This window comes from Lysinibacillus fusiformis, assembly GCF_002845985.1.
Lineage (GTDB): Bacteria > Bacillota > Bacilli > Bacillales_A > Planococcaceae > Lysinibacillus > Lysinibacillus fusiformis_D.
This window is the reverse complement of the sequence record NZ_PDFK01000001.1, coordinates 1-57,671: the sequence shown is the minus strand read 5'-3', so window position 1 is coordinate 57,671 and position 57,671 is coordinate 1. Positions and strand designations below refer to the sequence as shown.

Here is a 57,671-nt window from a genome sequence, read left to right as displayed (position 1 = left end):
TGCATGACAATGCCTTTGAGCTGACGATTGCTACATTATTATCCGCACAATGTACAGATGTACTAGTCAATAAAGTAACGAAAACATTATTTCAAAAATATAAAACGCCAGAAGATTATTTAGCGGTATCCTTAGAGGAGTTACAGCAGGATATTCGTTCTATCGGTCTTTATCGTAATAAGGCAAAGAACATTCAGGCATTATGTCAACGATTGCTCACTGAGTATGGTGGTGAAATACCTGCAACACGTGAAGCACTTGTGACATTACCAGGCGTAGGGCGAAAAACAGCCAATGTCGTGCTTTCCGTTGCCTTTGATATTCCAGCACTTGCAGTGGATACGCATGTGGAGCGAGTTTCAAAACGGCTAGGGCTCTGTCGATGGAAAGATTCGGTGCTTGAAGTAGAAGAAACGATTATGAAAAAAACACCTATGGACAAATGGTCGAAAACACATCACCAGTTAATTTTCTTTGGACGTTATCATTGCAAGGCACAAAATCCTGGGTGTCATGCCTGCCCTTTACTCGCTGATTGTCGTGAAGGTCAAAAACGCTTAAAGAAAGGCTTGGTGAAGGAAGCGTGAACAATGAGGCTATCGCAAAAGATAAAGTAGATGCATGGTTTGCTCAATGGTCAACCTTGCAAGCAGCGATCCATACAGCCCACGATGCGAGAAACGGTACAGCTAAAGGGCTAATGGAACAAGCCATCGAGCTATTTGAACAACTTGTACAGGCAGCAGGCGATGAGGTGCTACCGATCAATGGTGTTGAAAGACTTTCCTTTATTAAAGCCAAGCCAGGCCAATACGCATGCTACCGTCAGCTAGATGAATTATTCAAAGAAACCAAAAAGCGCACAGCTCGATTGCGAATTCAAGCTAGCAAAAGCTAGGAGTCGATAGAGCACCAAGATGCGGTGGATAGAAAGTCAAAAGTAGCGGATAGAATGAGCAAAGTGATGGATAGAAAGCCAAAAGTAACGGATAGAATGAGCAAAGTGATGGATAGAGTGCCAAGTAGCGTATAAAGAGCAAGAAGTGATGGATAAAATGCCAAAAGTAACGGATAGAATGAGCAAAGTGATGGATAGAGTGCCAAGTAGCGGATAAAGTGCAAGAAGTGGTGGATAGAAAGTCAAAAGTAGCGGATAGAATGAGCAAAGTGATGGATAGAGCGCCAGAATTGATCGATAGAGCACTAATAAAGTGCAACAAAGTGTTAAGAACGAATTTAAAAAGCCGAGAAGCAAATTGCTGCTTCTCGGCTTTGTGTTTATTCTGAGCTTTGGTCTTCTTCTATTGGGTTGGTTGGTTCGGTAGGAGGGGTTGGCTGTTGATTGCCATCATTATTACCACTGTTGCTACCGTTACCGTTATTACCTTGCCCATTGCCATTATTATTGTTGTTATTGCCATTGTCGTCATTCCCGTTGTCATTGTCTTCTTGACCAGGATCTGTTGGTAAATCGATTTCTGGCTCATCTGGGTCTTCTGTTTCTAAATCTTCCTCAGGCGTACTTGTGATTTGGAAGGTAGTTGTGCCAGGTTCACTGCGTGTGCCATCTACAATGGCTACGACAGAGATTGTGTAATTACCATCTTCAAGCGTGTTGCCAACAGTTAAGCCTTTGCTGTCTGTTGTACCAAGCGTTATTGATTCTCCGCCATCACGTTTGGCAGTTACTTCAAATGAAGTTGGTAATGGTTCATCTGTTTTTGGATCTAGGATCGCATCATGTTCCCAAGAGATATTAATAGACTGTGCTCCTAAATCTAGGCTTGCTGATACATTGTAAGGTGTAGATAATTCTGGAGCCTCGTACACACTCGACACCTCTGTTGGTTCAGTACCACGAACGAATAGTTCTGTTTGACGTAGTTCGCTAGGTGTATAATCACTTGCTAATTTAAGTGGTTTAGAGCCGACTTCAATCGTTGCTTCTACAACGGTATTTGGCTTTTTAAAGCTTGTATTTTCAACATTTGATGAAATATCTTGCATAATTGATTTAAATAAATTTTGTGGTAATCGACGTTCCTCCCACGTTGTAATTGGATCAAAGTGTTTTTCATAACCACTCCAGATAGCAATGGAGTAGTTTGTTGTGTAACCCGCAAACCATGAGTCTGGTACACTTGTATTTGGTAAATTATATTTGCTAAAATCTTCTGCTGAGTAGTTGGTTGTACCTGTTTTACCTGCGATATCTAAGCCAGGTACATTGGCAGCAGTACCAGATGCATCTGGTTTATTGCCAACGACATCACGTAGCATATCTGTCACCATATAAGCTGTGTAATCGCTCATAGCCACTTTAGGCTCAGGTGTGTAATTTTTAGATGTTTTACCGTCACGGTAGACGATTTTTGTAATGGCATGTGGATCTGTATAGACCCCGTTATTGCCGAAAGCAGCATAGGAAGCAGCCATTTGGATAGGGGAGATTGTAATGGCACCTCCACCAATCGCATCTGACTCATATAGATTTTCCGTTTCAATTCCTAAACGCCCTACAAATTCTTTTGCTTTGTCAGTACCAACTTCTTGTAATGCTTTGACAGCTGGTACGTTACGTGATGCATATAACGCTTTACGTGCCGTCATGGCCCCCATATATCTGCCATCCCAGTTTGTGATTGTTTGTTTTGAATTTGTATAGTTCATTGGTTCATCGACAAGTGTTTGACCTGTAGACCATTTTAAATATTCAATTGCTGGACCGTAGTCAACTAATGGTTTCATTGTGGAACCAGGTTGATTTTTTGTTAGGTCATCTGCATAGTTGAAACCACGCTCAGCACCGTAATGACGACCACCACCAACGGCTTGAATGGCACCAGTCTTTGTATCGATGACAGCTACACCTGACTGAATTTCTTCAGTAGGGAAATTACTGTCGTCGTTCATTACGTTTTCTACAACTTGTTGGGCATTCGGATCAAGTGTTGTATAAACTTTAATTCCTTCTGCCATCGCTGTTCCATCACCATTATTTTCTAATTCATTAATCACAATATCGAGGAAGGCATCATATTTCGAACCTGCAAATGATTGACGTGTTGCATCATCCGCTAGACCTGATTGGACTTCCATTTGTTTTGCTTCTTCCATCTCAGCTTTTGTAATTTTTCCATGTTGATGCATTAAGCCTAAAACCGTATTACGACGTTTTTTTGCAAGCTCAGGGTTTTTTAATGGATTATAAGCATTTGGTCGTTGGACTAATCCTGCTAATAATGCTTCTTCATCTAATGTTAAATCTTTTAATTCTTTACCATAGAAATATTGTGCTGCTGTTCCGAACCCGTAAATACGACCCGACATGAGCATTTTATTGAAGTACATTTCAAAAATCTCTTCTTTTGAATACTTACGTTCTAGTTGGAAGGCTAGCCAAGCTTCTTGTGCCTTACGCTTTAGTTTTTTCTCGTTTTGTAAAAATGAGTTTTTGACAACTTGCTGTGTCAGGGTAGACGCACCTTGTGCACCAAAGCCATCACGGAAGTTTGCCAAAATAGCACCGCCTAGACGATAAAAGTCCATGCCGTGGTGCTCAAAAAAGCGCACATCTTCCGTTGCGAGAATAGCATTGACCATATCTTCAGGTATATCTTCATACTTTATATATTTACGGTTTTCAGCACCGATTGTAGCAAATAGTTCACCGTTTTTATCGTAGAACTCTGAAGAAACAGGGTCCTTTAATAATTCTTCATCAAGCTCTGGAGCTGTGCTTGCATAGTAGGCAAACAATCCAGCGCCTCCAATGAAGCCCGCCACACCGATTGCTAAGAGTGTTAAGAAAATACGTTTAAACCACGTCTTAGCAGGTGAAGATGATGTTGTTTTTTTCTTACCTTTTTTATTTTTTTCAGCGAGAGCTTTTTGGTGCTCTCCACGTGTTCGACGACGTTCAGTCATTCTTATTTCTCCTCACTTTCAGACCTGAAGCATGTTGCATCGATCCATTGTTGGATAATGGGTAAGTAATCGATACGTGGATAATAACTTGTAGGAATTTCATATGCCTCTTCTTCAATCGTTGAAAAGGGTATCGATTTACGATCGCCATTCTCCATTGCTTGCCAGGCCTTTTGTAAAACTTCGTAGGGCACAATAAAATATCGTTCAAAGGCAGAAAAGCGAACGATAATAAAAGCCATACCATTTTGTTCCGTCACTTGCTGCATATGGATCATTTGATGCTCATGAATATTTTTTAAGGGGAAGCTCGTTTTGGAAGCCGTTTCCTTTGCATCAAAATCTATATAATGCCCATTCCAAACACCATTGTAGTCGGTTGTAGAGGGTGTTCGAAAATATGCTTCACGAATAACAGCAGCACTTCGTGAAGGGTACTCTACTTTGACGATTTGCACAGGAACAGGTTTCTTATGAATGATAGCAAGTCGCCTTTTTATATAATAGTCGTTTGCTTCATTAATTTCATCTTCTAGAGTCTTGCCACGATTACTAAAAGACAAATCTTTGCTATTCCTTTTTTTTTCTGTTTTCTGTACAGACACATTCGGCGTATACAATTTTCCGTTTGGATAACGAATTGTCATTCAACTCACCCTTTATCATACTGCTTTTCTATACACTAGTTTACCATGTTTTAGCGGCTATTCTCTACCTCCATCAGTCATGTTATTGCTAATAGAATCGTAGAGAACAGATGGGAAGTAGAAACAAATTACGTCGAAAAATCACTAGCTTCTATTTTACTCGAATCGTCAAAATAACTGATTAATTTTAGTCATGAATTGGCTGAAAATATGTCCCTTTCAGATCTTTCATAGAAGACGTTTTTTTAGGTTGAAGGTTCATTTTTAAAAATTTATCGAAAATCTTCTTCTTTCAGCTAACTTACGCTTATTTTGTCACGCTTGAAGGTAATTCTATACATACGAGGAATACTAAAGTAAAGCAAAGGAGGCGTTATATTGAACAAGTTAGAACAATTAGTTGCGCAGTTAGATCTGGTCAATCAATTACTTTTCACGAGAGTGTCCCTGGAAAACAATGCACATAGTTTGCACTTTTTTATGCAGCTTCAAGCGGTTAGCCAGAAAGTAAGCTTAGCAGAAAAGAACTGGCAAGTAAAGAATGCTTGTTCGCCTATTAGTAGTGAAAAATGATAGACTTTGGTACACTTATCTCATAAGCAATTGAACTAACACAATAGCATTAAAATTGATACATTATTTACCATGAAATAGCGGTGAATAAAGATCAAGAGCGTGATATTTCCATAGTTGCTTTGTTGGACAAAATATACTCACCATGTATATGCAGTGACTACGAAATATATTTGCTTATGCGTAATTGATGAGAGATGAGGTGCAAAATTGTTAGTGATTCAGCAAACATCCCAATTAATAGATGAATGTGAACAATGTGTTTTACGATTCTGGCAAATGCGTGAGGAAGATCGGACACCTGATTTTTTCCAAGAGGTGAAACCACACGCTGATGAAATTCATCAACTATTGAAGGAATGGCAGCAAGAGGCCAATACATGGATTCAAAAAAATAAACCGAAATATATGCATACGCAGCAAATTGCTTCAGTGGTAGAATCGATGGAGCAATTTGTTGTGCAATCTTTTTATAAAGAAACTAGTAAAAAACGTTTTTTAGATGCGACCCATTCTACCTCCTATACTTTAAAAACCTTTGAACGATTAATAAAGGAGGAGGAATCGGATGCTATCGAAGAAACGAACGATTAGTGAGCTTTTACAGGAATGGAGATACGATGAAGAATTAAAAGAGCGTATTTTACATTGGCAAACACTAGAAAGTCGACCAGCCAAATATGCACCTTTCCCAGGAAATTTACACCCATCCCTAGTGAAAGCACTACAGGCAAGGGGTATCGAGCAACTATATACACACCAGCGAGAAGCCTTTGATTTGGCGCAGCATGGTACATCTTTTACAGCGGTTACGCCAACTGCTTCGGGTAAATCCTATTGCTATCATCTACCAGTGCTGCAAAAAATAATAGAAGATAAAAATGCGCGGGCCATTTATTTATTTCCAACAAAGGCATTAGCACAGGATCAAAAAAATGATTTAAATGAACTCATTGAGCAAAGTGGCGAGGAAATTTTAAGTTATACGTATGATGGAGATACGGCGCCAGGCATTCGCCAAAAAGTTCGAAAGGCAGGGCATATCGTTATGACGAACCCCGATATGCTGCATTCCGGAATTTTGCCACATCATACTAAATGGGTCTCACTCTTTGAAAATTTGCAGTATATCGTTATTGATGAATTGCATACATATAAAGGGGTATTTGGTTCGCATGTTGCCCACGTTATTCGAAGACTAAAGCGTATTTGTGAGTTTTATGGTAGTAAGCCGGTGTTTATTTGTACATCAGCTACCATTAAAAACCCGAAAGAACTTGCTGAGCTTCTGACGAATGAATCACATGCACTAATTGCTGATTCAGGCGCACCTGTTGGCAAAAAAACCTTCCTTTTTTATAACCCACCAATTATTCATAAAACATTTGGGGTGCGTAGAAGTGCCGTGTTAGAGGTTAGTGATTTAGCCAAAAGGTTGTACATAGCTGGCATTCAATCCATCATTTTTGCCAAAAGTCGAGTACGAGTCGAGATGATTGTCACGTACTTAAAGGAGCTCACTCGCAATAAGCTACTCGATGAATCTGTGCGTGGCTATCGAGGTGGATACTTGCCCTCTGAGCGACGTGTCATCGAAAAAGGCTTGCGTGAGGGTACGATTCAAACAGTGGTTAGCACCAATGCATTAGAACTAGGTGTTGATATCGGTCAATTACAAGCTTGTATTATGACAGGTTACCCGGGAAATATTGCAAGTGCTTGGCAGCAAGCAGGACGTGCGGGAAGACGTCAGGATGAGGCATTGATTATATATGTTGCACAATCTTCTGCATTGGATCAGTATGTGGTCAATCATCCTTTGTTTTTGCTCGGTAGTACGCCTGAGGAAGCGCGTATCTATCCAGAAAATATGTTGATTTTAATGGACCATTTGAAATGTGCTGCCTTCGAGCTACCCTTTTCAACAGGCGATTCGTATGGAGAATATGACATACAGGAATTGTTGGATTACTTGGCGGAGGAAGGGGTTGTCTTTAAGACGAGTGACAAATGGCATTGGATGAGTGATCGTTTTCCTGCGCATGATATTAGCCTGCGCTCTGCGTCACAGGAAAATGTGGTCATAATTGATCTGTCCGTCCCTGCACAGACAAAGGTGATTGGAGAAATGGATCGTCATAGTGCCATGACCCTTTTACATGAAGAAGCCATTTACCTACACCAAGGTATTCAATTTCAAGTGGAGAAGCTCGATTGGGAAGAAAAGAAAGCCTTTGTCCGTGAAGTAGATGTGGATTACTATACAGATGCCAATCTAGCAGTCGAAATGAAGGTGCTAGAGGAGGATCGTAGCCGTCCCTATGGAGGCGGTACGATTAGTTTTGGCGATGTTGGCTTAGTCGCACAAGCAACGATCTTTAAGAAAATCCGCTTCGGCACACATGACAATATCGGTTCAGGGCCTATCCACCTCCCGCCAGATGAAATGCATACAAGTGCTTCGTGGCTTTCGTTCAATAGGGTGTCTCAATGGTCAGAGGCAGAATTAACGGATGCTATGGTAGGAGCTGCTTATGCGATGAACGCTTTTATCCCGATTTTTATCCAGTGTGATAGTAGTGATGTAGCAGTTGTGCCGCAAGTAAAGGCATCACACAATGAGTTACCAACGTTCTTTGTTTATGATAAGTATCCAGGTGGGATCGGTTTAAGTGAGAGAGTATTTGCACTATGGGAAGAACTGTTAAACAAAACGCTACAACATGTATCGAGCTGTCCTTGTGAATCAGGTTGTCCGTCCTGTATTGGGGCGCAAGATAGTTTAGAGCAAGGGAAGAAAAGAGTGATAGATCTTCTTCGACTGTTAAATTAAATAAAAAGGGCTTAGGGAATAAGCAAGTTCGTTCCTCAAGCCCTTTTATATTTTATAAATAGTATCATCTTATTTGTTAAAACGAGGGTTACCTACTACGCTTGTGGGAAGGAGGAAGTCGATTTGCTATTCGACCAAATGACACATTTTCTTTTTCATTTTCTTGATATTAAAATTTTATCAAGCAAGACGAAACGGCATTATCAACAAAGACTTGAGAGCCATTGCTTACTGTTTACCACAAAGGGGACTGCTAATTTGGCTTTTGGAAATCACCAACACAGGCTGCTTAAAGATAGTGTCTACCTTTGCCCTGCTCAGAGCGAGCTTATCTTAAAGGTGGATTTAGAGAAGTTAACTACAGTTTACCTTATTACCTTTAATGCTCTCCCACAGATGGAGGCGAAGACTGATAGAAGAGAAGAGATAAATCTTGAACAAACAGAAGAAATCATCCGTCTTTGTAACAGTCTAATGGCATTGGTTGAGAGTCCTATCAAAGAGGACATTTTATTAAGCCAAGCACATTTTTACTTGCTTTTACATACCATCACTCAGCATCGTAAAACCTCTAATAGAGACTTGCAACATATGTTAGAAAAAACAAAACAACATATGGAGTATCATTTTCAAGAAGCTATTCAAGTGAAAGATTTAGCCCAAATGATGAATATAAGTGCTAAATATTATATGGAACTATTTCGAAAACAGTTTGGTATTAGTGCCATCCAGTATTTAATGAATATAAGAATGGAAGCGTCTAAATGGCTTTTAATAAAAGGAGGTAAAACCCTTCGAGAAATTGCAAGTGAGGTTGGGTATAAAGACGAGTTTTACTTCAGTCGTCGATTCAAACAACAAATGGGTATGTCTCCCTCTCTATTTATGAAAAGTCGTAGAAAAAACATCGCTGTTTTAGATAGTTCCTTTTTTGGCTTGCTTGCACCACTACATTATATCCCCATTGCAGCACCGCTCCATCCAACATGGCGATTTCATTACTATAAGACTTTTGGCAATCATGTACCTATTCAGCTAGCTGTGGGCAGAACGCCAGCCGTTTTAAATGAAAATATGGCGTTACTTCTACAAGAAAATCTGCAATATGATTATATATTTTGCTTAGATAATGTGACGGATGAGCAGTTGACGATATTACAAAAGAGAGGCCATGTTTATCGACTTGCGTGGAGCAGTTTATCATGGCGTGAACAGTTGCTAGAGGTTGCAAAAATCCTAGATGCAGAGATGGAAGCAAGGAAATGGCTTATAGAATACGAACAAACTGTACAAGAGGCGGTTGCTAGCTTAGCGTACATTTGCCATGAGCGAAGTATGTTATTTTTGTTAGTGAGAGGGGATGAATGCTATCTGTATCAGGATAGAAGTATTCAAGAAGTTTTGCTGGAGGACCTAGGACTAAATGTGATGATCTCTGACACACAAGAACCTATTACAATTGGGCAATTATCTGAAATGAATCCAGATTTCATCATGGTACTTGTTTATGAAGACGAAGAATCGATGATGAAATGGGACGAGCTTCAATCAGATGAGCTGTGGCTTGAATTGAAATCAGTGCGAAATGATTCCGTCTATACACTTACTCATTTTCCATGGCGCGACTATGCTCCGTTGCCACATTTACTGATTGTAAAAGAAGTCATGCAATTGTTAACCGCAGATAATTCATTATAAAATCCGCCTTTTCTACATGGACGCCAAAAGAACGCTTGTTTATTATTGATAATAGTTTTCATTCTCAATTGAGATTAGCGTAAAAGGAGGCGTTCTTGATGAAAAAAACTATGGTCATTTTAAGCATCATAGTATTAACTTTAACTTTATCTGCATGTACAAAAGATAAGGAAGAATCAACATCATCTGTCTTGCAAAAAAAGGAAAGTGAAGAACAGACAACAAAAATTACTTATTTAAATAATCATTACAGCGTTCCAGTAAAACCAGAGAAAATTCTCTTTTTAAATGCCTTTGAATCCATTGAGGATGCTGTGATTTTGGGCATAGAACCCTATGCAGCAAGTGCAATTGGTAGTGATGAGGAGCCATTCCCCAGTTTTTTTGGCGACGTTACGGCGAATACAATTCCTTTATTAACAACGAGTGGGGACAGTTTGGAGTACGTTTTGCAACTTGCACCAGATTTAATTATCAGTACAGATATGGAAGATCCAAAAGTTTTAGAACAGTTAGAGAAAATCGCACCAGTAATTCCAACTTCTCATTATGGACCAGATTGGCAGGAGAATCTTGAAATGCTAGCTGAGATTACTGGAAAGGCTGAAAAAGCAAAAACACTTATTGATAAATACCATCAGGATAAGCAAAATGCTATCCATTATCTCGATTCATTCCAAGACAAGGATATAGTAGCCATACGTATTCGAGGTGGCGAAATGATGATTTACCCTAAAGACGTATTTCTCAATGATGTACTATACGGTGAATTGAATCTCCCTGTGCCAGAAGCTATTAACAAGGTGAATCAGCAAACCGTTATTACTTTGGAGGGCCTCTATCAAGCCAATCCAGATTATATTTTTATTCAGTATGATCTTTATGAAAATGATATGGATGGAAGTATACTTGAGGAGCTTCAACAAAGCCCAGTTTGGAAAGGATTAAAGGCAGTCGAAAGCAATCAAGTTTTTATTAATGCTGTAGATCCATTGGTAATGGGTGGAGGGACATTGAATGGTCGAATTCGTATTTTAGAAGCAACTATGGAAGCATTAGGTAACTAAAATACGTAAAGGTGATAAGGAGCGATTGTGTGAAATTATCAGAGGAACTTGAGCAACTATTTATGTCAAAATTTGAACAAGGGCTTTTCTCAGGCAATATTTTAGTAGCGAAGGAAGGTAAACCTATTTATATAGGTACTTTTGGCTTATCAAATTACCATAGTGGCAAGAAGCTTTCCGAAAATTCCTTATTTGAGTTAGCTTCAGTAACGAAGCCTATGACAGCCATGGGCATTATGATTCTCGAGGAACAAGGGAAACTTAATTATGATGACACTATCAAGAAATGGATTCCCTCATTTCCATACGAAACCATTACTTTACGACATGCATTAACACATACATCTGGATTGCCAGATTATATGGAATTATTCGAAAGCCACTGGGATCATCATTGTATTGCGACGAATAGAGATGTACTACGTTTACTAACGGAACATAGACCACCGCTCTATTTTGACTCAGGTGAAAAGTATCAATATAGTAATACAGGTTATGTTTGCCTGGCAATGATAATTGAAAAAGTATCAGATATGTCCTATGCCATGTTCATGTTACAGCATATATTTAAACCGTCAGCAATGCAACGAACAAGGGTCATGAATCGCAGGTATCATCCTGAAGATGTTGAGGATTTTGCTTTTGGCTATATCCGTGATGAGAATAGTGCATTAATCTCCTTGCCTGACGACCTTCCAGGTTATGAGTTTGTGAACTATTTAGACGGAATCCAAGGAGATGGAATGATTCATTCAACCATAATGGACTTACTTTCGTTGGATAGAGCACTAAAAAGGGGGGATTTGCTTTGTGCATCATCTCTTGAATTGGCTCTGTCCTCAATTGTGACAAAGGATGGTCAAAAGACACCATGTGGCTTTGGTTGGTTCATTGATCAATCACCAAAAACAGGGAAAAAGGTATTCCATAGTGGTGGTTGGCCAGGTTATACCACGATGTTATGCCGTTATATAGAGACTGATTACACCATTATTATCCTCAATAATGTAGAATACCATACAGAAGATAACCTGCATGAAAGCGTATCAGATTGGTTACAGCAAATTGAAACATATATATTTCATTGAATGTGATACAGATAGAAACTCAGTGGGACTTTTTCCATTGAGTTTTTTTATCTTAATTCTGTGGATAGTATGCTATAGGTCGTGATAGTTTTAGGTTAACTTCTGCTCGTCAGTGTGAAAAACTAGACGAAATGACTTTGAATGAGTCTAACAATCATGGTAATCTTGCAAGAGAGTCTTATACTATAAGCAGAAAATGAGTGAAATGCATGTCTTACGAAAATAAAATACTACAAATGAAAAAAATGCTTGGTAAAAAACCAACGGCAGCTCAACAAAAGGTAGAAGAACTAGCTTATCAAAAGCCAGCTAAGCCGAGCTATACCGAGCGCTGGGAAAAGGCGGGGCTTACGGTTGTAGAAAATGATTTTGGGATTGTGTTTAAGCGCCATGTGCAGTATCCGTTTTCTTATCAGCATGGTCATTATCAGCTACAGTCATTCTTTGATGCCTTGAAAAAATGGCAGGGTGCCGAATTTGACCATCCTTATGCACTTGATTTACAGGAGCCTGTATTATTTTTTGATACGGAAACGACGGGCTTAAAAGGTGTTGGTACGCATATTTTTTTGCTTGGGTTTTTAGAGGTAGACGAAGAATGTTTTAAATTGACTCAATATATTCTTGCAGATCCTGCACATGAGGCAGCTTTCTTGTTTGAATCAAAGCTTTGGCAAAAATCAGCGACTGTGATTACCTACAATGGGAAAAGCTTTGATTGGCCGCAACTTGAAACGAGATGGACGCTCCATCAAAAAACATTACCAAAATTACGAGCGCAGCGACAGATTGATTTGTTGCATAGTTCGAAGCGTTTATGGAAAAATGATATGGAGCGCTTAAAATTAAAATCTGTGGAGGAAGAGAAACTTGGTTTTTCTCGTATAGGAGATATTCCAGGCCATCTTGCACCAATTATTTATTTAGATGCTGTGAAAAGTGGCATACCTGACGCTCTTATGAAGGTGCTGCTTCATAATGAGTGGGATTTACTGTCCCTCATCACACTTTATAGTCATTCAACGCAATTATTGTTTGAAGAGGAGCATGAGGAATCAGCAAAAACCTTCACCAATATTGGGAAATGGTATGGCGATTTAAAAGAAAGCACACAAAGCGTAAGGGTTTTAGAAAAGGTGACAATGCAATTTGATGCACTAGAAGCGGGGAATGCTCAATATTATTTAGCGTTACAGCATAAAAAGGGAAAACGTTATAATGAAGCTATTGACTCATTTGTAGCCTCTCTCCATTTTGTTGAACCAAGGACAAAGTTACATGCCCTTGAGCAGTTAGCCATACTTTATGAGCATCAAATGAAAGACTATGACCAGGCCCTTTATTATACGCAAGAAGGCATACGTCTTATTCAAAATCATGAGCAATGGAGAATAGAACAAAAACAAAAATGGGAAATTTCGTGGGAAAAGCGATTACACAGATTAGGAAATAAGAAATAATTTCCTGGGGAAGCGCAAGAAACGACAAGTTTAGCCTTACAATTGGTGTTTTCAGACGATATAATGTGATGAAGTATGCTATAATGTATTCGTGTATGTAGTGTGAGGAAGGGCGATGTGAATGGACATTAAATTAACGTCAAAAATGATCCTTGAAAAGGAATTTAAAAAGAACTTTAAAGGCTACAATGTAGAAGAAGTAGATTCTTTTCTTGATGAAATTATTCAAGATTATGAAACGTTTGAAAAAGCGGTGGCCCAACTACGTGAAGAAAATAGACAGTTAAAAGAAGAAATTGATAGTACCCCAAAGAGACAACCAGTTGCATCAGCAGCTGCTGGTACAACTAATTTTGATATTTTAAAACGTCTTTCTAATTTGGAAAAGCATGTATTTGGCAGCAAGCTATACGAATAATTTTTTATTAATTATATTGTATTTAACATAAAACTCTAGTATAATCTTTCGTATCATCATGAAATTCTGGTAATCGCTGCGGCGCTAGACGTCGTAGAGGAAAGTCCATGCTCACACGGTTCTGAGATGTCCGTAGTGTTCGTGCTTACTGAAAAAATAAGGTAAGGCAGCTGTTCAAGCTGACGGCGGAAGGAAAACCTAAGTCCTAGGATATGGTTGACACTTCCTGAAAGTGCCACAGTGACGAAGCTTGCTTGGAAACATGCAAGGTGGAACGAGGTAAACCCCACGAGTGAGAAACCCAAATTATGGTAGGGGCACTCTCTTGAAGGAATTGAACGGATAGAGGGACAGAGTATGCTCTGTAGATAGATGGTTACCACCTGATCGTACGAGGCGCAAGCTGTTTGAGTACTCAGGAACAAAACATGGCTTATGGAATTTTTTGATGCTTATCTACGAAATATCAAACGCTCTCCAATTCGGTGGAGAGCTTTTATTTTGAGTTCATGAGGAAAAAGTAACCTTGTTAATCAAGTCTTGGTATGCGCGATACGTTTGAAAATGGCGAATATATCGCTACCGCTTCTAAGTCATAACATCTGAAAACGGCTATCGCATCCACGTGATGTATTGCTCTTGATGGCATATTTTATCGGGTGTCTAAACACCCGTTGATCAAGATAAAGCCTCTGGCGAATGGCGCAGATTTTAGTAATTTGCAGAACATGTAAGTTCGAAAATATCTGGACACAATTAGCTGAGGCGGAATGGATTACATACCGGTTAACCTGACATAAATGCCCTTTGAGGGGGAGTATAGAGAGATAGGATGGAGCGGAAACATGAACGGAGTAAACAATTGGGAAAGTATGGATAAACTAAAGCTAATTTCTAAATATCCGACTACCTTAATACTTAAAATCTTCGAAAATGTATCTGAAGGTATCATGATTACAGATGAATTCAAAAAGATAGTAATGGTCAATCCTGCCTTTGAATTTGTTACAGGCTATACACGTGATGAGGTGGTTGGAAAAACGCCAGCCGTATTACAATCAGGTGTACATGAGTTGCCATTCTATTTAGAGATGTGGGAACAGATACGACAAGAAGGCATTTGGCAAGGTGAGATATGGAATCGTCGTAAAACTGGAGACGTATATCCTGAATGGTTAACAATTGTTTGTGTAACCAACGATGAGGGTGAGGTTACAAATTACTGTGGTATTTTCACAGATTTGTCTGAAAGAAAAATAGTAGAAAACGAATTAGAAAAGCGTTTGCTTACGGATTCATTAACAGATGTATCCAATCGTTTTGCCTATATTGAAAGAATGGATAATCTCTTAGAATCGACTTCTGCTATTTCTCATTCAGTGCAGCATGCGATCTATTTCTTAGATTTGGATCGATTTAAGCAAATTAATGATACATTAGGCCATGCTGTTGGAGATTTAATTTTGAAAGAAGTAGCAAATCGTCTAAAACAGCTACTAAAAAACAAAGACATTATTGCTAGATATGGTGGCGATGAATTCGTCATTACTTTAACCAATGTGAAAAATGTGAAAGAGGCTGCAAAATTTGCTGATCAAATTATTAGTTGTATCGAACAACCAATGATGATTAACGGTCAGGAAGTTTTTATGTCGACAAGTGTGGGTATTAGTGTTTATCCAGTAGATGGTAAAAATACAGAACAACTCATCAATTGTGCAGATCGAGCAATGACCTATTCCAAAAAGAATGAATTAAACGGCTATTCCTTTTATTTTGATGAACTACAAACAGACGCACAGCGCGTTTTATTGCTAGATTCAGAGCTAAGAAAAGCTATAGAAAACCGTGAATTTGAGCTGCATTTTCAGCCGAAGATTTCGATGGAAGATGAGCAAATTCAAGGCTTAGAGGCACTGGCTCGCTGGAATAGCGAGAGGTTAGGCTTTGTGTCACCTGCGGAGTTTATTTCCTATGCGGAGGATACGGGTTTAATCATTCCGTTAAGTGAGCTTATTATTGAAAAAGCATGTGAGGCAGTTATTCAAATGCAGCAACAGGGTTGGAAAATACCTGTTGCCATTAATATATCGAGTATACACTTTAAACAGCAGAATTTTTTAGAATCGATACAAGCCATATTAGAGCGCTATAATATGCCAGCTAATAATTTTGAAATAGAAGTGACGGAGCGAACGGTGATGAACAGTGCGAACGAGACGGTTAGTAAATTGGTTCGTTTGAAACAATTAGGCTTTAAAATCTCAATCGACGATTTTGGGACAGGCTATTCATCCCTAAGCTATTTAGTTCGCTTTCCATTAGATTGTTTAAAAATTGATCGAAGCTTTATTCAGCATATTGGCTCACTCGATGAAAAACAGGCAGTTGTAGATGCGATTATTCAAATGTCCCATCGCCTAAAAATGAAAGTTGTTGCTGAGGGTGTAGAACAGGCACAACAAGTGGATATACTACGTAAAATGAACTGTGATATTATCCAGGGCTATTATTACAGCAAACCATTACCATTAAACGATCTCATTGAGTTTATGGAGTTTTGGGAAATTGAGCATCAAGGAAGGAAATAAGTTATGGCAAACTATCAATTAGTAGCTACGTCAGCAATGGGCTTAGAGTCTATTGTGGCCCAAGAAGTAAAAGCTCTTGGCTATGAAACAACTGTTGAAAATGGCAAAGTATATTTTGAGGGCGATGAAACGGCTATCGCACGCACCAATTTATGGTTGCGTGTAGCGGATCGTGTCAAGATAGTCGTTGGACAATTCCCAGCAAAATCTTTTGAGCAATTATTCGAAAGTGTCAAAGCATTACCATGGGAAAAGTATTTACCTGTGGATGCGGCTTTTCCGGTTTCAGGGAAATCTGTAAAATCGAAATTATTTAGTGTACCAGATTGCCAAGCAATTACCAAAAAAGCAATCGTTGAACGAATGAAACAGCATTATAAACGACTTGGCTTTTTAGATGAATCGGGTGCGACTTACAAAATTGAGGTTTCGATTTTAAAAGATGTGGCGACACTGACTATTGATACATCTGGCGCAGGCTTACATAAGCGTGGCTATCGTCAGGCACAAGGGGAGGCACCGTTAAAGGAAACGTTAGCGGCGGCACTTGTGCAAATTTCGAAGTGGAATCCAAATCGTCCGTTCGTTGACCCATTCTGTGGCTCTGGTACTATTACACTTGAAGCGGCAATGTTTGGACAAAATATTGCACCAGGGTATAACCGTGAATTTATTTCTGAGGATTGGCCTTGGATGAAAGCGGCCATCTGGGATCAAGTCCGTGATGAAGCGGAAAGTTTAGCCAATTATGATCAGCCATTAGAAATTATTGGTTCTGATATTGACCATCGTATGGTCAGCATTGCACAAGAAAACGCAATAGAAGCGGGCTTTGGTGAGTTAATCACGTTTAAGCAAATGCAAGCACGCGATTTTACAACACAGTTAACGGATGGTGTCATGATTGGGAACCCACCATATGGAGAACGTATTGGTGATGTAGAAGTCGTGGAGCAGGTAATCCGTGATGTCGGGAAAGTCATGAAAAACTATCCATCTTGGTCTGTGTATATGCTATCCTCCATGAAAAATTTTGAAGAATTATATGGACGCCAAGCGACGAAGAAACGAAAATTATTTAATGGTTTTATTGAAACAAATTATTATCAGTTCTGGGGTCAAAAGTCTAAAAGAGATTAACGAATAGTAACGGAAGATAAGATCTTTTCTTATCTTCCGTTTCGTCGCGTATAATAGCATCAGATAGTTAGAGGGGGAACATCAATTGCGTAAATCTTTACCATTTGCATTATCAAAGGACCGTTCATTTTTTGAATCATTAGGTGATTGGATGGGCGATGTCCTTTATGATGAATTACCTGAAAAAGGCTTTGAATGCCGTGATGAGCAAATTTTTATGGCTTATCAAATAGAGCAAGCACTGAAAGAAAAAAATATCCTCTTTGCAGAGGCAGGCGTAGGAACTGGGAAAACAATCGCTTATTTATTACCAGCCATCTCTTATGCACGCTACACAGGGAAGCCTGCGCTAATTGCTTGTGCAGATGAAACATTAATCGACCAACTCGTGAAAGAGGGGGGCGATATTTATAAACTCCAAAAAACGTTAGGGCTCGATATAGATGTTCGTCTTGCAAAATCGAGAGACCAATATTTATGCTTAAAACGCTTTGAGGAAGCAGAAAAAGTGGAGACTGATGAATGGATTGATGATATTGCCTTTTCCATCCCTGATGGTGTCTATGCACAAGGCTCTATGATTGCTTTACAGCCATATGGAGAACGTAGTGACTATCCAACGGTTAGTGATGAGGATTGGCAAAAAGTGAATTACAATGCCATTATGCAATGTTCTGTTTGTGAGCTGCGTAATCGCTGTGGGCAAACGTTGCATCGCTCCCATTATCGTAAATCAACAGATCTTGTCATTTGTTCTCAGGATTTTTTAATGGAGCATTTGGCTACAAAGGAATCTCGTGAGCGTGAAGGTCAGCTTGCTTTACTGCCAGAGGTATCGATGATTGTGTTAGATGAAGGGCATTTATTGGAATATGCTGCGCAAAAGGCAATGACATATAAAGTTCAGGCAACTACCATCGTACAATTATTAGAGCGATTGATGGTAGATGGCGTACGCGAGCGTACACTGTATGCGATGGAAAAATTACAGGATGATCATGAGCTATTTTTTGATCAGCTTCGTGATGATATCGTTGCTTCAAATGAGGATCGTAAACGTATAAACAAATCGAAAGCATTACTTGATTATGGGAAGCAGCTAATAAATGATGTGGAAGTTTTGATGGAAGAATTCGTCTTTGAATCAGAAATGTATATGATTCCTGAATATGAGTTAAATATGGCGGAAGAATACTTAGAACAATATGAGGCTTCCTTACGTATTTTCATAGCACAGGGAGATGCGGTGGATTGGTTAGAGGAAACAGATGGCGAGGAAACGCTTGTCATTATGCCTCGTTTAATCACAGAAGTTTTAGCAGAAAAATTATTCTCTAAAAAGCTTCCAATCGTCTTTTCTTCTGCCACATTATCGGTCAATAAAGACTTTTCTTACATTGCCTACAGTTTAGGTATTCGCGATTACCAATCATTTTCTGTGCCTTCTCCATTCGACTATGAAGAAGTGATGAAAATTTATTTACATGAGCTTACACAACGTGACAAAACAGCGCGTGTTCAGCAATTGCTGCGTGATGGCGAGCAAACATTGATTTTATTTAAATCAAAGCAAGCCATGCTAAACTTTAAGGCAGAATTGCCGATTATGGAGCGTATGTATGTAGCATTTGAAGGAGATCGAGAGCTATCCGCCATTGTTCGAGATTTCCAGCAGGGGACTATTAAAACATTATGCTCCTATCATTTATGGGAAGGCTTAGATTTACCTGAGGAAGCCTTAACACGTGTGATTATTTATGATTTACCATTTCCTCCACAGGATCCATTATTTGATGCGAAACGTACGTTTGCTGAAAATCCATTTGAAGAAGTGGAACTACCTTTCATGCAACTACGCTTGCAGCAAGGGATGGGTCGCTTAATCCGTACATCTAATGACCATGGAGATATTCATATTTTATTAAATGAAGAAGAACAAAAACAACGTGCAGCCTTTGAAAATATAGTAGCGGTTGTACCAGAAATAAAATAGAAAGAAGCGAGTTTGCCATAAAGGTAAGCTCGCTTTTTTAATATATTAAAATAACATTATGGGTATGGATATAATGTGGTGGTTTAAAAAACTGTTGAATATTTCTCTTTTAAGCTATATAGTTCTTTGTAATGCAACGAAATTTGGTGAAAGAAAATATTTTTTGTATTGAAAATAATTTCACAAAAGGTTTATAATAATGACAAGAATTTTTAAGAATAGTCAAATTGCTTGCTGACTATTCCTTGATAGGGGGCTTAAACCTGTCGAACATTCAATCATTGTGTAGAAAATATACAAATCTATCGGCAACGGATATTGACAAGTTAATAGAAATTGAAGCTACGCTAACGTATTATGCTGAGTTGACTGATTGTTATATGTTCATAGATTGCCTGCTGGAAAATTTACCGCATGCAATTGTTGTGGCAGAGGCATTCCCGAAAAAGGAAATTGGTTTATATGAAAAATCAGTTATCGGAAAATTCGTATTTGAAAGTTTTGAACCAGCTGTATTTGCTGCATTCAAACATCAAGAAAAATCTTCTATTTCCAGAGCGATTACGCAGGAAGGGATTACGGTAGAGCAAAATGTGATGCCTATTTTTAATGAGCAACAGCAAGTGATTGCTGTGTTGATTCAGGAAAAAATGGTGAAGATGCAAACGACACCGAAAGATGATTTTCAAAATATGCCTTTTGCTTTAATTGAGCATATTGTAGAACCGAATCCGCAACCGATACCCGTAGTTTCTGATTTACTTGTAGAGTCCATAATTCTCACCAATCATGAAAATAAAGTGATTTATAGCAATCCTGCTGGCTATCATTTTATTTCTGAGCTATCGGGATTAGAGAACTTTGACAATGTTGCATTGGATAAAATTTTACCTTTTTTACAAGAAGTCTATGATAAAGGCGATGATGTCTTTTTCTTAGAAATTACAATTGATCGTAAATCCTTTATTGTAAAGAAAATTCCGATTCGCAGTCAAAACGAGAAGGTCACTCTACTCATTATTCATGATCTAACAGAGCTTAAGCTGAAAGAAAATGAGTTAATGATGAAAACCTTTGCGATACGAGAAATTCACCACCGCGTGAAAAATAATCTTCAGACAGTGACAAGCTTATTACGCCTGCAAATGCGCAATGATCGGTCTGCTGCGAATGCAAGTGCTTTTCAAGAGGCATTAAATCGAATATATAGTATTTCATCTGTTTATGAGCTTATTTTAGAAAATGAAGATAACGCTGAAGAAAAAGTAGATGTTATCGCGTTAGCTAAAAAAATTGGTCATAAAATGATTGATACGTCCAATACAGCAACTATTCAACTAGCCTTTCAACATGATAATTTGCAGCTATTCTGTCATTCAAAAAAAGCGGTATCTCTCGCACTCATTATTTGCGAGCTCCTGCAAAATGCATTAAAGTATGCTTTTATCGGTCGTGATGAAGGAACCATTGATATTCAATTCATTCAGGAAGAGTCTACTATTTCACTCCATATTTCTGACAACGGCGTTGGAATGCAAGAGGTGAAGGCATCTTTTGGGATGGAGATTATCACAAGGCTTGTAGAGTATGATTTAGCTGGCTCATTTTCAATTATCCCTAGTGAAGAAGGTACACATACTCAAATTCAGTTTCCTGTAAGTGAGGAGGTATTTATCGTAAATGACTAGGAAAGTTATGATTGTCGAAGATGAATCACTGATTGCGATTGATTTGAAGTTTATGTTAGAAGACAATGGCTACGAAGTAGTAGCACAGGCGAGTAATGGGGAAACAGCCATTGAATTAGCCTTTTTACATAAACCGCAATTAATCTTAATGGACATTAAAATGCCTAAACTTGATGGGTTGAAGGCAAGTAAAATTATTGAACAACAGCTTGGTATACCCGTTCTTTTCATCTCGGCATACAGTGAAAAAGAATTGTTGCTATACATGAAGCAAGACAATATATTAGGCTATGTCATGAAACCGTTTTCTGAGAAAAATGTGTTGCCTGTGTTAGAGGTTGCTTTTCATCAAATTGATAAATTTAACCGACTCAATGGCGAGATCTTACATAAGCAAACACAATTGGAAAAACGAAAAATCATTGAACGAGCAAAGGGTTTGCTCATGCAGGCTGAAAACATTAGTGAGGACGAGGCTTACCGTAAGATTCGCAATGAAAGCATGCAAACACAACAGGAAATGGTACACATTGCACAGCAAATTATAAACACCTTACAAGTCAATAGTTGAAGCAAAGGCGCTTTAAAGAGATTTTTTCTTTAAAGTGCCTTTTTTTATATAAATTTAATAATGAAAAAGGGGTGATGAGTAAGATGGCAATGATAGGAACGATTATCGTTTATATTATTATGATTTGTGCTGTTTTAGGGGCAATCGGGGCTATCCGAGATGCTGAGTATGGGATTGGGAAAGAATTTATGAATGGGATTCATACCGTTGGGCATATTTTTGTTCCAGCAGCAGGGATCATGGCAGCTATACCTTACTTAACATGGTTTATTAGTCATTTTATTAGTCCGATTTTTGAGTTAATTGGTGCAGATCCTGCGATTGCAGCGACGACGATTTTAGCCTCGGACATGGGTGGTTACCAATTAGCCAATGCGTTAAAGGAGTCTTATGAGGGATGGGTAATGGCTCTTGTTGTTGGCTTTATGTCAGGTGCTACCATTGTATTCTCAATTCCAATGGGTCTTGCGATGTTAGATAAGCGTGATCATAAATATATGGCGCTAGGTATTATGGCTGGCGTATTAACAATTCCGATTGGTGCATTTATTTCGTCGATCATGATCGTGCTATTTAACACAGAAGTGCGTGAAGTTATTAGTACAACAGAGGCACCTACATATGTATTTGCCATTTCTGTTTTACAAATATTAATTAATTTACTACCGTTATTCATTTTCGTTATTTTAATCGCACTAGGCTTAAAGCTTATTCCGAACGGTATGATTGCAGGCTTCATGATATTCGGACGCGTGATGGATGCGGGGATTAAATTAGTGTTAGTGTTCTCGATTGTAGAGATTTTCACAGGTATTTTTACAAAGATATTTGGTGCGTGGGGCTTCGATCCAATCATGGCTGATGAAATCGACCAATTCCGGGCATTAGAAACAGCTGGTTATATTGGAATTATGCTAGCGGGTGCGTTCCCAATGGTGTATTTAATTCGAAAATATGCTTCCAAACCACTTGAAGCGGCTGGTAAAAAATTAGGTTTATCATCTGTAGGAAGTGCGGGGATTTTAGCAACAATTGCTAATATTTTGGCGATGTTTACACTGATTCGCCATATGCCACCGAAGGATAAAGTAATTAACATCGCGTTTGGTGTATGTTCGGCCTTTTTATTAGGCGATCACTTATCATTCACAGCTAACTTCCAGCCAACCATTATTTTACCTGTAATCGCTGGGAAGTTTTTAGCCGGTGTTATTGCGATTATTTTTGCTTATAAGCTTTCTGTACCAACTGCATTAAGGCTGGAAATTGAGGATCGCAAGGCAGGCATTATTAAAGAAGGCGAATATTTAACAGATCAAAAATCTTAATTGATTAAAAAGTGAGGTGATGACGTGTGAGTGAAGAGAAAAAAAGATTTATTCAGGAGTTTGTGCCGGGTAAACAGCTAACATTGAGTCACCTTATAGCCAATCCTGATCCCGATATGTTTCAAAAGCTGGGTATCCAAGAATCGGGCGCACTGGGCATTATGACGTGTACCCCAAGTGAAACGGTGATTATCGCAGGAGATTTAGCGACAAAGGCTGCCAATGTCAGACTAGGATTTTTAGATCGTTTTACAGGTAGTCTCGTTATTGTTGGTAGTGTATCAGAGGTGGAAATGGCGATGTTAGAAATTAATCGTTTTTTATCTGAGGTATTAGGTTATACACCATCAAAAATAACAAAATCATAGGATGTGTCATATGAAAAATCGAGTAATGATAATAGGCGGTGTGCAGGCAGGAAAGTCAACATTGATGAATACGTTGTTGGGTAAAGAAAGCAGTGCCAATAAAACACAAGCACTCGTTTATGATGACTGGATTGTTGATACACCAGGTGAATATGTTGAAAATCCAATGTATTACAGGAATATTATGGCAACATCATTGGAAGTAACCCATGTCATTTACTTGCAGGATGCCACCTCTGCAAGAAGTGTGTTCCCTCCGCAATTTAGCTTAGGGATTCCTAAAATACAGATTGGTGTTATTACCAAGATAGATGCCCCTAATGCCAATATGGAAAGGGCTATAGCCTTATTAAAAAATGTGATGACACATGGGCCCATCGTGAAAACCTCTTCCTGGCAAAAGTTAGGCATCGAGTTGATTGAACCATTGATTCAACTTACGACACAGGAAGAAATTCGTCAATTCGTCAAGGATCGCGATAGTCCGTATCTCATGTATTGCTCACAGTAGCGAGAGGGAGGTATAGGGTGAAAACTGAAAAAATATTTAGTGCAGGCATTGATATTGGGACAAGTACTACCAAAATGGTGGTCAGTAGTTTTCTGTTAAAGAATGTTGCTGGTGTGACACATGTGCCAAGGATTGAAATTATTGAGAAAACGGTGTTACATCAAAGTCCAATCATTAAAACACCTTTTATCAATCGAGACATCATCGATATGAAAAAAATTGAAGAATTTATTTTTCAGCAATATCAATTAGCACAAATCGCACCAACTGACATTTCAACAGGTGCCATTATTATTACAGGCGAATCGGCCACGAAGGAAAATGCAAGCGAGGTTGTCCATACCATTGCCGATGGTGCAGGTCATTTTTTAGTTGCTACCGCTGGTCCTGATTTAGAGGCCATCATTGCTGCTAAAGGGGCTGGTACCCTACAGCAATCAAAGAATTCAGCTAAGGTGATTGCCAATATTGATATTGGCGGAGGAACTGCCAATATTGCTGTGATGCAGTTTGGAGAAGTTATTGGTACATGTACCTTACATGTTGGTGGTAGATTGATTGAATTTAAGGATGGGAGGGTTCAATCAATTTCTCCGCCACTCATGCGACTAATGGAACAATGGGCTAATCCGTTAGCTGTCGGTGATGCGGCCGATGATGCTCGTGTTTCACAATGTATTGACGAAATGGTTGGAACACTTGCCATGATTCTTAGTGGACAGTGTACCGATGGAGAGCATCCATTATTACTAGGGCATTTACCGAACTGGCATAAACCAGTGGATGCCATCGTCTTTTCTGGTGGTGTAGCTTCCTGTATTTATGAAAATGAATGTACTCAGCGCCAATATGATGATATAGGCGAAAAATTAGCGAAAATGCTTATACAACATGAGCAACTACAATCGTTTTTATGGCTACGACCAGAAGAAACAGCACGTGCAACAGTCACTGGAGCGGGTACACAAACAACTGAAATTAGCGGGGCAACCATTCAGGTAGATGCCGAGGTGTTACCACTAAAAAATGTACCTGTTTTCAACTGCCATATGGAGTCAGCGAAAGATTTTAATACTACGGTGAAGACAGCCGTAGAGCGAGCAGATGATTTATTTTCCATCCAGGATAATCGTTCGCCTTTCGCACTCTATTTTAGCGAATTGCCGTATTTAAGCTTTCAGGATGTACATGCATTGTGCCAGGCTATTTTGCAACATTTGGCGACAAGATGCTCCAAGGACATACCAATTATCATAGTCATTCAATCAGATTACGCAAAGATTATTGGACAGACCATACAAGCCATTCATGCGACAGTACCAATTATTTGCATCGATCAAATTAAAGTGGAGACGGGCGATTATATCGACATTGGAGAGGCTCTGCCATCTGGCGTTGTTCCTGTTGTGGTGAAGACCCTTGCCTTCCACTCAAAGTAAGGAGGATGAATGTGAATCTATCGGTGATATTTGGTGGAGAAAAATATAATTTTAAATCATTAAAAGATGTAATGGCTAAGGCCAATGAAGAAAAATCAGGCGATCGGCTAGCTGGTATTGCAGCTGAGACGGTTCAACAACGAATTGCAGCTAAAGCTGTATTAAGTGAGCTTTTAGTCAAAGATATCCGAGAAAATCCATTAGTGCCGCAGGAAAATGATGAGGTTTCACGCATTATTGAGGGCGATATTAATGAGCAAATCTATGGAGAAATCAAAAACTGGAGCATCGAGCAGCTGCGTGAATATATTTTATCGAATGACACAGGGGATCGTGAATTAAAGCGATTAAGTAAAGGGATGAATTCAGAAATTATTGCTGCTGTCACAAAGCTCATGTCAAATCTAGATCTTGTTCATGCAGCCAATAAAGTAGAAATACTGTCAACGTGTAATATTACCATTGGGCAAAAAGGGACACTGTCCTCTCGCCTACAGCCAAACCATCCAACAGACAATATTGATGGCATCATCGCCTCACTAAAAGAAGGACTGTCTTATGGTATTGGAGATGCTGTTATCGGTATTAATCCTGTAGATGATTCAGTTGAAAGTGTCAAAAAGGTACTTACGGCTACAAAAGAATTTATCAATGATTGGTCCATCCCTACACAAAACTGTGTCCTAGCTCATATCACAACACAGATGAAAGCAATTAAGCAAGGCGCACCAGCAGATATGATTTTCCAAAGTATTGCTGGGACGGAAATTGCCAACCGTTCGTTCGGTATTTCTGCGGATTTAATAAGAGAAGCAGAGGAGCTCATTAAAAAGCAAGGAACGGGTACTGGCCCAAATTTATTCTACTTTGAAACGGGCCAAGGCTCAGAGCTATCGGCAGAGGCTCATATGGACATTGACCAAGTAACACTCGAATCTCGCAATTATGGATTTGCAAGACATTTTAATCCTTACATTGTGAACACAGTAGTGGGCTTTATCGGTCCAGAGTATTTATACAATAATAAACAGGTTATTCGAGCAGGTCTAGAAGATCATTTCATGGGCAAAATGCACGGTATTCCAATGGGTGTAGATATTTGTTATACCAACCATATTAAGGCGGACCAAAATGATGTTGAAGATTTAAGTGTGCTACTAACAGCAGCTGGCGTTAACTTTATTATTGCTGCGCCGATGGGTGATGATGTTATGCTCAACTATCAATCAATGAGCTTCCATGATGTGGCTACATTACTCCAAACATTTGGTAAAAAACCAGCACCAGAATATTTAGCATGGTTAGAGAAAATGGGCATTTATGAAAATGGTCGACTTTCAGCAAGAGCTGGCGATTTATCCATTTTTGAAAGGTAGGTGAGTCCAGTGAATGATCAATTAGTCTCTATGATTACACAGCTTGTTATGGAAAAGATGGAGAAAAGCACCGAGAGCCAAGTGCCTGAAACGGTAGCTACTCCAACAGAACAACCTCTTATTACGTTTTATGATACAGCAGCACATCAGGCAACAGAAACAACAACATCAAGAGCAACATCGCAGGAGCCATTAATTCAGCTGTATCAGCATGGAGCTCCACAGCAGGCGACGGTAGCTCCTACTGTTACTTTCGAACAACCCATCAATGTAGCTGTGCCGATTAAGCCTTTTCAGTTTGAGGCAGATACGTTAACGGATAGTGTACAAGCCGCTAAAAAACATACACCTGCTCGAATTGGCGTTGGAAGAGCGGGGACAAGACCAAAAACAAAAACTTGGTTAAAATTCCGACTCGATCATGCTGCTGCAGTGGATGCCGTGTATGGTGAAGTGTCCGAGGGTCTTTTACAAAAGCTTGATGTCTTTCAGGTCACAACGAAAGTCACGGATAAAGAGGAATACATTACAAGACCTGACTTAGGTCGTCGTCTATCAGACGAATCAAAAGCGTTAATTCAGCAAAAATGTAAGCCGCAACCAAAAGTACAGATTATTATTTCGAATGGCTTAAGTGCTAGTGCGATTGAGGAAAATGTGCAAGATGTGTACTTAGCCCTTCAGCAAAGTCTTAGCAATTTAAATATTGATATCGGCACAACTTTCTATATTGATAAAGGGCGTGTTGCTTTAATGGATGAAATTGGTGAGCTGCTACAGGCAGAAGTGATTGTTTATCTCATTGGTGAACGTCCAGGACTTGTATCTGCTGAATCGATGAGTGCGTATCTATGCTACAAGCCAAAAATCGGTACAGTGGAAGCGGAGCGTATGGTGATATCAAATATCCATAAAGGTGGTATCCCACCATTAGAAGCAGGTGCTTATCTAGGAACCATTGTAGAAAAAATCTTGCATTATCAGGCAAGTGGTGTAGAGCTTGTCGCAAAAGAAGGTTAGGGGGCTGAACCATGAATCCTCAAAAAATTATGGCGCAAATTTTAGCGATGCAAACCATTCCAAGAGTGAACAGTGAACTAGCAGAGCAGTTAGATTTGAAGCCATATCAACACAGCATTGGACTTGTCACACTGACAATCGACGATGTGGGTTATGTTGCCTTAGACGAGGCAACAAAAAAGGCAGATGTCGATGTTGTCTATGCGAAAAGTTTTTATGCGGGAGCGGCTCATGCATCTGGCCCATTGTCAGGTGAAGTAATTGGCATCATTGCGGGAAGCTCACCTGATGAAATTCGTAGTGGACTTGATGCCATTCAACAAAAAATTGAATTTGATACGTACTTTGAAGCCATTAATCATAATGACAATCACGCCCTGTTTGCCCATACCGTGGCAAGCTGTGGTACGTATCTTGCCGAGCTTGCAGATGTAAAGGTTGGCACACCACTTGCTTATTTAATCGCACCGCCATTAGAGGCAATGATTGGATTAGATGCAGCATTAAAAGCGGCAGATGTGGAGTTAAAGGTTTTCTTTGGTCCTCCGTCTGAAACCAATTTTGGTGGCGGCTTATTAAGTGGTAGTCAATCGTCATGTGAGGCTGCGGCAAATGCTTTCAGAGAAGCTATTGAAAATGTAGCTAGAAATCCAGTGATCTAGAAAGGAGGCGGCTTTATGGCCACATTAGACAAAGACTTATTAGCGATTCAGGAAATGAGAGATGCTGTAAAACATGCTAATACAGCACAGGCTGCCTACATGCAATTTTCACAGCAACAAGTAGACAACATTGTGAAGGCTGTTGCGGATGCTGCCTTTAAGGAAGCAGACCGTTTAGCAAAAATGGCGGTGCAAGAAACAGGGATGGGTATTCCCAACCATAAAAAGATGAAAAATGAAGTGGCTTCAAGAGATGTCTATGAGGATATCAAAGACTTAAAAACGGTTGGCATTGTGGGCTATGACCGCATGAAAAAAGTAGCCGAAATCGCTAGTCCTTTTGGCGTCATCGCAGGTATAGTGCCAACGACGAATCCAACCTCTACAGCCATCTTTAAAACACTTATTTCTTTAAAAACAAGAAATGGCTTAGTACTTAGTCCACATCCATATGCCGTGAAATGTACGAAAGAGGCTTTAGATATTTGTCGAGTAGCTGCTGAAAAAGCAGGTGCACCAGAAGGTTTACTACAATGTTTAACGATGTCTTCTATGGAGGCAACACAGCAGCTAATGAAGCATCCTGACATTCATTTAATTTTAGCGACTGGTGGCGGTGCATTGGTGAAGGCAGCGTATAGCTCTGGCAAACCTGCTTATGGTGTAGGGCCAGGGAATGTACCAGCTTACATCGAAAAATCGGCTAATCTTCAAAAATCTGTACGTCAATTAGTGCAAAGCAAATCGTTCGATAATGGCACAATCTGTGCAACAGAGCAAGCCATTATTGTGGATAAGGCAATTGCAGAGCAAGTGCAGACAGAATTAAAGAAAAATGGTGCTTATTTATTAAATGCTGAAGAAAAGGCCAAAATGGAGAAATTGATTTCGCCTGTTCCTGGAAAAGTAAATCCACAGATTGTTGGCAAATCAGCTACTTGCTTAGCAGATTCTGTTGGCATTACGGTACCAGACGATACAAAAGTACTCGTTGGATTGGAAACGATGATCGGTAAAAATATTCCGTTTTCTCTTGAAAAATTGTCACCAATCTTTGCCCTTTATGTAGTAGAAAACAGTACAGAAGCAAAGCAAGTCATGATTGACCTGTTAAATATTGGTGGACGCGGACACACATGCTCTATTCACACAGAAAATGCAGCATTAGCAGAGCAATTCTCCGTTGAATTACCAGTATCACGCATTGTGGTCAATACATTATCATCTATCGGTGCAGTAGGTGGCACAACGGGGCTAGCCCCATCCTTTACATTAGGCTGCGGTACATTTGGCGGCAATATTACGTCAGATAATATAACAGCAAGACATCTATTAAATATTAAACGTATGGCGTACGGTATTAAAGATGTTGAAGTGCCAAAACCAGAATTTGAAGTACTGTCCGTTGTCGAGTCGGTTGTAGCACAAGAACCTTCTTTAGATACGACAATGGTTCAGCAAATTGTCGATCAAGTATTAAAACAAATCACATTACAAAATAAATAATTTGGAGGAATGACAAATGAGTACAGCATTAGGAATGGTAGAAACAAAAGGTTTAGTAGGAGCAATTGAAGCAGCGGACGCAATGGTAAAGGCAGCAAGTGTTAATTTAGTAGGCAAAGTACATGTTGGTGGCGGTATCGTGACAGTTCTTGTACGCGGAGATGTGGGTGCGGTGAAAGCAGCAACAGATGCAGGTGCAGCAGCAGCACAACGTGTAGGAGAACTATTATCTGTGCATGTAATCCCACGTCCACACCACGAATTAGAAATGATTTTACCAAAAGCAGAAGCATAATTTATCTTCTTTCAGTAGGAGACGCTTATTGCTATAGATGGTGTGAGATAAATGCCAATATAGCTTCCATTTACAAAACACGTACTGGATAAGAAGCCATTATGCCAAGACGTAATGGATCAGCATGAGAGCTGACCTAACCGTAGGAAAGCTCTTATCTTGTCCAAGTCAAAACAATTTATGAAATATAGAGGTGGCTAACGTGATAACAGCGACAAAAACATTTCCAGTGGCCATTTCGGCTCGTCATATCCATCTTAGTGAAGCGGATTTACAAGCACTTTTTGGTCCAAATGCAACGTTAACAAAGGATTTTGACTTATCACAGCCAGGGCAATTTGCTGCCAAGGAGCGTGTCTCAATCGAAGGGCCAAAGGGCATTATTCATAATGTCCGTGTCCTTGGACCTGTAAGACCAGCAACCCAAGTGGAAGTCAGCCGCACAGATGCGATGAAGCTTGGGGTTACCCCTCCTTTAAGGCAATCAGGAAATATTGAAAACTCGGCAGGCATTAAAATACTTTATCAAGACAAAGTGTTGGAGATACAGCAGGGGGTCATTATTGCACAGGCACACATCCATATGACAGAACAAGATGCCAAAGAATTGGAAGTACACAATAATGAATTGGTTTCAGTGGAAGTCATCAGTGATCGACCTGTCACTTTCCGTGGTGTCGTTGTACGTGTTTCAAATGACTTTAGTTTAGAGATGCACATTGATACAGATGAAGCAAATGCAGGCTTTATCGAACAACAAGCACAAGGTAGATTAGTAAAAGTATCATCGTAAGGAGGAGGCAAGATGCAAGAAAATTTAGTGCAAAAAATTGTGGAAGAAGTTCTGCAACAAGTTTTAAAAAATCAATCTTCCTCTCCACATGACGGTAAAATTCCCGTTGGCGTATCCGCTCGCCATGTCCATCTTGCACAAGCAGAGGTGGAGCAACTTTTTGGTGAGAATTATGAGCTTACACCAAAGTTTGAGCTTTCACAGCCAGGACAATTTGCTGCGGAGGAAACCGTTGTCATCGCTGGTCCCAAAGGATCGATTGAGCGAGTTCGTATTCTGGGCCCAGCTCGCTCCTTGTCTCAAGTGGAAGTAAGCTGGACAGATGCAATGAAAATAGGATTGAAGCCCCCGTTAAGAGTTTCGGGTGATATTCAAGGCTCTAGCCCTGTTACATTGATTGGTCCAAAGGGGAGTGTTGTGTTAAATGAAGGACTCATTGTAGCACAGGCACATATCCATATGTCCCCTGCGGATAGTGTGAGATTCAATGTAGTAGATGGACAGTCTGTACAAATCAAGGTAGGGGGTATTCGCCCCATTATTTTATCGAATGTGATCGTCCGCGTATCAGAGCGTTATCGATTAGAAATGCATATTGATACAGATGAAGCAAATGCAGGGTTCATTCAACAAGGAACGTTTGCTGAAATGGTCCATCATCAAGTAAGCGAGCCAGCTATACCTGAGAAAGAACAGTCTCCAGCTATACAGAAAGTAGCGCAACCATCCGTCTATCATTATGACAAAAAGCTACTTTCACAAATAGAAGTGCTAGATATCGATGCACAAGAAATTGTGGTCCCAAAGAAAACGATTGTGACAGCACTGGCTTATGATAAATTACGAGAGTTAAATAAAACATTAACAATTCGTTCGGAGTAATAAGAAAATCTGTGTCGCATAAAGAGGGTGAAGTTCATGCAAATGGGAAGAGTGATAGGCAGTGTATGGGCAACACGCAAGGAGGAAGGGTTGAATGGTTTAAAGCTACTCATCATTCAACCAATTGACTCCAATCAACAGCCGATTCGCACAGAAATGGTGGCAGCTGATCGTATTGGTGCGGGTATTGGTGATGATGTACTCATTACAAGCGGTGGGTCATCACGCTATATTATGAAAGAAAATCCGTTACCAATCGATGCAGTGGTCATTGGTATTATTGATTCTACTGAAGTGATGAGAGGTGAGGACAATGAGTAGTGCAATTGGTATGATTGAGACCAAAGGATTAGTTGGTTCATATGAAGCGGCTGATGCGATGATTAAAGCGTCAGATGTGACAATCGTTAAACAAGAATTCGTCGATGGTGGTATTGTGACGATAGTCGTAAAGGGCGACGTAGGTTCTGTACAAGCAGCAGTGGAAGCTGGTAAGGCTGCTGCCATGCGTGTTGGTGAATTATTAGGTGCTCACGTCATTCCGAGACCTGATGAAGAAGTATTCCAAATGATTAAAGGACCAGAGGCATCAAAGAAAAAGCCTGCCACTACAACAGCATCAACACGTGCTAAAAAAACAGCAGACACAACATCACCGACAGATAATAGAGGTGACGCATAATGGCATTTCGTAAAAATAAAATTGCTGTGATTGGTGCAGGTCATACAGGTGCTACATTAAGTTTATTTTTAGCACAGAAAGAATTAGGCGATGTGGTGCTAGTAGATATTCCAGAAGCGGAGAACCCGACAAAAGGGAAAGCATTGGATTTACTACAAACAGGCCCTATCGAAAAATTCAATGTGTCGATTAAAGGGACAAGTCATTACGAAGATATTGCTGGTGCTGATATTGTGGTCATTACAGCAGGTATCCCTCGTAAACCAGGGATGAGCCGCGATGATTTAGTCACAACAAATGCGAAAATCATTCAACAAGTGTCAAGACAGATTAAACACTATGCACCCAACAGTATTGTCCTTGTGTTAAGTAATCCGGTTGATGCCATGACCTATGTGTGTCATAAGGAAACAGGCTTTGCCAAAAATCGGATTATCGGTCAGTCTGGTGTATTAGATACAGCCCGTTTCAATACATTTGTTGCACAAGAGCTACAAATTGCTCCAGAGGATGTATCAGGCTTTGTGTTAGGTGGACATGGTGATGAAATGGTGCCATTAATTCGCTATTCCTATGCAGGAGGCATTCCATTAGAAAAGCTAATTCCCCAGGATCGACTACAACAAATCGTTGAACGTACACGTAAGGGCGGCGGTGAGATTGTCGGATTGCTAGGCAATGGTAGTGCCTACTATGCACCAGCAGCAGCGTGTGCACAAATGGTAGAAATTATTATGAAAGATCAACGAAAAATTATCCCCTCTATTGCCCTATTAGAAGGAGAGTATGGCTACAACGATCTGTTTTTAGGTGTACCAACTATTTTAGGTGGCAATGGGATTGAATCTGTGATTGAATTGCACCTAACAACTGAAGAACAAGCAGCTCTCCAGCATTCAGCTGAGGCTGTGAAGCAAGTGATTGCTATTTGCCAAAACATTGAATAGGGTAAACAGACTCTGTTCTTTGATAGAAAGAAAGTATCCCCAACTTTCTTTCTTATTGCTCTTAATTAATGTTTGATTGGAAACCGAACATGACTTGAAAGCTAGTTAAAATCCCCCTAATAATATATAAAGCTCTTATTTGTAAGAGGATAAACTGTAGCAAGCTCAAAAGTTTGCTACAGTTTTTTTATTGCACATTCACAACTTATATCATAAAAACAATGATGCCTTCTACTATAATCAAAGTAGGAGGGATGTGGATGAACAACATCGTACAGGAGATGATTGATTGCATTGAAGGTCATCTCTTAGAAGGGTTTTCGTTAGAGCAATTAGGGAGGGAGATGGGCTATTCTCCTTATTATTGTTCTTTCAAATTTCATCAGATGACGGGGATGACGATTAAAAAATATATGTCATTACGAAAAATCTATCTTGCATCCTTGGTATTAAAAGAGACAGAGGAGAAAATTATTGATATTGCTTTCTGCTATGGTTTATCATCTCAGGAATCCTTTTCAAGAGCATTTAAAAGGGTCTTTGGCATAAGCCCGTATGATTATAGGAGGTCTCCTCAGCCTATGCAAACATTTGTGAAGTTAAATTTAAATGATGAAAGAGGCTGGTTTATAATGGACATTTCTCAAAAATTGAAAATTAAGGAATTACAGGAAAAGATTTTTGAGCAATTTGATCAAGAGACTTTGAATGTATTAAATGGTCAGATGATGTATGAAGAATTTGCAAAACATCAATTAATGGGAAATAGTGATTATGTACCTTTCAATGAAGCCATGTGTACGAATCCGACTGCTAGCCCGATTTTCAGCGAGGAATTCAATCAAATCCGAGCGGCTGGGCATCAAGTGTCATTACAGGCATACGAGCAAATGACATTGAATCCTTTGAAGCCTCTATGGACAAAAGACTATCAATGCATTGTGTTATGGTTTGGGGATGATATGTTTTGTCAGATGAATTTATTGACCATGCTTGCTTTTCTCGAACAACAAGGATATCAAGGCAACGTCTATTTCCATATGGTCAAGGAAACGACCTATGATGTGGAGGAAACAGAGCTGGAGTTAGGAGGCTATCTAGAGGTCTATCAAGAAGTTTTCATGCACCATCGTTTTCCGAAGGCTACACTTTTACCCGTCATGTATCAGGGCATTCAATTATATTTTAATTATTTACAGGAAGAAAATGATATTACGACGTATATAAAAAAGCATCTTGAGCAGCCGCTAGGGGATTTAATGAAGCAATTATTTTCTCTCTTCCCTCACTATGGGTTAGGAGATAGTCAATATTTAAAAATAATAGAGAAAGTAAAAGACGAATATTCTGAATAAAAATACTAAAAAGTCCACAATATACAAAATTTTCGAAAATATGATAAACTTATAATGTAAAAGGAGGATGAATGCATGACAGTTCAACAATTTACAGACTATGTGAAGAAAATGCAGCATTATGAGGAAGCACTCAATGTCGTTTATTGGGATATGCGTACGGGTGCACCGAAAAAAGGTTTAGCACAACGTTCAGAGGTAATCGGTACATTATCTGCTTCTTTATTTGATATGCAAACAAGTGAAGAATTGGGGGAGCTTTTAGTAGCTTTAGAGTCACAAAAAGCTAATCTTGACTATGTAACATTGCGTTTAGTGGAAGAAGTAAGAAAGAATTATGATCAAAACAAAAAAATTCCAGCTGACGAGTATAAAAAATACGTCATTCTTCAATCGAAGTCTGAAACTGCTTGGGAAGAAGCGAAGGCAAGTAATAATTTTGCATTATTCCTTCCATATTTAGAGGAAATCATTCAATGGCAGAAAAAATTCATTCACTATTGGGGAATTAAAAATGGATCTCCTTACAATACATTACTCGATTTATATGAACCAGATATGACGACTGATGTTTTAGATCAAGTATTTGGTGACCTACGTACATCCATTGTGGAACTTGTCCAAAAAATTGCCAATTCATCGAATAAACCAGATACAAGCATGTTATTTAAGCATTTCCCACGTGAAGCACAGCGTGAATTATCGTTAGAATTGCTTGCTCAGCTTGGTTATGATTTTGATGCAGGGCGCTTGGATGAAAGTGTGCACCCATTCATGATTGGCTTAAACTATGGAGATGCTCGGATTACCACTAAATATGATGAAAATGACTTCCGTTCTGCTATTTTTGGCACAATTCATGAGTGTGGTCATGCGATGTATGAGCAAAACATTGATGAAAAGCTTGCAGGTCTGCCATTGGCTACTGGTACTTCAATGGGTATTCATGAATCTCAATCATTATTTTATGAAAACTTTGTCGGCAGAAATGAAAAGTTCTGGGAGCATAACTACGAGCGTCTTCAGCATTTCTCACCAGCACAATTTGGCGATGTTGCATTAGGCGATTTTTTACGTGCCATCAATATGGTCGAACCATCCTTTATTCGTATTGAAGCGGACGAATTAACGTATCCACTACATATCATGATTCGCTATGAAATTGAACGTGATCTGTTCAATGGTGATTTACAGGCGAAAGATCTGCCACAAGTTTGGAATGATAAATATGAGGAATATTTAGGCATTCGTCCTGAGACAGATGCACAGGGAGTATTACAAGATATGCACTGGTCAGGGGGCATGTTTGGCTATTTCCCATCCTATGCTTTAGGTATGGTTTATGCAGCACAGTGGAAGCATGCGATGGACAAGGATATTCCAAACTTTGATGAATTACTAGAAAAGGGAGAGCTACTACCAATTCGAGAGTGGCTAACTGAGAAAGTTCATCAATATGGAGCATTGAAAAAGCCATTCGAATTGCTAAAAGAAGCGACAGGGGAAGGCTTAAATGCTAAATACTTAGCAGACTATTTACAAGATAAATATAGGAAGCTCTATCAACTATAAAAAAACAAGCGATTTCTCATTGTAGAGAAATCGCTTGTTGCTTTACCAAAGCTTAAAGCCGTTTGAGCCCGCTGGTGAATTTGAAATAATTTCGAAGATTGGAATTGTGTAAGCGAATATAATTAAGACTACTAAAATTAAATAGAATCATACCTAGAACTTGATTATCCGACTCGTAAAATAGCGAAACTCTTAAATCGTCAACCTTCTACGATTTCCAGAGAAATAAAACACCACGCCGGTAGTACGGCTGACGAAGCACAGGTACGTTACCACAAAAATAAATCCAACTGTGGTGCCAAGTCAAAATGTACGCCAGAAGTAAAAGAAACTGTTCAAGAAAAGTTGCGGGATACTTGGTCGCCTGAACAAATTGTCGGTCGCTTTTATCAGGGACAACTGAGTTTTAAAACCATCTATCGCTGAACTTACGAGTTTTTTTAGAAGTGCCTATAAACCCGTTCTCCTTCAAAAAGGAAAGCACCAAAAGCTCCGAAAAAACGTATAGTAGCTATTTTTATTAATTATAATTATTTTAATTCTAAATCTCGAAACGCTATCGTATACAACTATGTGGAAAACTATATTGAAACTAACTATGGCATTGGTAGAGAAAATTTAAAATCTGAAGAAAACAATTACCTAAGAGGAATGGGGGTGTTAGCAATAGAAGTAAAAGATACAGTAACTAAAAAATATTACTTTTTAGAAGTGGATATTAAAGATGACTATTCATTAATTTATATAAAAGATCTTACTGAGGTTCATCGTAAAAATCAAGCTGATTAAAGGAAGTTTATTTCAAAAAATCAGCAATATTTTGAGAAAGATATAAAGTTTCACAATAAAACAATATATCCTGACTTATAAAGCATTCTTGAGAGAGTGCTTTTTATTATATTTAAAATTAGGAGGAGAAGATAAATGAAACATTCATTGCACAAATACAACTGCATGAATGCTAACTGTAACATTTCCTCGGCTTTGTCTATTAAATTAGGCGGCTATAAGTACAATTCTCTTTATATTTTCAAGGATTCAGAAAAATATTTGAACATAGAAAACTAAAATTAAATTTTTATCAAAAAAAGCATCCTGTCGATATTTCTTAAACTCAATATTTGTTCCAAAACTCATGGTATTTGAATTGCTTAATCCAATTACAGACTACCGACTCTTCAGTACCAAGAGGCTTTGTGATGTCTCTCATACTCTCAGAACCAACCTGGTATCTTGTAACAGCCTCTATTTTTAAATTTGGTCATGAAAAATGCACCTCTAGTTGTTAGATGTGTTTAACAATTGGGGTGCAGTTCAGAAATTTATTATAGGGCGCTTTTTTGGCACAAGGATTAGTGCAATTTTCAATTTAGGGATTAAGAGAAATTCATCGTTAAAATCAACCATGAAAGAATTATGGGGAAGTTAGGGATTAACTCAAGGAAAACTACTGCTAAAATAATCCATAATTATCCATAAATAGGAGTCAAGATAAATGATTTTTTATGTACAGATATAGGAACATCACAAAGCAATTTTATAAGTTTGTTACTTTCAAGAGTCTTAAAAATAATTTATATCGCTAACGATATTTTGATAAAAACGTTTTTCTATTTGTACATATAATTCTTGTTTTCTTTATTCAAAGTAATCAATAATTTACTTGTATTGACATTTACATTTTTACCAATTAATATTAAATAGTTCCATATTGTGTAATTATAACTTATAAGGAGGAAGTAACTACTTGATTGTTAATAGATAAATTGCCTATTTACCAGTTCCAATCCAATATCATATTAGGTTATAAGTTTGGTATAAATAAACTAGTTTAAGGGAATTTTGAATATGAGATTTAAAAAATATGTTTTTCTAGCAATATGTATTATAAGTGTGGCTTTCTTATACGAACATAAAAAAAATATTTCAATTGAAGACTTATATGAAAACCAAGCGTATCCAGATGGTATAGAACATTTTCGAGTTGAAGAGGTATGGGACAAAGGATATTTTGGTGAGAAAATTAGGATTGCAATATTAGATACCGGACTTGATTTTGAACATCCTGATTTTGAAGGCCAAATAAACACAGGTTTCAATGCAATTGACAATAATAGTTTACCTATTGACGACTCAGGACATGGTACGAAAGTAACAGGAGTTATAGCCGCGAAAAATAATGATATTGGTGTAGTAGGTATTTCTCCATCAGCGGAAATATATCCTATTAAAGTTTTGGATGAATTTGGTGAAGGGGAAATTGAAGATGTTATTCAAGGAATTGAATGGTGCATCGACAATGAAATAGATATTATTAATATGAGTTTTTCCACAATCAAAAATGATCAAAAATTTTTTAATGTAATTAATAAAGCAATTAATGCGGGCATATTTATCGTAGCAGCTATTGATAACAACAAAGAAAGAGGTCCTGGTTATCCCGCTTTATATGAGGGTGTAATTGCTGTAGCTTCTTTAGAATGGAAAAATCTTTTATCTACTGAAGAAGTAGATTTTTTTGCCCCTGGAAATAATATTTTTACTACAGCTATAGGTGGGAAATACATAGTATCTGAAGGGAATTCCATAGCCACTCCACATATTACGGGTCTTATAGCACTGATAATTGATCAATATCAAACTCGTAATTATAAAGACGTAATTTGTCTATTGGAAAAATTAGTAAAATAGTAGTGATATAGATAAGGGAGAGTTAAATGATGAAGAAATTTTTTCTAGTTTTTGTGATTGCTTGCCTGGCATTTGCAAATTTTAGTACAGGTGCTTTAGCGAATAATTTTGAGGATCAGCCAATTGAAAATGCATTTCAAATTATAGAAAATACTGAAGATATTATTATTGCCCAAGCTGTACATCCAAATGGAGATGAGTTATACGCTACTTTAGATAAAAATACAAATGAATATACATTAAAAGCTATTGTAAAAGATGAAGGTTTACTAAAATTTGCTAGTAGTGATAAAGAATACGAATACACGGTTGATGTACAGGAATTATCAGAAGACGGTATTAAAGCTGTATTTACAGATGTTAATTCAGCTGAAAAATTCAAAATCGAAGAAACTGTAGAATTTACTGAAAAGGTAGTAGCGCAAGGACCATTACTAGGCTTACTTCCTGTTATTGAGTGGGGAGGGGCCGCTTTATTAAGCTGGTTAGCCGCCAATGCAGCCGCGATTACTATTGCAGGTGTAACTGCATATTTAGCAACGCATGTTTGGTCAAAATATAAAAATCAACCATACAACTATTACCAAGCTTTCATTAGTGGTGGCGATGTTTATATTGGTTCTGCATTTAAAGATGATGCTTCTGCATTTGCAGCCATTAAAGGATCTGAAAAAGTAGATGTATGGGCTAAAACAGAAAGTAAGTCAAATGAAGCTGCAAGGAAAGGTGGAAATGGAAACCCACCTGCATCACTTCACCACACAACAGAATCCTTTGGTAAAGGTGATGGTTATTATAAACACTGGCATCCATTAAGAGAAACTCAAATCGATCCACGAACAGGTAGAGCAATCTATGTAAAGAAAGATAATCATATTTTTTACATGTAATTTAAGAGCAATAGCTTCTATAATAAAAAGAAGTTATTGCTTTATTTATCTGCTTTTTGGTTAATTATTATTTGATTTTACAAAATTTAATAGGATTTTATAAGAGGTGACATGATGTTTGAAATTAAAAAAATAGATTTTACTTTATATTGTGAAAAAATAGATATTTCATTAGAACAAAAAATCGTTTTCTCTATCGAAGATAATAAAGGAGAAAGAGAGTTTGGAAATGTATATAAAGGAGTATTGCTTTACGACTTGATCACAAATAATACTTCCAAGTTAGTATTCAATAAATTTGCCAATAAAATTACAATGAAAAATAAAAAAGATACTCATTTTTTTTATTTTTCAATAAGTTGTAATGAGAATAATATTAATCTAGAAATAAGCAAATTTGATTGCGTTTTATGGACAGAAGAAAAAATCTGTTCAATTAATTTTGATAAAGAAAGATATAAAGAGTTTCAGAATATAAACTCCCGAAGCTATATATACAATCTCGATGGACGCCATATTTTATTACAAGTATTAGATGATATTATTTTAGTTGATTCAGTTGAAAAAGTCTTCTATAATACCGGGAATAAATATGATGTACTCTTCAATTCTTATATCGACACTTTTATAAATGGAGAAATTGATTATATATATGTTCAAAATGGAAAATATAATTGGAAAGACAAAAAGCAACATTTCCTTATGTCTGAAACAAATCACGAATTCTTCAAAAAGACTTTAAAAGAAGATGATAGTATTTATATTCTTCCTATAACAGAGTTAATTCATAATTTAAAACTAAAATTAGATGTAACTTTCACTCGAATTTCTACTTGTAATCACAAGTGCGGTTACCCTTATTTTGGAGGAGATATTACTAATGGTATTATGAGTTTCCAAATTAACGATTTTGTTAATAACCAAACAACATTAGTCTATTATTCAATTTTAGAATCAAAAATAATTAAAAGAAAACAATTCAATACTCTTTATGATATTGTTTATGCTGTAGACGATGATTGTCTAACAATTGTTGATCCAAAGCAAAATGACAGAACTAAAGAAATTATTAGTATCACTGAAAATAAAACTATAATTTCAATTCCAGCAGAAGAGTATGTAATTACCCTTAATAAGGACTATATTCTAACGGTTAAATATGATGCACAAAATGGTGATGTAAACATATTTGTATATAAGAATCAATTTACAAAAGAGAAAATAGGAGAAGGCAAGCAATATTTTATCGATTTTGATAAAAAAATAATTGTTTTATTCAAATGATAAAACTTATAGCAATTTTTACAATGTTAATCGATCATATAGGTTACATTTTTTTCCCTGATGTAATGATCTTAAGGATGATAGGTAGATTATCTTTTCCATTGTTTGCATATGGTATCGCAATAGGAATGAAAAGAACAAAAGATGTGAAAAAGTATGGATTTCGATTATTAATACTGGCTTTAATTTCTCAATTGCCGTATCAATTAGTATTTGGAACTAGGTATTTCAATGTTTTATTTACTTTATTTATTGGCCTATTTTCATTAATTATATTAAAGGCTAACATTAAAATATCTATTAAAATTTCAATTATAGTTGGATTAACATTAATAAGTGATCTTCTAAACTTTGAATATGGTATTTATGGTGTGCTTTTAATTATTTGTTTTTATTTTTGTGATAATAATATAAAGTTGGTAAGTTCTGTAACGATTCTAACTTTAGTAGGGGTAATTATTTATAATTATCCTATGATACAATTGTTTTCTATTTTAGCAGTATTGATAATCCCCTTACAGAAAAAGTTTGATTTTAAAATTAGTAAGATTGTATCTTACCTTTTTTACCCTTCCCATCTTATCCTTTTGTGGTTTATCGAATATAAATTTTAAAATACAATATCTTGTTACATATGATTTCTTATAAATTTATCAAAAGGATAAAATCAAAAAAGCGATTTCTCGTTTCTGAGAAATCGCTTTTTATGTCTAAATGCTTACCACAATTGATAGCCTTTGGAGCCAGCCGGTGAGTTCGAAATAATATCGATAATTGGCACTGTGTAAGCGAATAAAATTAACGCTACTAAAATAACAAGCCATACTTTGAAGTTTTCTAAAATAGCTGGTGTTGGGCCGCTAAGCTCATGTACATCACCAATAGGGAATTCTTCTTCACCTTTAGGTGCAAACCAAGCTAATTTCACGACGATATACATAATGACTAGAATCGCGATAAAGAGAATCGTTCCGCCTACAGCTTGTGCGATTTGATAAGGAATCCAATCATAGGCCTGTGAAGCACCACCATATTCTGAGTAATCTGAGCGACGAGGTGCACCGATAAGACCAGCAATATGCATCGCAGAAGACATAATCGTCATACCAGTAGCCCATAAGATACCAGCGAAATTACTAAGATTATTTAATGATTTCGTCAATGTACGACCTGTTAAATGTGGAATTAACCAGAAGGCCGCACCGAAGTAAGTTAAAACAACAGCTGTAGCAATTGTTAAATGGAAATGCCCTGTAACCCAAATGGTATTATGGATTAATTGGTTCATTTGATAGGAGGCATTGACAATACCACCTGCACCACCAGGAATAAATGCCACCATACCGATAAATGGAACGAAGAAACGAGCATCTTTCCATGGTAATTTTTTAAACCATCCGAACAGCCCTTTACCACCTAATTCACGACCACGTAACTCGAACATGGCAAACATCGAGAAGGCTGTCATAAGAGATGGGACAATTACAGCGAACGTTAATACAACTTGAATGAACTTCCATGTACCATCAATACCAGGCTCTGTTAACTGATGGTGAATCCCAACAGGAATAGAGAAGAGTAAGAACAGCATGAACGAAAGTCTTGCTAAAGAATCGGAGAAAATTTTTCCGCCAATTACTTTTGGAATAATCACGTACCAAACCATGTAGGCAGGTAATAGCCAGAAGTATACAAGTGCATGCCCGAAATACCAGAAGAGGGTACGGGATAATGCAACATCGACACGTTCAATTAAACCTAATGACCATGGTAACAGTTGAATTAATACAGAAGCTGCTACACCAAGTGTTGCCACGAACCACATTAAATTATTGACAACTACCATAAACGATAATAATGGACTGCGTTGTCCGCTACCTTTATTTTCTTTGCGCCACTGTACATAACGTAAAATTTGACCTGCGCCGCCAACCCAAGAACCAACCACGACTAATGTAAGGCCTAAATAGAAAATCCAGTGTGCCTTTAGAGGTGCATAGAATGTATAAAGTACAGTTGCTTTATTCAATAAAACCATGGTTGCTGAAGCAGCTGTACCAATTGTCATTAACCAAAAACCGATCCAGCCAAGTCTACGTTGACTAGCAGTGAATGTACCAGATGTACGACTTACACTAGCAATTTGGAAGCCGTAAATAAAGAATGTAGTTAAAATAAGACCAAGTAATACACCGTGTACTGTTAAAACTTGATAATAGCCAATGCCTGCTGGTAATGTAAATTGACCAGAACGCACAAATACTTGTAATAAACCTGCAAGACCACCTAATAGCAATGAGATGAATGCCACATAAATATGTGCCATTGCTAGCTTTGCATCGCGACGATCTACTTTTGTCATCGAATTAGTGTGACTCATTTGAATCCACCACCTTTAGCATAGAGTGCATCATCGTATGTCCTGTACCACAATACTCATTACATACGATTAAAAACTCGCCTACTTTGTTAACTTCTGTTACGTATTCCGAAATATAACCAGGCTCAAGCATCATGTTGATATTCGTACCTGCCACCTCAAAACCGTGCATAACATCTTCGCTTGTTGCGATGAATTTCACCTTTGCACCAAGTGGTACCTCAATTTGTGGAGGATTATAATTGAATGCAGAAGCTACTACTACCACTTCATAATCCCAATCTTTTCCCTCGACCTTATGAACTCCTGGATTATCAAAAGGTGCTGTCTCTTTCACTTTCTCGTAATCTAGTGTTTTTTTACCATTGTTCGGATGGGAGCCTTGATGAAATGCCCCGATACCGAGAATGATCAGGAATGCAACTAAAGTAGCAACTCCGAACACAAGCCAATACTTCTCATACTTATGTATGTGCATATGTTTCTGTCCCTTCTTTATATATTAAAATCTTCCAATGAACAAATCGAAGCAGTACACCCAAAGTAAAATGATGATAATACCAACTCCAAAAACTGCATAGAGTGAACCTTTTAAATTTTCATCTGACTTCTTTTTGTTGTTTGCCATTTTTGCCCCTCCTACGCTTTTTATTGTTGTGTTTCTTACTGTCATCATATAAAAATCCATATCATTTTGATGTGAAAAAAATCACACTTCTACACGTATTATGTGAAGAAAGTGTGAAGAATTAAAAAAAGAAAAAAACAAGCCATCTCAAAAGTCATTGAGAGAGCTTGTTATCTTATTATATTTTGCTTAATTTTAATAAAAACAATAGATGGAGAAAGACTTGCACATTCCTTCCCGTTTTTTCTACCTATACATGAAGGCTGTAGGCTTTTGCATACAATGATCCATTCTAGTTTTTTATCCTTCTTCCTCGATGGTTAATAGAACTGTTAATGCACCAATGCTTGGAACCGAAACTGGGAGAACAAATGCTTTTTCAAAGCCGTATAACTTTGTATTGCCCACCATCACGGTTGGAGGAGTGATATCAATTTCTAAGCTTTCTTGCCCAACAGTTGTACATAAATTTCCTGCAATCATGTTACCAAATTCTCCAGTAAAGGATTCTAGCATTTCTCCCTCCAGTGGCATACCGAACATGGTACTCCCAATCCCGCTAAACACATCGGGGGATGAATCAATGATAACGCGACCCTTTACATCTCCAATTAAACCAATTAATACGCCCATTTGCTGCTGTTGAAAGGGTTCAGAAATAATACTAGGCGACTTTACTTCTATATCCATAGGAAGAATGGATTTTAAAGCGTGAATAGTCCCGTTTAAAATAGTTTGAAAGTACTTCGAATTACTCATCATTACCGCATCCTTTTTCCGACTTTTCTACATCTTACCATGTAAAAAGGGTAAGATGAAAGTATGTCTTGACGAATTAACGTGAAATTTATAATATAATAATGAGAATGATTTTCAAATTCAATGAGATGGTCTGAAAGCCTAATAAAAAAATACATAATTTATATGAAAAGGAGCGGTTAGCAATGACATTCGTATTGATTGGAGCAGCTGTAGTGATCTATATTGGTGTTGGGAAATACGTCATGAAACAGGCGACTGCACATTTGAAATAATTACAGCCAAAAGAGTATGGAGCATCAGCGCTTCATACTCTTTTTACTTGCCCAAATGAAGAGAAATATTTATTTTTTCAGAAAATTGTTGTAAAATAAAGCCAATCCTTTAGGGTTATACATAAAGAAATCAGGTGACTAACATGACAAAACTATTAGTAACAGGGTTTGAGCCATTCCTTCATTATAAAATAAATCCAACGATGCAAATTGTCGAAAATTTAGATGGAGAAACAATAGGAGACTATCGCATTGTTGGACGAATTCTTTCTGTAGATTTTCAGCAATCGGCGGAACAATTAAAGCAGTATATAGAGGAAGTAAAGCCACAAATTATTATTTCTTTAGGATTAGCAGGAGGGCGTTTTAAAATAACGCCAGAGCGCATTGCCATTAATGTGAAAGATGGCGAGCCTGATAATAATGGCTACACGCCGGTCGATGAAAGCATTGATAAGGATGGAGCGGATGCTTATTTAACGAATTTACCGATTCGCAATATGGTGAATCGCTTACAGGCAGCGGGGTATCCAGCAGAAATTTCAAATACTGCAGGTACGTACTTATGCAATAATATTATGTATGAAGGACTTGTTTATGCACAGCAACACGAAGGGGTTCGTGCTGGCTTTATTCATATTCCAGCATCATTTGACCTGGCCATCCAACATGGCAAAATTCCTGGCTGGCATATCCGAGATTTAATAGCTGCGGTAAAGCTTTGTATTGAGGAGAGCATACGTGCAACCAATCATTGAATTTCCTCATGCGATGTGGATTAGCCAACATACTATTCGCTTTGCATTCAAGGAGGAAATCTCCCACGCCAACTTTCAGGCAGTCCAAGCATTTAATCGGTTTCTGAAACAGCAGTTACAGCATAATCTCGTCGAAAGTGTTGCAAGCTATCATACTGTTACAGCCTATGTCAAACAGCCTCTAGATGTTGGTTCATTGAGAGGGGATTGGCTAGAGATGCAAACTCTCACAGCAATGGCAGAAGGAACGAAGAAAATTTTAAGAATACCCATTTGCTATGATGAGGAATTTGCCTTAGATAAGCAGCGAGTCATGAACTATACAGGTTTATCATTTGAAGACTTTAAAACATTACACTTATCGAAAAGCTATTATGTTTATGTTATGGGCTTTTTACCAGGTTTTCCTTATTTAGGTGAATTAGATACTAAGTTGTGTGTACCACGCTTAAAGAAGCCACGAGCTACTGTTTCAGCTAGTTCTGTTGGTATAGGCGGTAGGCAAACAGGCATCTACCCTGTTGAGTCAACAGGTGGCTGGAATATTATCGGGAAAACTCCTCTAGATTTATTTAATGTTGATCGCCAAGAGCCATTTTTATTGGCTCTTGGCGATGAAGTTCAATTTTATGAAATAACTAAACAACAGTTTTGGGAAATGAAAAGCAAAGGAGTGTAGCGATTGAAGCCACTTCTGCTCGTCACCAAACAAGGTGTCTATGGTAGCCTACAGGACCAAGGTAGATTTGGCTATCGGGCATTTGGTATTCCGTTATCTGGACCGATGGACAAAGTATCGTTTCAAGCAGCACAGCTAATCTTAGAAAATCCTCATGACCAAACATCCTTTGAAATGTTTGTGGGTGGCTTTGAATTTGAGGCATTGGCAGATGGAGTCTATGTATTAACAGGTGGACATTGTACATGCTTGGTCAATAATACACCGATAGAGATGTGGAAAACTTTCCACTTAATGAATGGCGATCGGTTGGTGATTAAACATGTGAATCAAGGCGCGATTGTTTATTTGACACCTCTTGGCGGGTTTACTTCACAAGTTAAGCTTGGTAGTCGCTCAAACCTGTCACTTGGTCAACTAGGAACAAACATCACAAAAGGTAGCATTTTGTATGGGCAAGACTCAGCGCCATTCCATTATAATCGAGGTCTTTATGCGCCATATCGTCCAACTTTTGATCGTGCTATTTCAGTTAGAGTACTGAAAGGCCCTCATTTTCATTTATTTAGGGAAGAGAGTCAACGCCATTTTTTACAAAATGCTTTTCAATTTATTGGTGGTAATCGCATGGGCTATTACGTAAAGGGAACTGTTTTACAGCTGCAAGAAATGCAAGATATTTTGTCAGAGGCGACCCAGTTCGGCACCATTCAAGTGCCGCCAAGCGGTCATCCTATCATTTTAATGGCCGATGCCCAAACGGTAGGGGGTTATCCTATTATTGCGACGGTACATGAAGACGATTTACATAAAGTAGCTCAAATGCGTATGTTTAACACGATACGATTTGCACTGGAGGTAAGAGGATGCCAATAGATATTAACTGTGATTTAGCTGAATATGATGATGCTTTTCTAACAGGAAAAGAGGAAGAAATATTGGACTATGTCACATCCATTAATATAGCATGCGGCTATCATGCAGGGCATCATACGTTGATGCATCAAACTGTTCGCAGTGCCATTCGTAAAAATGTTCATATTGGTGCACATCCAGGCTATCCTGATCGAGAGGGCTTTGGTCGTCGAAACATGGCATTTAGCGCAGCAGAAATTTATGATATGATGGTCTATCAGATTGGCGCATTACAAGCCTTCGTTCAAATTGAAAAAGGCATGCTCCATCATATTAAGCCACATGGCGCACTCTATAATCAATGCGTAAATGATCGGGAAAAAGCGTCAGCTGTCGTCGATGCAGTCTATGATCTTAATCCACAGCTTATTTTATATTGTTTATCTGGTAGCCAAATCGTAGAGATTGCAAGAGGCAAGGGGCTTCAAGTATATGAGGAAGTTTTTTCGGATCGACGTTATAACGATGATGGCACTTTAGTGGATAGACAGGAGCCTAATGCCTTAATACAAACAGAGCAAGAAATGCTGATACATGTAAAAGGTATTTTAACGGCCAATGAAGTCTTGTCTGTGCAATCTAAAAAAATAAAAGTCGCTGCTCAAACTCTATGTATTCATGGAGATGGCCCCCGTGCGCTAGACTATGCAAAAAAAATTGCCGCGCTCAGACAGCAACTATAATAGTAAAATGGATGCCCTAAGGAGAGTTTAGGGCATCCATTTTATTTAGATAGTTTGCAGCTTCAAACACAATAATTGCAGCGAGTTTTTTTTATGCAATGATGGTTGGGGCATATAAAAGTTCGCATCCATTGCGAACTTTTTAAATCTAAAGACCTCTTACTTTGCATATATTTTCTTGCGTAGCAAGGTAGATTCAAAAAGACGACCTAGTAACATAACTATGTAAGTTACCCCTAATCCAATACATGCGCCTGCTAACACATCTAGAAAGTAGTGCACACCGATAAAAATTCTTGAAATGGCCATTAAGCAGGCCAGCAGGATGAGTACAGTGCCCATTTTTCTTCGTTTCCAAAACAAAGCGAATGCCAGGGCAAATGAACCAGCAGCATGATTACTTGGAAATGAAGGATCCAGAGTTGATTTTTCGAGTAATAATGTTACGCTATGATTGACAAATGGGCGAGGTCGAAAATACGCCATTTCTATAATTTTATCTATACCAAGTGTAAGAATAACAATCGTTAATGCATATAATACTATTTTTCTATTTTCCTGCTGATTTTGGGATTTTGAAAACCATAGCCATATAAATACCAGTCCAAATAGAATGGGCCCATACTTTGAAAACAAGAGGACAAGTTGATCTAAAATCGGATATTTTCCTGCAAACTGGTTTAGTAGTTTGAAAAGTTGATAATCTATATTCATATTCTCTCTAAGATGAAACTCCTTCTAATTTAGTCACTTGTACATTGTCCTCTGATGATAAAAACTCTTCTAATGCACTTTTGTTCTTTTCCAAATCAATATCTAGCACTGCGCCTACATTTACATGTTTGTTGTCAAAAGAACTGGCGACAGGAATTCGTAAAGTATCCACACCATTAGATTTCCCATCTATTAAACCTTTCCCAATTGCAAGAATGGTTTTATTGTCAATATTAGTATCGATATATGCCTCAGCAACACCAAGTATTTTTGGTAAATTTATTAAACTTTGAAAGCTAATTTGTTCTTTGACCTTTGTCATAACTTCCTGTTGGCGTTCAACTCGCCCGAAATCACTTAAACGATCGTGGCGGAATCGTACATAAGCTAATAACTGGTCACCGTGTAAAGTTTGTTCTCCAGGAAATAATGTCATACCAATTCCATATGACATTTCATAAGGGATATCAACTTCAATCCCATTTGGTGCTAGAAGATCCACAATTTTGGGGAATCCTTCAAAATCAACGATAGCGTAGTAATTGACATCAATATCAAAATTCTGCTTAATTGATTTCCTTACAAGTTCTGGGCCTCCAAAAGCAAATGCAGCGTTTATTTTATTCATCCCGTAATCTGGGATGTCAACATACGTATCTCTCATAATCGAAACGATTTTTACATTATTCGTAGTTTGATTATAGTGTGCAATCATTAAAGCATCAGATCTACCTTCGTCTCCTCTAGAGTCACTGCCTATCAATAGCACATTAATCTCACCAAATTGCGGGTCTACACCTTTGAAAGGCTCAAAAGTCTCTTCATCTTCTTTATTGATATCGTCTTCTGCCATAGCCAATCCACTATTGTACTGATATATCCAATAAACAATCCCTATTGAGATGATTAATGCAAATGCTAAAAACGAATTTCTTAGCCATCTACGGCTCGTTTTACTATGTTTCATAAATTAATTAATCCACCTATCAGTTATTTTTTAACAAACCTTTTGCAGTAAGTTGTACAGCTATTGCATCGTCCAAATAACCAATAGGAAATAGATAATCCGGAATGACATCCACTGGAATAATAAAATACAATAATGTACTTCCAATTATTGTTAATTCAAATAGTGTACCCTTATTTGTTGTAAATTTTTCATATAACTCTTTCAACTTGCTAATAAATGGTCCAACGCTACCTACACTCTGAATCTTTTCGTTAAAACTCTTATGAATTGTATTTTTTCCTTCTTCTGTTTGAGCAAATAATCCATAATCGTCTAATTTTTTTTCAACATCTTGCACTGAAAATTGATTGTCATAAACATTAGAAGCCTTAAGAAAAGTCTGTATTGCATCAACAGAAGTATGAATATCTGATTGAGACTCTTCATGTCTCTGTTCGATAGGATACCCTGCAGCTTCAACAAGATTAATGAAAGGAATACCAAGACATTCAGCGAATTTTTCTAAATGTTGAGGTGTTGCCTTTCGTTTATTATTGATAATCCGTGAAATCGTAGCTGTATCGACCCCTGTAAGTTCACTAAACTTCCGCATGGATAATGAGCGTTCTTTTAGTAATTCTTTCAACAATAAACCTAGAGTAGTACTTTCTCTATTTTCTGCCATATTCGATTCTCCCTTCTGTTAGTTCCTTAATGATTGTCTAATGGAAAATTACCGTTGTACAGAAGTGTAATATTGTGTTGACAAAATGTCAACATAATATTAATAAAATGCTGCAAAAGCAAGCAGTAACATCAACAAACCACTAATTACTGTGCCAAATTGCCCTATAGTAAATGAACTAACCTGAACATCAGCGACCTTACTTCCTAATTTGACTCCTGCCCAAACAGTAATAAAGCTCCCGATTGCAGCTGTTAACGAAATGACAACAGGTGAAAGTCCGAGTAGGCCAGCGCCCACACCATTTGTAAGTGCATTTGCTGATAATGCAATACCAAGAAGTATAGATTCTCCCCAGCCGATTTCATCAGACTTATTAAAATCAGCTTCCTCAGGGTTTTTAAAAATACTTTGCCCATTTTTGGGCTGTAACGCCTCTTTTGAAGGTTCATTTTTACGTGGTTTAGCTAAAAGAATGATGCGAATTCCAATGATAAATAACAATAAGGCTCCAAAGATTACAGGAAGCATACCTGGAAGAATAGTCGAGAGCCAAACCCCAAACGTAATGCCTCCCATACTCATAACAAAGCATATAATTGCTATTAATAAATTTTTCCCAAAACTAACATGTATCTTTCGAATCCCGTAAGAGAGCCCTACGCCTAAATTATCTATACTTGATGAAAGCGTAAAAGCTAAAATGATTAACCAAGTCACAGCTTACACCCCTTATTTTTTTATATCATATTATTTATGTTGACAATTGGTGCCTGTTTTCCTAAAATTGTTGACAAAAAAGCAACGGTTATGCCACTTAAAAAAACTCGTCCATTATGGAGCACCATTGTTTTGTTTCATGTACTTACAATGTATTAATTAAGTGTCCTTCGATTTTGGAATAAAAAAAGACCCAATCCAAGCCTAATAGACAAAGAATCGGAGCTTTCGGTTTTCATTATTTTTTTACTTATTTTAACAGGGGAATCCAGACTACTGCCTTGTACAATTTTCCGAACAGTTTTCATTTTGTTAGAAGTATTGGTTTGAAGTCTATTGCCTGTAAATTTTTTCTTCAAGTGACTTAGATTTCTGTGAATCAATGGACAGAGCAGAAGTACCTGTTACATTAACATGACTATTGATAATGGAAAGTACCACCGATTTACGCCCTTTAGGGTCTTTATTTCATGGTGAAGCCTGTCTGTGCAATCTAAAAAATAAAAGTGGCTGCTTAAACTCTATGTATTCATGGAAATAGGCGTCATGAGCTAGACTATTGTAAGGTTCAGAGAGCTACTACAATTGTAAAATAGATGCCCTAAGAGAGTTTAGGGCATCTATATTAGTTAGGTTAGGTAGTTGTGACTAATTCAACTGCTTCAAGCACAATTGGTGTACCAGCAGAAAGTGATGCTGTAACAGTGTTGAATGTAACTTCAGTTGCAGAAACTGTATAAGCATCACCCTCCTGTAGAACGCCATTGATATATAAATTATAGTAGCCGTTTGTAACTACTGGAAATGCAGTTGCCGCTGTACCGCTATCATCTAAAAACGTTGTAGCAGCGACTGTAGTACCATCTGTAATGGCAAGAGGTGCAGCTAAAACGTTAAAAAATCGTGTAGATGTACCTGTGACATTGACATGAATATTAATAATGGAAAGTGCCATATGATTCACCTCCTTTCTTGGATATTAATTTGTCATAAAGCCAAGCGATTCAATGATAATGGGTGTGCCTCTATACAAAGTGGCATTGTAGGGTACGATTGTTAAGGCGGCTGGTGTTATGGTGTAAATGCCACCTTCTTGCATCACCGCATTAATATAAAGATTGACGTAACCGTTTGGCGAGAAGAGGGTAAACTCTGTAATATTGTCAGCATTATCATTCCAGAAGAGAGTCGCTGGCAGCGTGACCCCATTTGTTAGATCAAGATCGGCTGTGACGATATAAAAATAGCGGTGGATAATCGGCAAAATAGTGCCCTCTGGAACGATAGGAGGAGGGACGATGGGCGTGCCGTTTGTTGCTTTGATACGGGGCCAGAAAAATCGATCCTCACAGTGACACGGACAACTTTTTTCTATGATTCGATGAGACTTAGGATTCAGCATGTGCGATCACACTCCATTCTTAAAAAATAACCTTTGCCCCGAATACATTTACTATAAAATATGAAGAAAATAGCAAGAGAACTAGTTGACCATCTATCATTTGAGGAAGATTATTTCGGATCATCAAGATTTTATGATGGGACTTATTAGGATAGAAACGTTGGCATACATGCTTTTTACCGTAAATTAGTGTTATACTTTGCTAGTTGAATAAGGTAGAATACTAATTATGAATAATTAACGAAAAAGGGGTAACTGGTTTCATGAAAGATTTTGAACAACAATTGGAGGAGCTATTAAAGCAAGCTTCTTTGCAATACATAATCTATCAGCATAATGGTGATACAGAACGCATGGATAAAACCTCTCTTTTTGCTCGAAAAATTCAGCAAAAAGAGTATGTGATTGGCTTTGCGGGTCATTTCTCTGCTGGGAAGTCGAGTATGATTAATGCGCTGTCTGGTGAAAACTTACTGGCATCTAGTCCAATTCCAACAAGTGCGAATATCGTAAAAGTGCATAAATCAGAGGAAGATTTTGCAATTGTCTATATGCACAATGAAAAGCCTGTGAAATTTGAGGCAGGCTATGATTTTAAAACAGTAAAAGAGCTTAGTAAGAATGGGGATTTAGTGTCACAAATCGAAATTGGGCACAGTGCCTCTACACTACCACTAGGCGTTACTGTCATGGATACGCCGGGAGTAGACTCCACAGATGATGCACACCGTATGTCAACGGAATCGGCGCTCCATATTGCAGATATCGTATTTTATACAATGGATTATAACCATGTGCAGTCGGAACTGAATTTCCAATTTACAAAGCAATTAATGAAATACAATCCAAACGTTTATTTAATTGTCAATATGATTGATAAGCATAAAGATAATGAATTGAGCTTTGAAGACTTTAAAGCAACGGTTCATCAATCCTTTGCCGCATGGGGCGTTGTGCCGAAGGGTGTATTTTTCACATCATTGAGAGAGCCTGAACATCCACATAATGATTTTGAGGTCGTAAAGAACATCGTGATGGACAGTATGAATGATTGGCAGGAGCAGCTTGTACAAACGGCAACGAATACATTGCGTTTACTGCAAAGTGAGCATGACCATTATTTAATGGAAGAAAGACAGGATCGTTTAACTATTGATGAAGAAATTTTAAGTGCGGACGACTGGGCACACCATCAAGATATTTTGGAGCAATACAATAAATTAAATCGTCAAGTTGAATTATTCTCAGTAGAGGCATGGAATGAAACATTTGAGGAGCAACGGAAGGAACTACTAGCCAATGCAGCCATCATGCCAGCTGATGTACGTGATCGCCTCCGCCTTTATTTAGAAAGTGTGCAGGAGGGCTTTAAAGTAGGGGGACTCTTTACAGCGAAGAAAAAAACAGAGGAAGAGCGTAACCGTCGTAAGGAGGATGCATATAGTGCCTATCAGAACGTCGTTCATGCACAAATTACTGGGCATTTAAAAGGACTTATGAAAAAAGCATTAAAAGATGTAGGTGCATTAAATGAAGAGCGTGCTTCCGCCATTGATGCCTATGTATTTGACTTACCTTTTTCATTGATTGAGCAGCAAGTTCAAACGGGTGCCCTGTTAACAGGTGATGCTGTGTTAAACTTCGCCAACCGTGTCGCGGAGGCAACGAAGCGCTACTTTATTCAGGAAACAGATAGCTGGAAAAATGCGCAAGCAACAACGCTTGAAGCTGTGGCAACAGAAACGGCTGCACCATCAAAATTAAAAATGGCGGGTATGCAAGACAAAGTGGATGCAATTAAGGCAGTGCTTGAAATCGAAGGCTATCAGCAATATAGTGCAAGCATTATGCATCAAGCGAGCAATGAAATCCGTAAAGTTGCGAATCAGCAGCTAGTCAATTGGGCACAGTCATTTAAGCAAGATTTAGCCGATATTCGTTTGTTTGATGAGTCCATGCTGAAGCCAAAAGAGCAGGTCATCGAACAAGAGGAAACGCAGCAAGCCATCAGTGCAACGACTCTTCCAATCGATGGTGTGATTAATCGCGCACTGCATACAGCCAATGCAGTCAAAGAGGTTCAAGGCTTTGCAGAAGTTGCCCATTACCTTGAAAATAAAGTGGAACGTTTACAGAAAAAAGATTTTACGATTGCTTTGTTTGGCGCATTTAGTGCAGGGAAATCATCCTTCTCCAATGCATTAATGGGTGCAAAGGTGTTACCTGTATCACCAAACCCAACAACAGCAGCCATCAATAAAATTCGTCCAGTAACACCAGAGCATCCACATGAAACGGCCGATGTACAGCTTAAAACAACGGAGCAAATGCTAGAGGATATTCAAGGCTCGTATGCGGCAATTGGCTTGTCTGTAGCTTCGTTGGAGGAAGCCTATAATCGTGCTGATGAAGGGCTTGCCGTTCAGTTAACGGATGAACGTTTAAATGTTCATAAGTCATTTATTCGTGCTTATAAGGAAGGCTATCCAACATTTAAATCTGAGCTTGGTACGATCATTCGTGTAGGCCGTGAAGAATTTGAAAAATTTGTGGCGCAAGAAAACAAATCATGCTTTGTTGATAATATTGATTTCTATTACGATAGCCCATTGACACGCATGGGTGTGACACTTGTTGACACACCAGGAGCGGACTCGATTAATGCTCGTCATACAGGTGTAGCCTTTGAATATATTCGCAATGCTGATGCTATCCTATTTATTACGTACTATAACCATGCCTTTGCTAAAGCTGACCGTGAGTTTTTAATTCAGCTTGGTCGTGTCAAGGATGCATTTGAACTTGATAAAATGTTCTTTATTGTAAATGCCATTGATTTAGCAACAACAGAAGAAGAACAGGAAGACGTAAAAGGCTATGTTCGTTCAGAGTTACAACGTTTTGGCATTCGTTTCCCACGACTGTATGGGGTATCGAGTCTTTTAGCATTAAAAGAAAAAGTAGAAGGTGCCGATTTAACATCTGGCATGCCACCATTCGAAAGCGACTTCCATACATTCTTAAATGATGAATTAAGTGCCTTAGCAGTACAGGCTCTTGCAGAAGAAGTCGATAAAACAGAGCAACGTTTAGCCGATTTAATCGCACAAACGGAGGAAAACTTAAAACGTAAAGATGAGCGTTTAGAGGAATTAACAACACTTGAACAACATATCCAATCGAAGTTCAGCGTGCTCAATACAAGCATGCTAGAGAGTGAAACAAAGCAAGAGCTTGATGAGCTCCTGTATTATGTTCTCCAACGTGTCTATTATCGTTATCCTGAGTTCTTTAAGGAAGGTTATAATCCTTCGACATTTGCTGCGATGCCAGCACAGCAAGCATTGGAGCATGCACTGAAGGAAGTGATGCAAAGCTTGCGTTTTGATTTTACACAAGAAATGCGTGTCACAAACTTCCGTTTATCACAGTTCATAGGCAAGAAAATGCAACAACGCTTCAAAGATGAGGTGCGTGAGCTGAAAGAGTTGAATAGAAGCTTCTCGTTCCTAACCTTTGAATCTTCAGAGCCAAATTTACTGGATTTTGAAGGGCCATTCACAGATATTTCAAAATATACTAGCGTAAAATCTCACTTCCGCAATCAAAAAGCTTTCTTTGAGAAGAATGAAAAAATAAAGTTGAGCGAGGCGCTGGAAGCTGTAACAAAACCAGATGCACAAGATTATTTAGATGCACAGAAAGTTTTTCTTATGACATGGGCCATTACGTTTATTGCAGAGGAAGCCGAAAAATTACGTTTATATATTTATCATCAAGCGCTTGAACAAATTGAGACAGAAAGACTTGCCTTACAAGAAGAGAGCCGTTTAGCTTCTTGGAAAGCAATTTACGCACAATTACAATACGCATGAGGTGATTTATATGGGAAGAGTATTCAAATCAGTGGATGAAATACAGTTTGATGGCGTCCGTTTTATCGATGCTCGCTTCGATCTTCAGGACAAAGAAGCTGGAAAAAAAGCATTTGAAGAAGGACATGCAACTGGTGCTATTTATATTGATTTAGAACAACAGTTATCCGATATGGACAGTAAGGACGGCCGTCACCCGATGCCGAGCAAAGAAAAGTTGACTTCCGTATTTCAAGAATTAGGTTTACGCTATGAAGATCAAATTGTTGTCTACGACCAGGGAGCAGCCCCGTTCGCTCCGCGCGCCTGGTGGATGCTGACATACGCTGGTTTCCCAAATGTAGTGATTGTCAATGGCGGTGCCCCTGCGCTAGAGGCAAAAATTCCGTTCACCAAGGATATTATAAAATATCCCCCAACGATCATAGAATTTGATTGGAAGGATGAACTATATGCGCCACGCCAAGCGGTAAAGGCAATAGTAGACGGCGAAGTACAAGCAACCTTGCTCGATGCACGTGCAGCTGAACGTTATCGTGGCGAAATGGAACCACTGGATAAGGTAGCAGGCCATATTCCAACCGCAAAAAACTTTGACTGGGAGCAATTAAAGACAGACGGCCAATTAAAAGCGAACGACGCATTACGCCAAAAAGTTACGCCTGATGAGCAGATTGTCGTCTACTGTGGTAGCGGCGTGACAGCCTCACCGTTATATGCAGTGCTAGCAGATGAAGGCTATGAAAACATCCAATTATATGTAGGCAGCTTCAGTGATTGGATTACCGCGTATGATGTGGAAAAAGGCACAAATGAATAATTAAATTGAAACGCTCACTTCGGTGGGCGTTTCAGACTGTAGACAAAAGCCCATCGAGAAGTTCACTCTCGATGGTTTTTGTCATTTTTCTTCCTATTTTATTTTTAACATTTGGTAATATACTACCAAATTCA

General features: G+C 38.3%; 54 protein-coding genes, 1 other RNA gene and 1 pseudogene (1 of these 56 running past the window's edge). 44 read left to right on the top strand and 12 right to left on the bottom strand.

All coding sequences use genetic code 11. The features are described 5' to 3' along the window. Positions 1–587, top strand: partial view of an endonuclease III gene (nth, locus tag CRI88_RS00435; protein ID WP_036118459.1) — the 3' portion only. 76 nt of this gene lie to the left of the window's left edge; the window shows 587 of its 663 coding nt (coding positions 77–663); its start codon lies off the left edge, out of view; its stop codon occupies positions 585–587. Continuing rightward, the gene (locus CRI88_RS00430) at positions 584–898 is read left to right on the top strand and encodes a YpoC family protein (protein ID WP_036118455.1); all 315 of its coding nucleotides are present in this window, start codon (positions 584–586) and stop codon (positions 896–898) included. Before nth ends, CRI88_RS00430 begins: the two co-directional genes overlap by 4 nt. Before the next feature lie 380 nt (positions 899–1,278). Here CRI88_RS00430 and CRI88_RS00425 read toward each other — a convergent pair whose 3' ends face one another. Both CRI88_RS00425 and recU read right to left on the bottom strand, forming a co-directional pair. Beyond that, a complete protein-coding gene (locus CRI88_RS00425; protein ID WP_089933188.1) occupies positions 1,279–3,927 on the bottom strand; it encodes a penicillin-binding protein 1A in 2,649 nt (882 codons plus the stop codon). A gap of 2 nt (positions 3,928–3,929) precedes the next feature. Next, positions 3,930–4,574: a Holliday junction resolvase RecU gene (gene recU, locus CRI88_RS00420; RefSeq protein ID WP_058845086.1), complete on the bottom strand. Its 645-nt coding sequence runs from the start codon at positions 4,572–4,574 to the stop codon at positions 3,930–3,932. A gap of 378 nt (positions 4,575–4,952) precedes the next feature. Between recU and CRI88_RS00415 the strand changes: the two genes are divergently transcribed. From CRI88_RS00415 to CRI88_RS00240, 36 genes and pseudogenes are all read left to right on the top strand, one after another. Beyond that, on the top strand, positions 4,953–5,147 hold the full coding sequence (locus CRI88_RS00415; protein WP_036118439.1) for a hypothetical protein: 195 nt from the start codon (positions 4,953–4,955) through the stop codon (positions 5,145–5,147). Positions 5,148–5,363: 216 nt separating this feature from the next. After that, on the top strand, positions 5,364–5,741 hold the full coding sequence (locus tag CRI88_RS00410) for a YppE family protein (protein ID WP_249646058.1): 378 nt from the start codon (positions 5,364–5,366) through the stop codon (positions 5,739–5,741). Next, positions 5,716–7,980, top strand: a complete 2,265-nt coding sequence (locus CRI88_RS00405) for a DEAD/DEAH box helicase (RefSeq protein ID WP_101966308.1) — start codon at positions 5,716–5,718, stop codon at positions 7,978–7,980. The genes CRI88_RS00410 and CRI88_RS00405 overlap by 26 nt, the downstream gene beginning before the upstream one ends. 138 nt (positions 7,981–8,118) lie before the next feature. Next, the gene (locus CRI88_RS00400; RefSeq protein ID WP_180957765.1) at positions 8,119–9,678 is read left to right on the top strand and encodes a helix-turn-helix domain-containing protein; all 1,560 of its coding nucleotides are present in this window, start codon (positions 8,119–8,121) and stop codon (positions 9,676–9,678) included. A 98-nt stretch (positions 9,679–9,776) separates the two neighbouring features. After that, positions 9,777–10,745, top strand: coding sequence for an ABC transporter substrate-binding protein (locus tag CRI88_RS00395; protein WP_089933179.1), 969 nt, complete (start codon positions 9,777–9,779; stop codon positions 10,743–10,745). A gap of 29 nt (positions 10,746–10,774) precedes the next feature. Further along, positions 10,775–11,833, top strand: coding sequence for a serine hydrolase domain-containing protein (locus CRI88_RS00390; RefSeq protein ID WP_089933176.1), 1,059 nt, complete (start codon positions 10,775–10,777; stop codon positions 11,831–11,833). 236 nt (positions 11,834–12,069) lie between these two features. Further along, positions 12,070–13,293, top strand: coding sequence for a ribonuclease H-like domain-containing protein (locus tag CRI88_RS00385; RefSeq protein WP_257982855.1), 1,224 nt, complete (start codon positions 12,070–12,072; stop codon positions 13,291–13,293). 121 nt (positions 13,294–13,414) lie between these two features. Then, the gene (gene gpsB / locus CRI88_RS00380; protein ID WP_036118417.1) at positions 13,415–13,711 is read left to right on the top strand and encodes a cell division regulator GpsB; all 297 of its coding nucleotides are present in this window, start codon (positions 13,415–13,417) and stop codon (positions 13,709–13,711) included. A gap of 61 nt (positions 13,712–13,772) precedes the next feature. After that, an RNA gene (gene rnpB, locus CRI88_RS00375) (RNase P RNA component class B) lies at positions 13,773–14,152 on the top strand. A gap of 404 nt (positions 14,153–14,556) precedes the next feature. Beyond that, positions 14,557–16,302, top strand: a complete 1,746-nt coding sequence (locus CRI88_RS00370) for a putative bifunctional diguanylate cyclase/phosphodiesterase (protein ID WP_036118414.1) — start codon at positions 14,557–14,559, stop codon at positions 16,300–16,302. A 3-nt stretch (positions 16,303–16,305) separates the two neighbouring features. After that, positions 16,306–17,442: a THUMP domain-containing class I SAM-dependent RNA methyltransferase gene (locus CRI88_RS00365; RefSeq protein WP_036118413.1), complete on the top strand. Its 1,137-nt coding sequence runs from the start codon at positions 16,306–16,308 to the stop codon at positions 17,440–17,442. An 85-nt stretch (positions 17,443–17,527) separates the two neighbouring features. Continuing rightward, the gene (locus CRI88_RS00360) at positions 17,528–19,435 is read left to right on the top strand and encodes an ATP-dependent DNA helicase (protein ID WP_089933170.1); all 1,908 of its coding nucleotides are present in this window, start codon (positions 17,528–17,530) and stop codon (positions 19,433–19,435) included. Between the two features lie 281 nt (positions 19,436–19,716). Beyond that, positions 19,717–21,123, top strand: a complete 1,407-nt coding sequence (locus CRI88_RS00355; RefSeq protein WP_231745136.1) for a sensor histidine kinase — start codon at positions 19,717–19,719, stop codon at positions 21,121–21,123. Continuing rightward, the gene (locus tag CRI88_RS00350; RefSeq protein ID WP_036118407.1) at positions 21,116–21,694 is read left to right on the top strand and encodes an ANTAR domain-containing response regulator; all 579 of its coding nucleotides are present in this window, start codon (positions 21,116–21,118) and stop codon (positions 21,692–21,694) included. Before CRI88_RS00355 ends, CRI88_RS00350 begins: the two co-directional genes overlap by 8 nt. Positions 21,695–21,777: 83 nt before the next feature. After that, positions 21,778–23,022 carry an ethanolamine utilization protein EutH gene (eutH, locus tag CRI88_RS00345; RefSeq protein WP_036118404.1) on the top strand — a complete coding sequence of 415 codons (1,245 nt, stop codon included), beginning with the start codon at positions 21,778–21,780 and terminating at the stop codon, positions 23,020–23,022. Positions 23,023–23,048: 26 nt separating this feature from the next. Then, positions 23,049–23,390: an ethanolamine utilization microcompartment protein EutS gene (gene eutS, locus CRI88_RS00340; RefSeq protein ID WP_036118401.1), complete on the top strand. Its 342-nt coding sequence runs from the start codon at positions 23,049–23,051 to the stop codon at positions 23,388–23,390. A 10-nt stretch (positions 23,391–23,400) separates the two neighbouring features. After that, entirely contained in the window at positions 23,401–23,901 is a 501-nt protein-coding gene (locus CRI88_RS00335; protein ID WP_036118397.1) for a EutP/PduV family microcompartment system protein, read from the top strand. Positions 23,902–23,918: 17 nt separating this feature from the next. Further along, positions 23,919–25,340, top strand: a complete 1,422-nt coding sequence (locus CRI88_RS00330) for an ethanolamine ammonia-lyase reactivating factor EutA (protein WP_036118394.1) — start codon at positions 23,919–23,921, stop codon at positions 25,338–25,340. A gap of 5 nt (positions 25,341–25,345) precedes the next feature. After that, entirely contained in the window at positions 25,346–26,716 is a 1,371-nt protein-coding gene (locus CRI88_RS00325; RefSeq protein WP_051891580.1) for an ethanolamine ammonia-lyase subunit EutB, read from the top strand. Between the two features lie 9 nt (positions 26,717–26,725). After that, a complete protein-coding gene (eutC, locus tag CRI88_RS00320) occupies positions 26,726–27,736 on the top strand; it encodes an ethanolamine ammonia-lyase subunit EutC (RefSeq protein WP_089933167.1) in 1,011 nt (336 codons plus the stop codon). Between the two features lie 11 nt (positions 27,737–27,747). Further along, positions 27,748–28,398, top strand: coding sequence for an ethanolamine utilization microcompartment protein EutL (gene eutL / locus CRI88_RS00315; protein ID WP_036118375.1), 651 nt, complete (start codon positions 27,748–27,750; stop codon positions 28,396–28,398). A gap of 15 nt (positions 28,399–28,413) precedes the next feature. After that, complete coding sequence (locus CRI88_RS00310; protein ID WP_051891579.1) at positions 28,414–29,904, top strand: aldehyde dehydrogenase family protein; 1,491 nt, start codon at positions 28,414–28,416, stop codon at positions 29,902–29,904. A gap of 16 nt (positions 29,905–29,920) precedes the next feature. Further along, a complete protein-coding gene (locus tag CRI88_RS00305) occupies positions 29,921–30,199 on the top strand; it encodes a BMC domain-containing protein (RefSeq protein WP_004269321.1) in 279 nt (92 codons plus the stop codon). 202 nt (positions 30,200–30,401) lie between these two features. Next, entirely contained in the window at positions 30,402–30,992 is a 591-nt protein-coding gene (locus CRI88_RS00300; RefSeq protein WP_051891578.1) for a phosphate propanoyltransferase, read from the top strand. Positions 30,993–31,004: 12 nt separating this feature from the next. Continuing rightward, positions 31,005–31,874, top strand: a complete 870-nt coding sequence (locus tag CRI88_RS00295) for a phosphate propanoyltransferase (RefSeq protein WP_089933164.1) — start codon at positions 31,005–31,007, stop codon at positions 31,872–31,874. A 36-nt stretch (positions 31,875–31,910) separates the two neighbouring features. After that, complete coding sequence (locus CRI88_RS00290; RefSeq protein ID WP_036118365.1) at positions 31,911–32,195, top strand: EutN/CcmL family microcompartment protein; 285 nt, start codon at positions 31,911–31,913, stop codon at positions 32,193–32,195. Continuing rightward, complete coding sequence (locus tag CRI88_RS00285) at positions 32,188–32,556, top strand: BMC domain-containing protein (RefSeq protein WP_036118362.1); 369 nt, start codon at positions 32,188–32,190, stop codon at positions 32,554–32,556. Before CRI88_RS00290 ends, CRI88_RS00285 begins: the two co-directional genes overlap by 8 nt. Continuing rightward, entirely contained in the window at positions 32,556–33,503 is a 948-nt protein-coding gene (gene mdh / locus CRI88_RS00280; RefSeq protein ID WP_058845099.1) for a malate dehydrogenase, read from the top strand. The genes CRI88_RS00285 and mdh overlap by 1 nt, the downstream gene beginning before the upstream one ends. 260 nt (positions 33,504–33,763) lie before the next feature. Then, a complete protein-coding gene (locus tag CRI88_RS00275) occupies positions 33,764–34,858 on the top strand; it encodes a helix-turn-helix transcriptional regulator (protein WP_089933162.1) in 1,095 nt (364 codons plus the stop codon). A 75-nt stretch (positions 34,859–34,933) separates the two neighbouring features. Continuing rightward, positions 34,934–36,430, top strand: coding sequence for a carboxypeptidase M32 (locus tag CRI88_RS00270; RefSeq protein ID WP_101966306.1), 1,497 nt, complete (start codon positions 34,934–34,936; stop codon positions 36,428–36,430). 141 nt (positions 36,431–36,571) lie between these two features. Next, a pseudogene (locus CRI88_RS00265) lies at positions 36,572–36,929 on the top strand (transposase); the annotation flags it as partial. 74 nt (positions 36,930–37,003) lie between these two features. Continuing rightward, complete coding sequence (locus CRI88_RS00260) at positions 37,004–37,219, top strand: hypothetical protein (protein WP_180957764.1); 216 nt, start codon at positions 37,004–37,006, stop codon at positions 37,217–37,219. Positions 37,220–38,278: 1,059 nt separating this feature from the next. Next, a complete protein-coding gene (locus CRI88_RS00255; RefSeq protein WP_058845103.1) occupies positions 38,279–39,121 on the top strand; it encodes a S8 family peptidase in 843 nt (280 codons plus the stop codon). Between the two features lie 26 nt (positions 39,122–39,147). Beyond that, on the top strand, positions 39,148–40,011 hold the full coding sequence (locus tag CRI88_RS00250; RefSeq protein WP_145991278.1) for a hypothetical protein: 864 nt from the start codon (positions 39,148–39,150) through the stop codon (positions 40,009–40,011). 111 nt (positions 40,012–40,122) lie between these two features. Continuing rightward, on the top strand, positions 40,123–41,295 hold the full coding sequence (locus CRI88_RS00245; protein ID WP_145991276.1) for a hypothetical protein: 1,173 nt from the start codon (positions 40,123–40,125) through the stop codon (positions 41,293–41,295). Positions 41,296–41,318: 23 nt separating this feature from the next. Next, positions 41,319–41,909, top strand: a complete 591-nt coding sequence (locus CRI88_RS00240) for a TraX family protein (RefSeq protein WP_180957763.1) — start codon at positions 41,319–41,321, stop codon at positions 41,907–41,909. Positions 41,910–42,013: 104 nt separating this feature from the next. Here the strand turns inward: CRI88_RS00240 and CRI88_RS00235 are convergent, their stop codons facing one another. From CRI88_RS00235 to CRI88_RS00225, 4 genes are all read right to left on the bottom strand, one after another. Further along, positions 42,014–43,675: a b(o/a)3-type cytochrome-c oxidase subunit 1 gene (locus CRI88_RS00235; RefSeq protein WP_058845107.1), complete on the bottom strand. Its 1,662-nt coding sequence runs from the start codon at positions 43,673–43,675 to the stop codon at positions 42,014–42,016. Further along, positions 43,662–44,153 (bottom strand): cupredoxin domain-containing protein, encoded by a 492-nt coding sequence (locus tag CRI88_RS00230; RefSeq protein WP_036118325.1) that lies wholly within the window; start codon positions 44,151–44,153, stop codon positions 43,662–43,664. Before CRI88_RS00230 ends, CRI88_RS00235 begins: the two co-directional genes overlap by 14 nt. 24 nt (positions 44,154–44,177) lie before the next feature. Continuing rightward, entirely contained in the window at positions 44,178–44,303 is a 126-nt protein-coding gene (locus CRI88_RS22660) for a hypothetical protein (RefSeq protein WP_255358839.1), read from the bottom strand. A gap of 300 nt (positions 44,304–44,603) precedes the next feature. Then, positions 44,604–45,062, bottom strand: a complete 459-nt coding sequence (locus CRI88_RS00225; protein ID WP_036118321.1) for a chemotaxis protein CheX — start codon at positions 45,060–45,062, stop codon at positions 44,604–44,606. Between the two features lie 418 nt (positions 45,063–45,480). On the opposite strand from CRI88_RS00225, the gene pcp reads away from it, so the two are divergent. From pcp to CRI88_RS00205, 4 genes are read left to right on the top strand one after another with little or no spacing between them, the layout of a single operon-like run. Further along, positions 45,481–46,095, top strand: coding sequence for a pyroglutamyl-peptidase I (gene pcp, locus CRI88_RS00220; RefSeq protein ID WP_058845108.1), 615 nt, complete (start codon positions 45,481–45,483; stop codon positions 46,093–46,095). Further along, positions 46,079–46,774, top strand: a complete 696-nt coding sequence (gene pxpB, locus CRI88_RS00215; RefSeq protein WP_101966304.1) for a 5-oxoprolinase subunit PxpB — start codon at positions 46,079–46,081, stop codon at positions 46,772–46,774. The genes pcp and pxpB overlap by 17 nt, the downstream gene beginning before the upstream one ends. A 3-nt stretch (positions 46,775–46,777) precedes the next feature. Further along, positions 46,778–47,650: a 5-oxoprolinase subunit C family protein gene (locus tag CRI88_RS00210; RefSeq protein ID WP_058845110.1), complete on the top strand. Its 873-nt coding sequence runs from the start codon at positions 46,778–46,780 to the stop codon at positions 47,648–47,650. Next, positions 47,641–48,372, top strand: a complete 732-nt coding sequence (locus tag CRI88_RS00205) for a 5-oxoprolinase subunit PxpA (RefSeq protein WP_036118299.1) — start codon at positions 47,641–47,643, stop codon at positions 48,370–48,372. The genes CRI88_RS00210 and CRI88_RS00205 overlap by 10 nt, the downstream gene beginning before the upstream one ends. Positions 48,373–48,531: 159 nt before the next feature. Here the strand turns inward: CRI88_RS00205 and CRI88_RS00200 are convergent, their stop codons facing one another. From CRI88_RS00200 to CRI88_RS00175, 6 genes are all read right to left on the bottom strand, one after another. Further along, positions 48,532–49,086, bottom strand: coding sequence for a phosphatase PAP2 family protein (locus tag CRI88_RS00200; protein ID WP_058845111.1), 555 nt, complete (start codon positions 49,084–49,086; stop codon positions 48,532–48,534). A gap of 7 nt (positions 49,087–49,093) precedes the next feature. Next, positions 49,094–50,053 carry an LCP family protein gene (locus CRI88_RS00195; protein ID WP_036118294.1) on the bottom strand — a complete coding sequence of 320 codons (960 nt, stop codon included), beginning with the start codon at positions 50,051–50,053 and terminating at the stop codon, positions 49,094–49,096. Positions 50,054–50,072: 19 nt separating this feature from the next. Beyond that, positions 50,073–50,720 (bottom strand): helix-turn-helix domain-containing protein, encoded by a 648-nt coding sequence (locus tag CRI88_RS00190; protein WP_036118291.1) that lies wholly within the window; start codon positions 50,718–50,720, stop codon positions 50,073–50,075. 99 nt (positions 50,721–50,819) lie between these two features. Beyond that, a complete protein-coding gene (gene ytaF, locus CRI88_RS00185) occupies positions 50,820–51,440 on the bottom strand; it encodes a sporulation membrane protein YtaF (protein ID WP_036118287.1) in 621 nt (206 codons plus the stop codon). A 634-nt stretch (positions 51,441–52,074) separates the two neighbouring features. Then, positions 52,075–52,395, bottom strand: a complete 321-nt coding sequence (locus CRI88_RS00180; RefSeq protein ID WP_036118284.1) for a DUF4183 domain-containing protein — start codon at positions 52,393–52,395, stop codon at positions 52,075–52,077. A 24-nt stretch (positions 52,396–52,419) separates the two neighbouring features. Further along, on the bottom strand, positions 52,420–52,704 hold the full coding sequence (locus CRI88_RS00175; protein WP_230593753.1) for a DUF4183 domain-containing protein: 285 nt from the start codon (positions 52,702–52,704) through the stop codon (positions 52,420–52,422). Between the two features lie 401 nt (positions 52,705–53,105). Between CRI88_RS00175 and CRI88_RS00170 the strand changes: the two genes are divergently transcribed. Beyond that, complete coding sequence (locus CRI88_RS00170) at positions 53,106–56,717, top strand: dynamin family protein (RefSeq protein WP_089933146.1); 3,612 nt, start codon at positions 53,106–53,108, stop codon at positions 56,715–56,717. 10 nt (positions 56,718–56,727) lie between these two features. Next, positions 56,728–57,537: a sulfurtransferase gene (locus CRI88_RS00165; protein ID WP_036118276.1), complete on the top strand. Its 810-nt coding sequence runs from the start codon at positions 56,728–56,730 to the stop codon at positions 57,535–57,537. Positions 57,538–57,671 lie beyond the last annotated feature (134 nt).

Bases quoted from the DNA above. Each gene is read 5' to 3' on its own strand.
- CRI88_RS00425 (WP_089933188.1), bottom strand. From the start codon at position 3,927: ATGACTGAACGTCGTCGAACACGTGGAGAGCACCAAAAAGCTCTCGCT.
- recU (WP_058845086.1), bottom strand. From the start codon at position 4,574: ATGACAATTCGTTATCCAAACGGAAAATTGTATACGCCGAATGTGTCT.
- CRI88_RS00405 (WP_101966308.1), top strand. From the start codon at position 5,716: ATGCTATCGAAGAAACGAACGATTAGTGAGCTTTTACAGGAATGGAGA.
- CRI88_RS00400 (WP_180957765.1), top strand. From the start codon at position 8,119: ATGACACATTTTCTTTTTCATTTTCTTGATATTAAAATTTTATCAAGC.
- CRI88_RS00395 (WP_089933179.1), top strand. From the start codon at position 9,777: ATGAAAAAAACTATGGTCATTTTAAGCATCATAGTATTAACTTTAACT.
- CRI88_RS00385 (WP_257982855.1), top strand. From the start codon at position 12,070: ATGAAAAAAATGCTTGGTAAAAAACCAACGGCAGCTCAACAAAAGGTA.
- gpsB (WP_036118417.1), top strand. From the start codon at position 13,415: ATGGACATTAAATTAACGTCAAAAATGATCCTTGAAAAGGAATTTAAA.
- CRI88_RS00370 (WP_036118414.1), top strand. From the start codon at position 14,557: ATGAACGGAGTAAACAATTGGGAAAGTATGGATAAACTAAAGCTAATT.
- CRI88_RS00365 (WP_036118413.1), top strand. From the start codon at position 16,306: ATGGCAAACTATCAATTAGTAGCTACGTCAGCAATGGGCTTAGAGTCT.
- CRI88_RS00350 (WP_036118407.1), top strand. From the start codon at position 21,116: ATGACTAGGAAAGTTATGATTGTCGAAGATGAATCACTGATTGCGATT.
- eutH (WP_036118404.1), top strand. From the start codon at position 21,778: ATGGCAATGATAGGAACGATTATCGTTTATATTATTATGATTTGTGCT.
- CRI88_RS00335 (WP_036118397.1), top strand. From the start codon at position 23,401: ATGAAAAATCGAGTAATGATAATAGGCGGTGTGCAGGCAGGAAAGTCA.
- CRI88_RS00325 (WP_051891580.1), top strand. From the start codon at position 25,346: ATGAATGTGAATCTATCGGTGATATTTGGTGGAGAAAAATATAATTTT.
- eutL (WP_036118375.1), top strand. From the start codon at position 27,748: ATGAATCCTCAAAAAATTATGGCGCAAATTTTAGCGATGCAAACCATT.
- CRI88_RS00310 (WP_051891579.1), top strand. From the start codon at position 28,414: ATGGCCACATTAGACAAAGACTTATTAGCGATTCAGGAAATGAGAGAT.
- CRI88_RS00305 (WP_004269321.1), top strand. From the start codon at position 29,921: ATGAGTACAGCATTAGGAATGGTAGAAACAAAAGGTTTAGTAGGAGCA.
- CRI88_RS00295 (WP_089933164.1), top strand. From the start codon at position 31,005: ATGCAAGAAAATTTAGTGCAAAAAATTGTGGAAGAAGTTCTGCAACAA.
- CRI88_RS00290 (WP_036118365.1), top strand. From the start codon at position 31,911: ATGCAAATGGGAAGAGTGATAGGCAGTGTATGGGCAACACGCAAGGAG.
- CRI88_RS00285 (WP_036118362.1), top strand. From the start codon at position 32,188: ATGAGTAGTGCAATTGGTATGATTGAGACCAAAGGATTAGTTGGTTCA.
- mdh (WP_058845099.1), top strand. From the start codon at position 32,556: ATGGCATTTCGTAAAAATAAAATTGCTGTGATTGGTGCAGGTCATACA.
- CRI88_RS00275 (WP_089933162.1), top strand. From the start codon at position 33,764: ATGAACAACATCGTACAGGAGATGATTGATTGCATTGAAGGTCATCTC.
- CRI88_RS00270 (WP_101966306.1), top strand. From the start codon at position 34,934: ATGACAGTTCAACAATTTACAGACTATGTGAAGAAAATGCAGCATTAT.
- CRI88_RS00255 (WP_058845103.1), top strand. From the start codon at position 38,279: ATGAGATTTAAAAAATATGTTTTTCTAGCAATATGTATTATAAGTGTG.
- CRI88_RS00250 (WP_145991278.1), top strand. From the start codon at position 39,148: ATGATGAAGAAATTTTTTCTAGTTTTTGTGATTGCTTGCCTGGCATTT.
- CRI88_RS00245 (WP_145991276.1), top strand. From the start codon at position 40,123: ATGATGTTTGAAATTAAAAAAATAGATTTTACTTTATATTGTGAAAAA.
- CRI88_RS00240 (WP_180957763.1), top strand. From the start codon at position 41,319: ATGTTAATCGATCATATAGGTTACATTTTTTTCCCTGATGTAATGATC.
- CRI88_RS00235 (WP_058845107.1), bottom strand. From the start codon at position 43,675: ATGAGTCACACTAATTCGATGACAAAAGTAGATCGTCGCGATGCAAAG.
- CRI88_RS00230 (WP_036118325.1), bottom strand. From the start codon at position 44,153: ATGCACATACATAAGTATGAGAAGTATTGGCTTGTGTTCGGAGTTGCT.
- CRI88_RS22660 (WP_255358839.1), bottom strand. From the start codon at position 44,303: ATGGCAAACAACAAAAAGAAGTCAGATGAAAATTTAAAAGGTTCACTC.
- CRI88_RS00225 (WP_036118321.1), bottom strand. From the start codon at position 45,062: ATGAGTAATTCGAAGTACTTTCAAACTATTTTAAACGGGACTATTCAC.
- pcp (WP_058845108.1), top strand. From the start codon at position 45,481: ATGACAAAACTATTAGTAACAGGGTTTGAGCCATTCCTTCATTATAAA.
- CRI88_RS00205 (WP_036118299.1), top strand. From the start codon at position 47,641: ATGCCAATAGATATTAACTGTGATTTAGCTGAATATGATGATGCTTTT.
- CRI88_RS00200 (WP_058845111.1), bottom strand. From the start codon at position 49,086: ATGAATATAGATTATCAACTTTTCAAACTACTAAACCAGTTTGCAGGA.
- CRI88_RS00195 (WP_036118294.1), bottom strand. From the start codon at position 50,053: ATGAAACATAGTAAAACGAGCCGTAGATGGCTAAGAAATTCGTTTTTA.
- CRI88_RS00190 (WP_036118291.1), bottom strand. From the start codon at position 50,720: ATGGCAGAAAATAGAGAAAGTACTACTCTAGGTTTATTGTTGAAAGAA.
- CRI88_RS00180 (WP_036118284.1), bottom strand. From the start codon at position 52,395: ATGGCACTTTCCATTATTAATATTCATGTCAATGTCACAGGTACATCT.
- CRI88_RS00170 (WP_089933146.1), top strand. From the start codon at position 53,106: ATGAAAGATTTTGAACAACAATTGGAGGAGCTATTAAAGCAAGCTTCT.
- CRI88_RS00165 (WP_036118276.1), top strand. From the start codon at position 56,728: ATGGGAAGAGTATTCAAATCAGTGGATGAAATACAGTTTGATGGCGTC.